This window comes from Siminovitchia fortis (assembly GCF_003605365.2).
Classification (GTDB): Bacteria; Bacillota; Bacilli; order Bacillales; family Bacillaceae_C; genus Siminovitchia; species Siminovitchia fortis.
In genome coordinates this window covers 1-57,671 of record NZ_QYTU02000017.1, presented here as the reverse complement: position 1 = coordinate 57,671, position 57,671 = coordinate 1, and the positions used below count along the sequence as shown (strand labels likewise).

55 protein-coding genes, 1 tRNA gene, 1 pseudogene and 2 other annotated features (1 of these 59 running past the window's edge) are annotated in these 57,671 nt (G+C 43.9%); of the genes and pseudogenes, 11 read left to right on the top strand and 46 right to left on the bottom strand.

Annotated elements, in window-relative coordinates; genetic code table 11:
• The 15 genes from D4N35_RS09180 to D4N35_RS09110 form a co-directional block, all read right to left on the bottom strand.
• Positions 1-249, bottom strand: partial view of a ribosomal-processing cysteine protease Prp gene (locus D4N35_RS09180; protein WP_120072732.1) — the 5' portion only. Its footprint begins 90 nt before the window's first position; 249 of the gene's 339 nt are visible here — the first part of the coding sequence; the start codon lies at positions 247-249; its stop codon lies off the left edge, out of view.
• A gap of 12 nt (positions 250-261) precedes the next feature.
• Entirely contained in the window at positions 262-570 is a 309-nt protein-coding gene (gene rplU / locus D4N35_RS09175) for a 50S ribosomal protein L21 (RefSeq protein ID WP_120072730.1), read from the bottom strand.
• 13 nt (positions 571-583) lie between these two features.
• Positions 584-663: a sequence feature (ribosomal protein L21 leader region), on the bottom strand.
• Between the two features lie 103 nt (positions 664-766).
• The gene (locus D4N35_RS09170; protein WP_120072728.1) at positions 767-1,621 is read right to left on the bottom strand and encodes a M50 family metallopeptidase; all 855 of its coding nucleotides are present in this window, start codon (positions 1,619-1,621) and stop codon (positions 767-769) included.
• On the bottom strand, positions 1,614-2,375 hold the full coding sequence (locus D4N35_RS09165) for a M23 family metallopeptidase (protein WP_235870346.1): 762 nt from the start codon (positions 2,373-2,375) through the stop codon (positions 1,614-1,616). The genes D4N35_RS09170 and D4N35_RS09165 overlap by 8 nt, the downstream gene beginning before the upstream one ends.
• Positions 2,376-2,652: 277 nt before the next feature.
• Positions 2,653-3,459 carry a septum site-determining protein MinD gene (gene minD / locus D4N35_RS09160; protein ID WP_120072724.1) on the bottom strand — a complete coding sequence of 269 codons (807 nt, stop codon included), beginning with the start codon at positions 3,457-3,459 and terminating at the stop codon, positions 2,653-2,655.
• Positions 3,452-4,135: a septum site-determining protein MinC gene (gene minC, locus D4N35_RS09155; RefSeq protein ID WP_120072722.1), complete on the bottom strand. Its 684-nt coding sequence runs from the start codon at positions 4,133-4,135 to the stop codon at positions 3,452-3,454. Before minC ends, minD begins: the two co-directional genes overlap by 8 nt.
• Positions 4,136-4,293: 158 nt before the next feature.
• Positions 4,294-4,815 carry a rod shape-determining protein MreD gene (gene mreD, locus D4N35_RS09150; protein WP_235870345.1) on the bottom strand — a complete coding sequence of 174 codons (522 nt, stop codon included), beginning with the start codon at positions 4,813-4,815 and terminating at the stop codon, positions 4,294-4,296.
• Entirely contained in the window at positions 4,812-5,681 is an 870-nt protein-coding gene (gene mreC, locus D4N35_RS09145; protein ID WP_120072718.1) for a rod shape-determining protein MreC, read from the bottom strand. Before mreC ends, mreD begins: the two co-directional genes overlap by 4 nt.
• Before the next feature lie 100 nt (positions 5,682-5,781).
• Positions 5,782-6,792: a rod shape-determining protein gene (locus D4N35_RS09140; RefSeq protein ID WP_120072716.1), complete on the bottom strand. Its 1,011-nt coding sequence runs from the start codon at positions 6,790-6,792 to the stop codon at positions 5,782-5,784.
• Between the two features lie 146 nt (positions 6,793-6,938).
• Positions 6,939-7,631 (bottom strand): RadC family protein, encoded by a 693-nt coding sequence (gene radC / locus D4N35_RS09135; RefSeq protein WP_120072714.1) that lies wholly within the window; start codon positions 7,629-7,631, stop codon positions 6,939-6,941.
• Between the two features lie 14 nt (positions 7,632-7,645).
• Positions 7,646-8,218: a Maf family protein gene (locus D4N35_RS09130; RefSeq protein WP_120072712.1), complete on the bottom strand. Its 573-nt coding sequence runs from the start codon at positions 8,216-8,218 to the stop codon at positions 7,646-7,648.
• 180 nt (positions 8,219-8,398) lie between these two features.
• Positions 8,399-9,433 (bottom strand): hypothetical protein, encoded by a 1,035-nt coding sequence (locus tag D4N35_RS09125; RefSeq protein ID WP_120072710.1) that lies wholly within the window; start codon positions 9,431-9,433, stop codon positions 8,399-8,401.
• A gap of 435 nt (positions 9,434-9,868) precedes the next feature.
• Entirely contained in the window at positions 9,869-11,575 is a 1,707-nt protein-coding gene (locus D4N35_RS09120) for a sensor domain-containing diguanylate cyclase (RefSeq protein WP_164876333.1), read from the bottom strand.
• A gap of 102 nt (positions 11,576-11,677) precedes the next feature.
• The gene (locus tag D4N35_RS09115) at positions 11,678-12,982 is read right to left on the bottom strand and encodes a bifunctional folylpolyglutamate synthase/dihydrofolate synthase (RefSeq protein ID WP_120072706.1); all 1,305 of its coding nucleotides are present in this window, start codon (positions 12,980-12,982) and stop codon (positions 11,678-11,680) included.
• 93 nt (positions 12,983-13,075) lie between these two features.
• The gene (locus D4N35_RS09110) at positions 13,076-15,724 is read right to left on the bottom strand and encodes a valine--tRNA ligase (RefSeq protein WP_120072704.1); all 2,649 of its coding nucleotides are present in this window, start codon (positions 15,722-15,724) and stop codon (positions 13,076-13,078) included.
• 53 nt (positions 15,725-15,777) lie between these two features.
• Positions 15,778-16,009, bottom strand: a binding site (T-box leader).
• Between the two features lie 428 nt (positions 16,010-16,437).
• Here D4N35_RS09110 and D4N35_RS09105 point away from each other — a divergent pair.
• On the top strand, positions 16,438-16,629 hold the full coding sequence (locus D4N35_RS09105) for a YszA family small membrane protein (RefSeq protein WP_120072702.1): 192 nt from the start codon (positions 16,438-16,440) through the stop codon (positions 16,627-16,629).
• Between the two features lie 15 nt (positions 16,630-16,644).
• Here the strand turns inward: D4N35_RS09105 and ysxE are convergent, their stop codons facing one another.
• The 8 genes from ysxE to hemA form a co-directional block, all read right to left on the bottom strand.
• Positions 16,645-17,676, bottom strand: a complete 1,032-nt coding sequence (gene ysxE / locus D4N35_RS09100; protein ID WP_120072700.1) for a spore coat protein YsxE — start codon at positions 17,674-17,676, stop codon at positions 16,645-16,647.
• Between the two features lie 138 nt (positions 17,677-17,814).
• Positions 17,815-19,005, bottom strand: coding sequence for a stage VI sporulation protein D (gene spoVID / locus D4N35_RS09095; protein ID WP_164876331.1), 1,191 nt, complete (start codon positions 19,003-19,005; stop codon positions 17,815-17,817).
• Positions 19,006-19,122: 117 nt separating this feature from the next.
• Entirely contained in the window at positions 19,123-20,415 is a 1,293-nt protein-coding gene (hemL, locus tag D4N35_RS09090) for a glutamate-1-semialdehyde 2,1-aminomutase (protein WP_120072696.1), read from the bottom strand.
• Positions 20,416-20,636: 221 nt separating this feature from the next.
• Positions 20,637-21,611 (bottom strand): porphobilinogen synthase, encoded by a 975-nt coding sequence (hemB, locus tag D4N35_RS09085; RefSeq protein WP_120072694.1) that lies wholly within the window; start codon positions 21,609-21,611, stop codon positions 20,637-20,639.
• A gap of 2 nt (positions 21,612-21,613) precedes the next feature.
• Positions 21,614-22,417, bottom strand: coding sequence for a uroporphyrinogen-III synthase (locus tag D4N35_RS09080; RefSeq protein ID WP_120072691.1), 804 nt, complete (start codon positions 22,415-22,417; stop codon positions 21,614-21,616).
• The gene (gene hemC / locus D4N35_RS09075; protein WP_120072689.1) at positions 22,414-23,346 is read right to left on the bottom strand and encodes a hydroxymethylbilane synthase; all 933 of its coding nucleotides are present in this window, start codon (positions 23,344-23,346) and stop codon (positions 22,414-22,416) included. The genes D4N35_RS09080 and hemC overlap by 4 nt, the downstream gene beginning before the upstream one ends.
• Positions 23,347-23,379: 33 nt before the next feature.
• Positions 23,380-24,210, bottom strand: coding sequence for a cytochrome c biogenesis protein CcsA (gene ccsA / locus D4N35_RS09070; RefSeq protein ID WP_120072687.1), 831 nt, complete (start codon positions 24,208-24,210; stop codon positions 23,380-23,382).
• A 12-nt stretch (positions 24,211-24,222) separates the two neighbouring features.
• Positions 24,223-25,581 carry a glutamyl-tRNA reductase gene (hemA, locus tag D4N35_RS09065; protein WP_120072685.1) on the bottom strand — a complete coding sequence of 453 codons (1,359 nt, stop codon included), beginning with the start codon at positions 25,579-25,581 and terminating at the stop codon, positions 24,223-24,225.
• A gap of 376 nt (positions 25,582-25,957) precedes the next feature.
• Here hemA and D4N35_RS09060 point away from each other — a divergent pair, with 376 nt between their 5' ends.
• Positions 25,958-26,446: a LiaI-LiaF-like domain-containing protein gene (locus D4N35_RS09060; protein WP_120072683.1), complete on the top strand. Its 489-nt coding sequence runs from the start codon at positions 25,958-25,960 to the stop codon at positions 26,444-26,446.
• 156 nt (positions 26,447-26,602) lie between these two features.
• Here D4N35_RS09060 and yihA read toward each other — a convergent pair whose 3' ends face one another.
• The 6 genes from yihA to D4N35_RS09030 form a co-directional block, all read right to left on the bottom strand.
• Positions 26,603-27,187 (bottom strand): ribosome biogenesis GTP-binding protein YihA/YsxC, encoded by a 585-nt coding sequence (yihA, locus tag D4N35_RS09055; RefSeq protein ID WP_120072681.1) that lies wholly within the window; start codon positions 27,185-27,187, stop codon positions 26,603-26,605.
• On the bottom strand, positions 27,184-29,508 hold the full coding sequence (lon, locus tag D4N35_RS09050; protein WP_120072679.1) for an endopeptidase La: 2,325 nt from the start codon (positions 29,506-29,508) through the stop codon (positions 27,184-27,186). The genes yihA and lon overlap by 4 nt, the downstream gene beginning before the upstream one ends.
• Positions 29,509-29,630: 122 nt before the next feature.
• Positions 29,631-31,298, bottom strand: coding sequence for an ATP-dependent protease LonB (lonB, locus tag D4N35_RS09045; protein ID WP_120072677.1), 1,668 nt, complete (start codon positions 31,296-31,298; stop codon positions 29,631-29,633).
• Between the two features lie 147 nt (positions 31,299-31,445).
• Positions 31,446-32,699, bottom strand: a complete 1,254-nt coding sequence (gene clpX / locus D4N35_RS09040) for an ATP-dependent protease ATP-binding subunit ClpX (RefSeq protein WP_120072675.1) — start codon at positions 32,697-32,699, stop codon at positions 31,446-31,448.
• Positions 32,700-33,195: 496 nt separating this feature from the next.
• On the bottom strand, positions 33,196-34,482 hold the full coding sequence (gene tig / locus D4N35_RS09035) for a trigger factor (RefSeq protein ID WP_120072672.1): 1,287 nt from the start codon (positions 34,480-34,482) through the stop codon (positions 33,196-33,198).
• Between the two features lie 127 nt (positions 34,483-34,609).
• Complete coding sequence (locus D4N35_RS09030) at positions 34,610-35,599, bottom strand: tetratricopeptide repeat protein (RefSeq protein WP_164876330.1); 990 nt, start codon at positions 35,597-35,599, stop codon at positions 34,610-34,612.
• A gap of 260 nt (positions 35,600-35,859) precedes the next feature.
• Between D4N35_RS09030 and D4N35_RS09025 the strand changes: the two genes are divergently transcribed.
• Positions 35,860-37,047, top strand: coding sequence for a CaiB/BaiF CoA transferase family protein (locus D4N35_RS09025; protein ID WP_120072668.1), 1,188 nt, complete (start codon positions 35,860-35,862; stop codon positions 37,045-37,047).
• Between the two features lie 15 nt (positions 37,048-37,062).
• A complete protein-coding gene (locus D4N35_RS09020; protein ID WP_120072666.1) occupies positions 37,063-38,256 on the top strand; it encodes an acyl-CoA dehydrogenase family protein in 1,194 nt (397 codons plus the stop codon).
• A gap of 216 nt (positions 38,257-38,472) precedes the next feature.
• Here the strand turns inward: D4N35_RS09020 and D4N35_RS09015 are convergent, their stop codons facing one another.
• On the bottom strand, positions 38,473-39,621 hold the full coding sequence (locus tag D4N35_RS09015) for a saccharopine dehydrogenase family protein (RefSeq protein WP_120072664.1): 1,149 nt from the start codon (positions 39,619-39,621) through the stop codon (positions 38,473-38,475).
• 198 nt (positions 39,622-39,819) lie between these two features.
• Here D4N35_RS09015 and D4N35_RS09010 point away from each other — a divergent pair, with 198 nt between their 5' ends.
• The gene (locus D4N35_RS09010; RefSeq protein ID WP_120072662.1) at positions 39,820-40,722 is read left to right on the top strand and encodes a thermonuclease family protein; all 903 of its coding nucleotides are present in this window, start codon (positions 39,820-39,822) and stop codon (positions 40,720-40,722) included.
• Between the two features lie 147 nt (positions 40,723-40,869).
• Positions 40,870-41,250, top strand: coding sequence for a hypothetical protein (locus tag D4N35_RS09005; protein WP_120072660.1), 381 nt, complete (start codon positions 40,870-40,872; stop codon positions 41,248-41,250).
• An 88-nt stretch (positions 41,251-41,338) separates the two neighbouring features.
• Here D4N35_RS09005 and D4N35_RS09000 read toward each other — a convergent pair whose 3' ends face one another.
• Positions 41,339-41,983, bottom strand: a complete 645-nt coding sequence (locus tag D4N35_RS09000) for a FusB/FusC family EF-G-binding protein (RefSeq protein ID WP_120072657.1) — start codon at positions 41,981-41,983, stop codon at positions 41,339-41,341.
• Positions 41,984-42,345: 362 nt separating this feature from the next.
• On the opposite strand from D4N35_RS09000, the gene D4N35_RS08995 reads away from it, so the two are divergent.
• Positions 42,346-42,483, top strand: coding sequence for a YjcZ family sporulation protein (locus D4N35_RS08995; protein WP_120072655.1), 138 nt, complete (start codon positions 42,346-42,348; stop codon positions 42,481-42,483).
• 303 nt (positions 42,484-42,786) lie between these two features.
• Here D4N35_RS08995 and D4N35_RS08990 read toward each other — a convergent pair whose 3' ends face one another.
• The 3 genes from D4N35_RS08990 to D4N35_RS08980 form a co-directional block, all read right to left on the bottom strand.
• Positions 42,787-42,969 (bottom strand): hypothetical protein, encoded by a 183-nt coding sequence (locus D4N35_RS08990; protein ID WP_164876329.1) that lies wholly within the window; start codon positions 42,967-42,969, stop codon positions 42,787-42,789.
• Positions 42,970-43,112: 143 nt separating this feature from the next.
• Positions 43,113-43,751: a response regulator gene (locus D4N35_RS08985; RefSeq protein ID WP_120072650.1), complete on the bottom strand. Its 639-nt coding sequence runs from the start codon at positions 43,749-43,751 to the stop codon at positions 43,113-43,115.
• A gap of 3 nt (positions 43,752-43,754) precedes the next feature.
• Entirely contained in the window at positions 43,755-45,398 is a 1,644-nt protein-coding gene (locus D4N35_RS08980; protein ID WP_120072648.1) for a GAF domain-containing sensor histidine kinase, read from the bottom strand.
• A 308-nt stretch (positions 45,399-45,706) separates the two neighbouring features.
• Between D4N35_RS08980 and D4N35_RS08975 the strand changes: the two are divergent.
• A pseudogene (locus D4N35_RS08975) lies at positions 45,707-45,808 on the top strand (YjcZ family sporulation protein); the annotation flags it as partial.
• A gap of 437 nt (positions 45,809-46,245) precedes the next feature.
• Here D4N35_RS08975 and D4N35_RS08970 read toward each other — a convergent pair.
• From D4N35_RS08970 to D4N35_RS08915, 12 genes are all read right to left on the bottom strand, one after another.
• Positions 46,246-46,638 carry a hotdog family protein gene (locus tag D4N35_RS08970; protein ID WP_120072644.1) on the bottom strand — a complete coding sequence of 131 codons (393 nt, stop codon included), beginning with the start codon at positions 46,636-46,638 and terminating at the stop codon, positions 46,246-46,248.
• Positions 46,639-46,677: 39 nt separating this feature from the next.
• Positions 46,678-47,040: an HXXEE domain-containing protein gene (locus tag D4N35_RS18605; RefSeq protein WP_328591075.1), complete on the bottom strand. Its 363-nt coding sequence runs from the start codon at positions 47,038-47,040 to the stop codon at positions 46,678-46,680.
• Positions 47,041-47,216: 176 nt separating this feature from the next.
• On the bottom strand, positions 47,217-48,230 hold the full coding sequence (locus D4N35_RS08960; protein ID WP_120072642.1) for a DUF3231 family protein: 1,014 nt from the start codon (positions 48,228-48,230) through the stop codon (positions 47,217-47,219).
• 41 nt (positions 48,231-48,271) lie between these two features.
• Positions 48,272-48,451: a hypothetical protein gene (locus tag D4N35_RS08955; protein ID WP_120072640.1), complete on the bottom strand. Its 180-nt coding sequence runs from the start codon at positions 48,449-48,451 to the stop codon at positions 48,272-48,274.
• A 94-nt stretch (positions 48,452-48,545) separates the two neighbouring features.
• Positions 48,546-49,181 carry an FtsX-like permease family protein gene (locus D4N35_RS08950; RefSeq protein WP_164876328.1) on the bottom strand — a complete coding sequence of 212 codons (636 nt, stop codon included), beginning with the start codon at positions 49,179-49,181 and terminating at the stop codon, positions 48,546-48,548.
• A 445-nt stretch (positions 49,182-49,626) separates the two neighbouring features.
• A tRNA-Arg gene (locus D4N35_RS08945) sits at positions 49,627-49,700 on the bottom strand.
• A 179-nt stretch (positions 49,701-49,879) separates the two neighbouring features.
• The gene (locus D4N35_RS08940; protein ID WP_120072636.1) at positions 49,880-50,479 is read right to left on the bottom strand and encodes an XTP/dITP diphosphatase; all 600 of its coding nucleotides are present in this window, start codon (positions 50,477-50,479) and stop codon (positions 49,880-49,882) included.
• The gene (rph, locus tag D4N35_RS08935) at positions 50,476-51,246 is read right to left on the bottom strand and encodes a ribonuclease PH (RefSeq protein WP_120072634.1); all 771 of its coding nucleotides are present in this window, start codon (positions 51,244-51,246) and stop codon (positions 50,476-50,478) included. The genes D4N35_RS08940 and rph overlap by 4 nt, the downstream gene beginning before the upstream one ends.
• A 90-nt stretch (positions 51,247-51,336) precedes the next feature.
• On the bottom strand, positions 51,337-52,410 hold the full coding sequence (locus D4N35_RS08930) for a GerMN domain-containing protein (protein WP_120072632.1): 1,074 nt from the start codon (positions 52,408-52,410) through the stop codon (positions 51,337-51,339).
• Positions 52,411-52,790: 380 nt separating this feature from the next.
• Positions 52,791-53,609, bottom strand: a complete 819-nt coding sequence (gene racE, locus D4N35_RS08925; protein WP_120072630.1) for a glutamate racemase — start codon at positions 53,607-53,609, stop codon at positions 52,791-52,793.
• A 10-nt stretch (positions 53,610-53,619) separates the two neighbouring features.
• Entirely contained in the window at positions 53,620-54,075 is a 456-nt protein-coding gene (locus D4N35_RS08920) for a MarR family winged helix-turn-helix transcriptional regulator (RefSeq protein ID WP_120072764.1), read from the bottom strand.
• An 89-nt stretch (positions 54,076-54,164) separates the two neighbouring features.
• On the bottom strand, positions 54,165-54,677 hold the full coding sequence (locus D4N35_RS08915; RefSeq protein WP_120072628.1) for a type 1 glutamine amidotransferase domain-containing protein: 513 nt from the start codon (positions 54,675-54,677) through the stop codon (positions 54,165-54,167).
• 192 nt (positions 54,678-54,869) lie between these two features.
• On the opposite strand from D4N35_RS08915, the gene D4N35_RS08910 reads away from it, so the two are divergent.
• The 3 genes from D4N35_RS08910 to D4N35_RS08900 all read left to right on the top strand — a co-directional run.
• A complete protein-coding gene (locus tag D4N35_RS08910; RefSeq protein WP_120072626.1) occupies positions 54,870-56,042 on the top strand; it encodes an MFS transporter in 1,173 nt (390 codons plus the stop codon).
• Positions 56,043-56,570: 528 nt separating this feature from the next.
• A complete protein-coding gene (locus D4N35_RS08905) occupies positions 56,571-56,831 on the top strand; it encodes a hypothetical protein (RefSeq protein ID WP_120072624.1) in 261 nt (86 codons plus the stop codon).
• A gap of 118 nt (positions 56,832-56,949) precedes the next feature.
• Positions 56,950-57,671: S8 family peptidase (locus tag D4N35_RS08900; RefSeq protein ID WP_120072622.1), on the top strand; the 722-nt coding region annotated here is incomplete at its 3' end.

Sequence of the window (57,671 nt, the reverse complement as noted above, 5' to 3'; positions counted from 1 at the left end):
CTGAACCCGTTCAGATGTATCCGCCGGCAAATCCCCCGGAATCGTACAGGAAAGAAAACCGCTTTCTGTCTGTTCAATGTCTGGTGTAATTCCTGTCAGGCTGATGACTGCATTGATCGATCCGAAAGCTACGGCCGAGGCCCCGGCACAAACAATGTCCTGGCCTTTTTCCGCGAATTCTGCGTGACCGCTCATCGTAAAAGAAGTGATCTTCCCCTTGTCGTCTTGGCAAATCTCAACAAAAATCATGCTCTCAACCCATTAAGCGTTAATTTTTTCAATAACCAGCTTTGTGAAAGGCTGACGATGCCCTTGCTTTCTGCGATAGTTCTTTTTAGCCTTGTATTTGAAAACAACAAGTTTCTTTTGACGTCCTTGTTCTTCAACCTTGGCTGTTACGGTAGCTCCTTCAACGAATGGGCTTCCCACTTTAACGTTGTCGCCGCCAACGAAAAGAACTTTATCAAATGTGAATGTATCACCTTCAGCCGCATCTACCTTTTCCACATAGATAGCTTGGCCTTCTTCAACTTTGACTTGCTTTCCGCCAGTTTCAATGATTGCGTACATATGCCGCACCTCCTTATTGACTAAGACTCGCCGAAAACAGGTGTCTATCCGAAAGACAGAACTTGAACCCGATCCGTGCGGTTGTAGCACAGGTGCTACAAACTAACATTGCAATTCTATCACAGACGCTTCTGCAAGTCAACGACTGCTTTTAAATGCCCCTTAAGCACTTTAGCGTGCCGGGGGCAGGCCCCTTTCAATCATTTGAAACAATTTCTTTCAAGCGGGCGTTCACCTGTTTTTTTGCAAAGTAAACGTGCAGCATTTCATTTTCATCCATTGAGCGGATGCTGTCCACATGAATCAAATGCTTGCAGTCACGCTGGAATTTTTCCATCGCCTGATAGATGAAATCAGTCCCTCTCGCCTCAATGACTTCAAGCCTCTTAATGCCCGACTGCTTGCCGTAATACCTTTCAAGCAAAAACCTCATGAATGCATACCTGACCTGCTTCCATTCCAGCCAGAGACTCAAGTATAAAAAAAGCACAACAATCCATAAATGCAGATTGAACGGCGCGATTATGATCATAATAAGGTGAATGGCAGTTAACATAATCACCGAGCTGATCAGTGTCTTTTTCATTGCATGCAAAAAAGGGGTCCTTGCCGATAAAAGTAGATAAAGGAATTTGCCGCCATCCAGCGGCCAAACCGGCAGCAGATTAAATAAAAAAATCATCAAATTGAATTTATGGAACAGAAGCGCAGACTCCATTGTAATCAATCCGGCAGTTTCCAATAGGAAAGCGCCGCCCGCGAGCCAAATATGCTGAAGCGGCCCTGCTGCCACGATGATCAGCTCTTCAATAATCGGACGGTTGCCGTGTTCATCGACCTCACATGTACCACCGAAGGGAAGTATCAAAATCCGCTTGATTTTCCAGGAGAAAAACCGTGCCGCCGCTGCATGTCCAAGCTCATGGATAAAAACAATCAAAAATAATATGGAGAGCTCCCAAAAATAACCTGTCAAAATCGCAATGCCTGCTACAACCCAAAAAAGAGGATGGATCCTGACTTTACCCAGAAGCCGCCCATATTTAATCAAGATTCATCACCTGAATCGGATCGACAAATTCATCCTCTTTTTTAATCGCAAAATAGTATTCACCATAATTTTCATCTTCATTAGGGGATACTGTTCCAATCACTTGCCCTCCCTTGACATGCTCATGCGGCTTTACCTCAGCTTGGCCCATCTTTCCATACCAGGACTCGGTATGATCGCTATGCTGGATGATGACCGTTTGGCCGATATCCTCTTTTTTACCTGAAAAAATGACCACGCCGTCCGCAGCGGCCTTCACTTCGGCTGTACTTTCAGTCTGAAACATGACCCCTCTTCCATCATGTGAGAAGCCTTCTGATATTTTCGCTCCTACAGGCAAAGCGTAATCACCTTCTTGGCCAAGCTGAATGCCCTCGTCCTTTCTGTCATTTGGAAAAAGGACGAGCGGTTTGCCGAATTGATTTTCATACCAATTTGCAACTGCAGCGAATTGAAACTCCTTTCCCATCGCTTTCTTGACGATGGAACGTGCATCGTCAAATGCGGGAGAAGATGATTGAAAAAGTATGCCAACAATCAAAATGAGAGCAATGGACGAGAGCAGCTTTAACATAAATATTTCTTTCCGCCATAAAGGGTGCAGGGTTGTTTTCGGTTCATAAATATTCCGGTCATCATCCGAAAAATAATCAGGAACATCATACATGTATTCATTGGGCTTTTCCATTATCCTGCCGCTTGCCCGCCTTCTTTTGGCAATCCGCTTTCTTATTTTGTTGGCCCGATGGCTCATTATCCACCAGCTCCCTTGACTAAGTTTCTACTAACGTATGACTTGTCCTTGATGAATATGACGTAGAAAGCGGATGGTGCTGAGCCGGATTTGTTTCAAGGCGCACAGCAAGCAAAAATATAAAAGGAAGTTTTTGCAGTATCCCGACAAAAACTTCCTTTTCAAAAAAATCTATGTAAATGTATCAGGATAATCACTGCTTCAACGCCCGCAAAAGCAAGCTTCGCATTCCTGCTGCGTTAAGGTTCCGCGAATGTTTTTGAGGAACTCCGACGCGTTACGACCGAACACCGAAAAACTGTTTGATCCGTGCAAACATTCCCGTTTTTTCCTCATCCAATGATTGAAGCGGTACAGATTCACCCAGTATTCTTCTACCTATGTTCCGATAGGCTATGGATGCTTTGCTGTTCGGATTAAGGGCGATCGGCTCGCCTTGGTTGGAAGATTTTATGACTTCTTCATCATCCTGGACAATCCCCAATAAATCGATGGACAAATGCTGGGTAATTTCATCTACGTCCAGCACTTCCCCTTCTTTCATCATCTTGCTCCTGATTCTGTTGATGATCAATTTAGGCGGCTCGATGTGTTCTTCTTTTTCAAGAAGGCCGATAATTCTGTCGGCATCCCTTACAGCGGATATTTCCGGTGTTGTCACGACTATTGCTTTATCGGCGCCCGCCACCGCATTTTTAAATCCCTGCTCAATACCTGCTGGGCAATCAATTAATACATAATCGTAATCTTGTTTCAGATCGGAAACAAGATTTTTCATCTGCTCCGGGCTTACAGCTGTTTTATCGCTAGTCTGAGCCGCCGGGAGGAGAAAAAGTTTATCTTCAAATCTTTTATCCTTGACGATCGCTTGATGAGGCTTGCATCTTTCTTCCACTACATCGACGAGATCGTAAATGATCCGATTTTCCAGGCCCAGTACTACATCCAGATTACGGAGTCCGATATCCGTATCTATCAAACAGACTTTTTTGCCCTGCAAGGCAAGCGCTGTACCGAGATTTGCGGAGGTGGTAGTTTTTCCGACCCCTCCCTTGCCGGAAGTTATGACGATCGCCTCACCCATAATAATGTCCCCCTTTGAATCTAGTAATATTCGGCCTTAAAGTTTTTAGCACTTGCAGCCTGTCAATGATTATCTGATCGTTGTTATCAATATAGGCACATTCCATTTGATGGTGCTCCTCCTGGTCATAATGATCAGGGGCACGGCTGATGCAATCAGAGATCCGTAGCTGTGAAGGGGTCATGAAGGAAGCGACGATGACGGCCTCATTTCGCCCAAAATAACCGGCGTGTGCAATTCCCTTTAACGCCCCCATGATAAAAATATTTCCCCCGGCTCTTACAGTTCCGCCGGGATTAACATCCCCCACAAGCAGCAAGTCGCCCGCAACCTCCAAAACCTGGCCGGATCTTATAATCGCGGCAACAGACGTCACCTCTTGGCTTTCTGCCATCTTCCGGGCATCTTCTTTTGTGATGACATCACTTTCTATTTCTTCGACGATCAGATTTTTCTTTTGGCGGATCAGCTCTTTCAACTCTTCCTCCTGCCCGGCCGTCAAATAGCGGTAACCTGTCAGGACCCGGACCGAAATAAGCTGACTTTCCTCTGAACCTTGCAATTCAGAGAGTTTTTCCTCCAGCTCTGATAAAATCTCATCATATGAGCATCGATCATTCAATTGGAGCGAAAGGCCGCTTTTCGTGCCTTTTATCATCACGTTTTGTGTTTTCATGTCAAGCGGGCACCATACAGATCGCAGAGGAATGCCCTATTTCTCCTTTCAAAGACAAACATCACTTTAACAGTGCAAAAAGAAAGCTTCATTTTCTCTATTTTCGACAAACGGCATCAATTTTCCTCTTTTGGAAAATTTTTTACATGCCTGCTGTACTATTCTGAAAGCAGTTCTTTCTTTCTGTTTTGCAGCCATCTGGAAAGAGGAAAGAAAATGATTAAATAGAAAATAAGGTTCAAAATCAAAGTCGGTATCAGGCGGTTATATAAAAATTGACCCGCTGTCATTTTGACATCGAATAAAAGTATATTCAGGCCGTATACAAGGGCCTCTGTCAAAGCGACGATGACCAGGACGGCCAACCCTAATGCCAGTACATTGATTTGCAACACTTTCATCATTTTGGAAGCCGCATAAACAGCGATGGGAAAAAGAAACAAATAAACCCCGATTACGCCCGTATAATATATATCGAATAACAAGCCGAAGATTGCAGCATAAATCAAGGTCACATTCCGGAAATAGTAGATTCCCATCATTACCAGAACGACTAAAAGAAAACGGGGAACCATGATCCGGTCATCCAAGAATGAAAATGACGGAAGAAATTCAACGAATAGGCTTTCTCCGTAAAAACAAAGGACAGTGATAAGAGGAAGAATAAACCGTTTCATCATTCCTCACCCTTATCTTCCGCACTCGGCATTGAACGGGCTGCCACCATCACATGCTCGAAATCATAGAAATCGGCCGACGGCTTCACATAGGCTGTCTGGGTTAGGCCAAACTGATCAAGGGTAAGCTCTTCGACCTTACCTATATCAAGCCCTTTTGGAAAAATCCCTCCCAAACCGGATGTAACTACACTTTGGCCGGGCTTCAATTTCGCCTCATCAATGGGCAAATCCTTCATAAGGAGCATTTTCTTCTCTTTATCATAGCCGTCAATCAATCCGTAAACGGATTTTTTCCCTTTAATTTGAATTTCAGCTGCCACACGATATCTCGCATTATCGGAACTTAGCAACTCAATGGTTGATGTCATTTCTGACGTACTGACTACTTTCCCTATTAAACCTTTTGCTGTGATCACAGCCATATCAGGCTTAATTCCGCTCTTTTTCCCTTTGTCGATAATGATCTGCTCGTACCAGCGGTCAGGCGCCCTTCCGATGACTGTTCCCTGAATAGGCGTGAATTGTCTTAAATCTTCTTTTTTTTCTAAAGTTTCCCTAAGCTCATTATTATCTTTTTTCAAATCCGCTATTTCTTTTTCAAGCTTTGCAAGTCCCTCTAAGCGGGCCTTTAATTTTTTATTCTCTGTATATGTATTTTGCAAATCATCAATATTCTCGAAGAACGCAGCAAATTTATGGGCTGGCTTCGCTGCAAGTGATTGGCCAAAACCTACAATATCCTTCACAAACTGTTCAGGACGGGAAATATTTTCTCTCTCCCTTAAGGAAAAACCAATTAATGAAACGAGAATAATGATTCCGATCAGCAAGATGATGAGACGCTTGTTAAGAAAGAAATTCGGCATCATATCCACCTCTAACTTCTAATTGCCTGCCGGCTTCCGGCAACATGGAAAAGCAGAGCACCGCTTGGCAAGCGGCCTCTTGCTTTTTACAATCCGATTACTAAGCCCGATCTTTGAACATATTGATATGGTCAAGCGCTTTTCCTGTACCGATTGCAACACAATCAAGCGGTTCTTCAGCAATAAGTACAGGCATTTTGGTCTCATCACTGATTACATTATCCAGGTTTCGGAGCAATGCACCGCCGCCTGCCAACACGATCCCTCTGTCCATAATGTCAGCTGCCAGTTCAGGAGGAGTGTTTTCAAGTGTATTTTTCACAGCGTCAATAATGGAATAGACGGTGTCATGCAATGCAGCAGAAATTTCTTCAGCGGTGATTTCAATCGTTTTTGGAAGCCCTGTTAACAAGTCGCGTCCCCGTATTTCCATATTTTCGATTCCATCGGTTTCACCGGCAGAGCCGATCTCCACCTTGATCGTTTCTGCCGTTCTTTCCCCGATCAGCAGATTGTAGGTTTTGCGGATGTAGTTGACGATAGATTCGTCAAAGTTGTCCCCGGCAATACGGATGGAGTTGCTTGCGACAATGCCTCCAAGGGAAATGACAGCCACTTCTGTTGTTCCGCCTCCGATATCCACAACCATGCTGCCTGTCGGTTCCCAGACTGGAAGGTTCGCCCCGATGGCCGCGGCAAACGGCTCTTCAATAGGATAGGCATCGCGCGCTCCGGCTTCCCTTGTAGCATCCAGGACCGCCCTTTGCTCAACGGCAGTGATTCCGGAAGGCACACAGACCATCACGTAAGGCTTTCCGCTGAATGAGCCTTTCGCTTTGGCGGCTTGTTTAATGAAATATTTCATCATGGTAGCGGTTGTTTCGTAATCCGCGATGACTCCGTCCCTCATTGGGCGCATGGCGACAATATTACCGGGTGTACGCCCGATCATATTTTTGGCATCATTGCCGACCGCAACTATTTTCTTTGTATCCGTGTTGATGGCCACTACAGATGGTTCACGTAAAACGATCCCTTTTCCTTTTACAAATACAAGGGTATTGGCTGTACCCAGGTCAATTCCTAAATCTTTTGTACCGAATCCAAACATGATATGTATCTCCCTTTCTAACCCCATTGCATTTCTATTTTTAACGCTTTAAAAAGAAATAAGCCTGGAAATATTGGTAATATCCGTGTTTACTCGACAAAAATCACAAGACTTATTATATCTTATCGCCCCTAAAAATCATAGTGTCACATCAATCCTTTTTCTTTCATGCTGACATATTTATTATCGCCGATGATCAAATGGTCGAGGATTTCGATTCCCATGATTTTTCCGCATTCGACAAGTCTTTTTGTCACTTCAATATCTTCCCTGGATGGTGATGGATCTCCGGATGGATGATTGTGTAAGCAAATGATGGATGCAGCAGACCTGCGAAAGGCTTCCTTGAAAACTTCACGTGGATGGACTATGGAAGCATTCAAGCTCCCGATAAAAATGGTTTGCCTGTGGAGGACCTGATTCTTTGTACTCAGGTAGAGGCATACGAAGTGCTCCTGTGTTAAAAATCTCATATCGTTCATGACATAATTGGCCCCGTCTTCGGGACTTCGGATAATATATCGGTCATCATATGATAGATTGCTGATCCGCCTGCCAAGCTCAACGGCAGCGGCTATTTGAACGGCTTTGGCCTTTCCGATGCCTTTTAAACTCATGACCTCTTCCAAAGCCGCTTCCTTCAGCCATAACAAGCCGCCAAATTGTGTCAGCAGCCTGTTTGCCAATTGGAGTGCGGACTCGGATCTCGTTCCTGTCCTGAGCAATATGGCAAGGAGCTCATGGTTGGAAAGACTGACTGCCCCATGGTTGACAAGCCTTTCCCTTGGCCTTTCCTCAGCCGGAAAGTCCCTTATCATCAATGTATCTGATTTACTCATTGCTTCCTCCCTTTTCAATATAATTGCGGAAAGCCCATGTGTTTCAAGACCCGGCAGAGACGGCCGATCGGAAGCCCGACAACCGAATAATAATCACCGTGTATAGATTTTACCAGCAGGCCGCCCTGTCCCTGGATGCCGTACCCTCCTGCTTTATCAAAAGGTTCTCCGCTATCCAGATACCATTCAATTTCTTCGTTGGATAATTCCCAAAACGTCACATCGGTCTTTTCATAAAAGGTTCTGACAGACTCTCCATAAACGACGGAAACCCCTGTATAGACGGAATGGGTACAGCCTGACAAACCCAAAAGCATTTTCCTGGCAGATTCCCTGTCAGCCGGCTTCCCAAGCACTTTCTCTTTGTGGGCCACAACAGTGTCAGATCCGATGACATACGAATCCGGATATTGATCTGCAGCATTCTTGGCTTTTCTTTGAGCCAATATGGAAACAATTTCACTTGGTGTTAGATTCTTGTCGACTGATTCATCTGCATTTGGTGAATAGATGGTAAAAGGGATGGATAACTTTTCCAGAAGCTCTTTCCGACGGGGTGATGAAGAAGCCAAAACGAGGTTGGGCATGTAACAAATCCTGCCTTTCTGATCAAATGGGAGATACAACTCCATCGTATCAAATCAGCCGCAAATAAACAACTGCCCAGATAAAGAGCAGGGCAAATCCCTATATGGGTTGCCCTGCTTTTTCTTGTGTGAATTACTATTCTTTTTTGCTTTTTTCACTTCAAAAGAGACCCGTTAGCTTTAGACAGAGGACCCCTTGGATGCATCATAATATACTTTTAAAAACGTCAACAGGGACTGCTGCGCTTTTGCCAGGCTTTCCCGGTTTTGGGAGGCAGAATAAGCACCGAGCTGCTTGATGGTATCTTCCAATTGGTTTCTTAAGTCAACCGCAACTTTTTGTTGGATATTTTTCTCTTCATAATTTTTGATTGTTTTTTCTGTATCCTGCAATGCCTGTTCATTTATTTGGCCGCTGAAGCGGGCATCGGCCGTCTCTTTAGCAAGGACTGCGAAAAGTTTCGGTGCTTCCTTCATCCATTCTGCCTCTGTTTTTGTTTCAACTTTTATCTGTTTTTCGGGAATAATAAACTCCTTTGCATACACATCTATTCCCTGGGCTTTATAATCATCCGCCAAAGTTTTTGCCGATGCCAGATCTTCTGAAATTCCGATGAATAAAAACTGTTGTTCATCTACATTCAGTGAAATAGTCGGTAAACCCTTGCTTGTAAATTCCCCGGAGAAGTTTTCCGCAGCCTCTTCAGTAGAAAAAACACCGCCCTGGATGACGGCTGCAGATAATCCCGGCATAGTTGCCGTCAAAGCCGCTCCCTGTTCTTTGCCGCTGTCGGGTGCGACAGCCGGCGCCGCATCCGTCAATGTAGTGCCGTTTTCCGGATTTACTGTAAGCTTCAATACAAACAAGCCGAATCCCAGGCCAATCGCCACTGCCAATATACTCGATATTAAAAATCCGGTTTTGTTAGGCGAAAACTTTTTTTTAAAATACTTCGGTATGTTAATTTTCGGACTACTCTCCTGATCTTTGGGTTCTGGGATACTTTGTACGGGCTGGAACTCCGGAACTTCCGGAATGTTTTTTTCCGGTAAAACCCATTCAAATTCATCATTTTCAAGCCTCTCTTCGGCGGCTGCAGTTTCCTTTTTGGCCTTGCTCCAGTCCTTGATGACGACTTCCTCGTTTAATGGCTGCTCTTTGCCATTGATTTTAATTTTCATATCTTTTTTGGCCTGCCTTTTTTTACGCGCCATATCATTAATCCTCCCGCTCTTTCAGATTTGTTCATAATGCTAGCACGCCAAAATAAAAAAAGGACAAGACTTTTGTCGTCTCGCCCTTAAAGGATTTCGCCAATTTCTCCTTTGGTTATTCGTAATATGAAAATATATTTAGAATTTCACCACAATGTGTGATTTTACATTGAAAGACTATCGCGAAATGGCGTCCTGCAATTTCTTGTAAAACTTTTATATTCTTACAGCCTTTGCATGCTGGCTAGTGAAAATCTGCTTTTTCATTGAACATCCTTATAAATAAAAATGATGAATGCCATAGTTTATTGAACCATTTCAAATAGGCTTCAATAACTACTATATAACAACTTATTCAAGATAAGTATATGAATAGAAAAATTGGAGTTGTCGTGAAAGTGTTATTGCCCAAGTTTTATATTTTAACAGCAAAAATCACATAGTATGTATATACTCGGCGACCTTGTTTCTGCCTGCCCGCTTCGCTCCGATATAAAGCGCACGGTCGGCATACTTGATTAAGGATACCGCATCCCGGGCTTGGTCAGGGGCTGTTGCTACTCCGATGCTTGCAGTCAAGCGGATCTCTTTAGGTGCTTCCGAATCTCCCAAAACATCCTGCACAAAAAAGATATGATCCTCAATCTTTTTCCGGAGAGTTTCAGCCAAATGGCGGGCTGCTGCCTGTTCTGTATCGGGGAGCAGAACGACAAACTCCTCCCCGCCGTATCTTGCGACCAGTCCCTTCTCTGCAACTGTCGATTTCAGCAAAGATGCCAACTGGCATAGTGCCAGGTCTCCCGATTGATGCCCGTATGTATCGTTTATATTTTTAAAGTGATCGATATCAATCATAATCAGAGACAGCTTTACCAGTTTCCCCGTCTCAAGATCCGCCATTCGTTCATTCAAATGCTGGTCAAAGAACCTGTAATTCGGTATATTCGTCATTGTGCAAATTTCGCTCTTCCGCTTCGTCTCTTCATAATGCCGGGCGTTACTCAGCGCAACAGCCAGATAGGAACATAAAATATCGACAATCATCAACTGATATTTTTTGTATACCTTTTCATTTGCAGAAGCGAGAAAAAGTACACCTTCTACATGTTTTCCCCGCATAATCGGTACACACATGATGCTTTCCGCGTTTTCGGGCGAATATCCGTACGAAAATTTTTTCCATTCCGATTTTTCGTTAAATATGACGCCTTTTTTGTTTTTTAAGACATATCCGCTGATTCCCTTTTCTTTGCTCATTGTATAGTCCGGCTCAAGGGGCGCTTTCTCCTCCTGCTCTAAATGGCTTATGACAACGAGCTCATCACCTTCCAACCTGAATATGTAAACCCAATCAGCAGGCAAAGTTTTGGTTATTTTGTTGATGAACAAATGAAGTATATTTTCTTCATCCAGCCGCTCTGTCAGCTGATGGCCGATTGCCACGGCTTTTTGCAGATGTCTATTGATATTCTGGGAATAACGGTTCATTTTCAATATAATCAGCAAGCCGATAAAAGGTATTCCAATTAGAAGAAAGGCAATAGGGCCCAATAATCCCTTTAAATGGAACAAGGCGATTCCCAACGGGTAAATAACTATCCGTATCCCTGCATTCCAAGCCAATCCCCTGCCGAAGAACTTCTTTCGGTTCCCCAGAAAAATAGCGGCTGCCGGCTGCAGGATCATTGCTGTTATAAAATTTAGCAAGATAAATATGGTGCCAGGAAAAACGATGCTTTCCACCGTGGTTTGTCCGATTTTTCCCCCGAAAGCAAAAAACCCCAAACCCGATATAAGAGATATGAGAGAGAACATGGAGGAAAAGAGTAAAAATCGATACGGCTGCTGGTATTTCAGATTTGCAGCCAATGCAGCCGTAACGGTTGCCACCTGTAATAAAAGCATCTCAAAAAATAAGCCGTGGGACAGAAATGCCGCTATCGTAATCCATTGCGTCAAAAACATAGCAGTTCCGTTTACTGTCAAAGGAAGCGAGGCAACAATCATAATAATCGCTGTATAAGCTGCAACGTCCCATATCCCCAATGCCTGCGGAGGAGAAAGTTTGAAAGCAAACCAGTGGCCCGCCGGTACCACAATAAACCAAAAGATCCATAAAAATATCTTTTTCGGCCGGTTCATAGCTTTCCCCTCCATAAAAATAGTTAAATAGACTCACTTCTATAGTCATGATAACAAATGATCAAGTTTTTGTCACCCATTATGAGAAAATTCAAATTGTATCTAACCCTTCAATATATTCATAATGAATGGCTTAGCCTCGGATATAAAATAGAGAGAGCCTGTTACAGCCAGAACGTCTTCAGGGGCCAGTTCACTGATCATTCTTTTTATGAGCGAACGCCAATCACGTTCAGTTGAAGCATCGTCCATTTTTCCGATTTCCTTCAATTTCGAGGCGGCAGCCGCTCTTGGGAAGTCAAACTCAGTCAAATACACCTCTGCATTGATGTTTTTAAACAGCTGCAGCATTACAGACAGATCTTTGTCTTCAAGCGCCGCGAAGATGATCTTGGCCTTTTTTTCCCCATACCTGTCTTTCATCGTGGAAAGGAATGCTTCCAGCCCCTCCGTATTATGGGCTCCGTCTAAAATCACCGTCGGATTTTCTCGTAAAACCTCCATCCTTCCCGGCCAATACGCTTTCTCCAACCCCTGTCTGATTTCATTCTCTTTTAAATGCAAAAGCCCTTTTTCTTTCATATGCAAAAGACTCGCAGCTGCCAGGGCAGCATTTTCCGTCTGGTGGTGCCCCAAAAGCGAAACCTTCAGATTTTCATACCGCGTTTCCTTCATCTGAAAGGTAAACATTTCACCGCCTTGGACTGGTTGATAGTTTTCAATAGAAAAGTCAATTCCCAGTTGAAAAATGTCCGCCTGCTTCTTTTCCGCTTCCGCCCGGATGACAGAAACTGCTTCTTCCTGCTTCGCTCCTGTAAACAACGGAATTCCTTCCTTGATAATTCCTGCTTTTTCGTATGCGATTTTTCCAATGGTGTCACCTAGGATGTTGATATGATCCATTCCTATATTCGTGATGATTGTCATGAGCGGCTGGATTGTATTCGTTGAATCAAAGCGTCCCCCAAGCCCCACTTCCAAAATAGTGAAGTCGATCGGGCGAATGTTTGCAAAATAATACATCGCCATGGCTGTAATGATTTCAAATTCTGTCGGCGGACCCAGTTCCCCTTTTTCCAGATCTTCCGCCAAAGGTTTGACAATGCGGACCAATTCAATCAAATCATCATCTGAGATTGGGCTGCCGTTGATGCTGATCCGTTCATTAAACGACTCTATGTATGGGGATGTAAATGTGCCCACATCATAACCCGCTTCATTCAAAATGGAGCGGAGAAAAGTGACGGTCGAACCCTTTCCGTTTGTTCCTGCCACATGGATGGCCTTTAACTTCTTTTCCGGGCTCCCCATCTCCTTTAGAAGCCATTCCATCCTTGCCAATCCCAGGTTGATTCCGTGTTTTAACCGCGAGTGAATCCAGGAAATAGCCTCAGAATATGTATTCACTAAGTATTCCTCCATTCGTTAAATAAGGGAAGCAAATCCGTCTCGGACTCACTTCCCCCTTTTAAATTCCGGTATTTTACTTCGTCCAGCTTTTCAGTTGGAAGACTTCAGTTCTTTGATGCGTTCTTCTACTGTAGCGCGTTTGGCTAGATAATCTTTTTCTTTCGCGCGCTCTTCGTCAACTACCGCCTGCGGTGCTTTATTGACAAATCTTTCATTGCTTAACTTCTTCTGAACCCTTTCCACTTCACTGTTCCACTTCGCCCATTCTTTTTCCAGTCTCGCGATCTCTTCTTCAATATTCAAGAGACCGGCTAACGGAAGGAACAGCTCAACTCCTGTAACGACTGCAGTCATCGCTTTTTCCGGTGCTTTCAAACCGACTTCCATGACAAGCTCTTCAGGATTGCAGAATCTTTCGAGGTAGTTCTTGTTTTTTTGTAAAATATCAAGCACTTTTTCATCCTGGGCTTTGAGCATAAGTGTGATTTTTTTGCTCATCGGCGTGTTTACTTCAGCCCGGATGTTGCGGACAGAACGGATGATGTCCATCAATATCTTCATTTCATTTGCCGCATCCCGGTCAGTCTGCTCTTCTTTAGCCTTTGGCCAGGAAGCTATTGTAATGGATTCTCCTTCATGGGGAAGGTTCTGCCAAATTTCTTCGGTGATAAACGGCATGAACGGATGCAGGAGTCTCATTGTCTGGTCAAGGACATGGGCCAAAACAGAACGGGTCATTTTCTTCGCAGCTTCGTCCTCTCCGTATAGCGGGAGCTTCGCCATCTCAATATACCAGTCGCAAAGATCGTCCCAAATAAAGTGATACAGTACCCTTCCCACTTCTCCGAACTCGTACTTATCGGAAAGCTTCGTCACGGTTTCAATCGTATCGTTTAGTCTTGTCAGAATCCATTTGTCCGCAACTGATTTTTCAGCGGATAAATCAATCTCATCAAATGTAAAGCCATCCATGTTCATTAATGCAAAACGGGATGCATTCCAAATTTTATTGGCGAAATTCCAAACAGATTCGACTTTTTCCATGCTGAATCTGAGATCATGCCCAGGTGAACTTCCCGTAGCGAGGAAATATCTCAGGGAGTCAGCCCCATACTTGTCGATGACATCCATTGGATCGACACCGTTGCCAAGGGATTTACTCATTTTGCGGCCTTCCGCATCCCGGACAAGGCCGTGGATCAATACATCATCAAAAGGGCGTTTTCCTGTGAATTTCAGGCCTTGGAAAATCATTCTGGATACCCAAAAGAATATGATGTCATACCCCGTCACAAGGCAATCTGTCGGGTAATAGCGTTTAAAATCTTCAGCTTCGGCATTAGGCCAGCCCATTGTGGAAAAAGGCCAGAGTGCAGAGCTGAACCATGTGTCAAGGACGTCCGGATCCTGTTCCCAGTTTTCCTCATCTTCAGGCGCTTCCTGCCCGACATATAATTCGCCGGTTTCTTTATGATACCAGGCCGGAATCCGGTGCCCCCACCAAAGCTGCCTTGAAATACACCAGTCGCGGATATTTTCCATCCAGTGCAAGTATGTCTTTTCAAAACGATCGGGAACAAATTGAACTTTATCGGCTGATTGCTGGAGCTTGATCGCTTCATCAGCCAGTGGCTGCATTTTTACAAACCATTGTGTGGATAAATACGGTTCAACAACAGCACCGCTCCGCTCGGAATGTCCGACTGAGTGCATATGCTCTTCAATCTTGAACAGGATGCCTTCTTCCTGCAAATCTTTTACGATTTGCTTTCTGCAGTCGAAACGGTCCATTCCATTATATTTGCCCGCCTTTTCGTTCATCGTGCCATCTTCATTCATCACGAGGACGCGCTCAAGATTATGCCTGTTTCCAATTTCAAAGTCGTTCGGGTCATGGGCAGGCGTAATTTTTACTGCACCTGAACCAAACTCCATGTCCACATAATCATCCGCCACTATCGGGATTTCTCTACCCACAATCGGCAAAATGACCGTTTTTCCAATTAAATGCTTATATCGCTCATCTTCGGGATGTACGGCAACAGCGGTATCTCCCAGCATGGTCTCAGGACGCGTTGTGGCAATTTCAATCGACCCGCTTCCGTCCGCCAATGGGTAGCGCATATGATAGAAGGCCCCCTGTACATCCTTGTAGATGACCTCTATATCGGAAAGGGCCGTTTTCGTCGCCGGATCCCAGTTGATGATATATTCCCCGCGGTAAATGAGACCCTCGTTGTATAAACGGACAAATACTTCACGGACGGCCTTTGACAACCCCTCATCCAGCGTAAAGCGTTCGCGGCTATAATCCAGGCCCAAGCCGAGCTTCGCCCACTGCTGCCGGATAAAATCCGCATATTCTTCCTTCCAGCTCCATGTCTCTTCCAGAAACTTTTCCCGGCCCAAGTCATAGCGGTTTTTTCCTTCCTTCCGAAGCTGCTCTTCGACCTTCGCCTGCGTAGCTATCCCCGCATGGTCCATGCCGGGCAGCCATAATACATCATAGCCCTGCATTCTTTTCATGCGCGTTAAAATGTCCTGCAGCGTTGTATCCCATGCATGGCCCAAATGCAGCCGGCCCGTAACATTGGGAGGCGGGATGACGATGGTGTACGGGTCTTTTTCCGGATTGTTTTCCGCCTCGAAAAATTTCCCTTCAAGCCACCATTCATATCTGTTTTTTTCAATCGTCAGCGGATCATATTTCGTTGGCATATCAATATGATGGTTTTCCATGGTTATCCTCCTTAGGCATTCGCCTTTTAATCAAAATAAAAAGCCCCCTTCGTTAAAAGGACGAAGGGAGCATATTCGCGGTACCACCTTTTTTCACAGGCTTTAATGAAACATAAGCCCGGCACTCATAAATCTAACGGATTTTCTCCGGCATTCGTTACTGGATTGTTCACGAATGCTGCTCAAGGGTGACCTTTCCGGTGCTTACGCTTAGGAAATCTCACAGCAATGATTTCCCTCTCTGAAAGCGGATGGCAACATACTTTTCCCTTTCAACGCATGTTTTCCTCATTCATATATTTAATATAGTATGAAAAGATTCGTGTGAAGTCAAATATGATGATAAGAAAAGCGGAAGCGCCTTGCCCATCGACGTACAGACTGGAGTGCCTCCGACGAGATAAAGGATAAGGAAAGGCGTAGAGTGCCTGCTTATCGGCGACAAGCATAAGACGAATTTTGATGAGGGAGCTTTTCAGCCACCACAGCAATTCGGCTTGGTCCTTGCGCCGATGGCGCCTGGAGCTGGACATTATGTAATCTTTGTTTGAAGAGAAAATTCGGTGAAATTCTATGCTTTAACTATAAAAAAATTGATGACCCTTCGCTTTCGGATTTACTCTCAGCTTTTCAAAAATACTCTTCACTGCAGACACGAAATCGGACATTGACACATATTTTATTAAAGAAGAATTTTGGGGGAGGTACGGAGAGTGAAAAGAAAACTGAACCAGTATACATTACGGACATGGATGAGGACATTCAAAGATGCATGTAAGCAGCTGATTATTCCGTTCACCATTTTTCAGGCTATTCGCACCATCCTGTTTCCTTCCACATTCGATGTATTGCTTTTGACTGTTTTTATCATAATAGCCCTTTCATACCATTATGATTTAATATAAATACCCCTGCCATTATTAACTGGGAGGGGGATCGCTTGCTTCATTTTTCCGCTTTTCCATATCCTCTAATTTCATCACAATATATTCCGTGTTCTTCATATACCAATACTGCTTCTGCAATTGACGGACAAACTTATACTCGTTTTTGTCTCTCCCTGCCGAAAAATAATTTTCGGCAACTTGGAAAATCCTCTCCGGATGCGCCAGGTAACTCAGAAAAAGAAGCATCTCCTCTTTTCTGAACGGAAAATACCTAAAATATATGGATAGCCATTCAAGCCCGTCATCAAAACGGTTTGGATATGTTTTTAAGGATCTGGAAAAAAACGGCAGGAGGTCATGGATGGGTGAAGCTGTCCTTGCCATTTCAAAATTTGCAAAATAACCAGCCCCATTTTCATTATATAAAAAGTGTTCAGGCGAAATTTTCCCATGAACAATCACGCTTCTGGCTTTTGTCTGTTCTTTTGAAACATCATACCACTCATTAAACTTTCCAATTGAATAGTTCTGGGCCAATGTGATTTCATGATAAAATGTGCAGAAAAGCAGTTGAAAAGGCGACATATACCAATCTTGCTCAGCACGTTCGACATACTGCTCGAGGGCTTCCTTTTCCTTTTCCCAGCGTGCCAGCGTCAGATCGTAATGTTCTTTCCGGTCTTCTTCAGCCACCTCTACCTCCCTGGCAGATATCGTATGAAGGCGGGCAAGCTCACGAAAAAGCTCACGGCTTTTTTTCATATGCCCTTCTCTTTCCCTGTTATCGAGCCAGGGCATTAAATAATACAGCCTGTTTTTCACCAATACTCCATACCGTCCATCCAACGTCGGGTAGATCGGCACTATCCGGTGGTATCCCCGCTGATAAAGCAGCTGGATATACTGTAAAAAATCGACCCCATGGTTTGCATTGATCCTTTTTAAAGCAAACGTTCCCTTGTCAGTGTATAGCTTATGGACACGCCCATATCTTTCTGCAAATTTTAAATGCAAGCCATATAGTTCAACAATGGAATGGATATCCGTTTCACGATAATCGGTCATTTAATCACCCGCTTAGAACTTAATGAGAACATATCCTTGCGATCTGAATATGGCTTTCATCCAGTTTTACACTATGAATGAAGAAAAGGAGGATTGCGGCCAATCCATCCTCCCGTTAAAACAGATCCTATTGGCAATTTATTTTCTATAGGCCGTCTTGCCGGGTATATAGAGGACCTGCCCTTCATGAACTTCCTGACTCGGGTCCATTTGATTCGCCCTTAATATTTGCTGGACGGTGACACCATACGTATCCGCCAGCCTTTCCAATGAGTCACCGTGCTGAACAAGGCGGACTTTCAGCTTTGCCGGTTCTTCTTCATCCTTTCTGGCAAAAAAATCGGCAAAGGACATGGAATGATACTTATCCTTCTTTTTCTTGGGTTTTTCATTTGGGCTCTCTTCCATTTCAACGCTCTCGTGGGTGCTGGACTCCTGTTCCTGCACTTCCTCCGCGACGCTTGAAGACGGAGCAGGTTCAACTCCTGAGGTGGAAGGAGACTCCGCGCTGTGCTTTTGAAAAAAACCTTTCAGCCTGTGAGCCACTTCATCCATGTCCATTTCCGGCAGCATCGGAAAAGGGAACGGAAACGGATTATGGTGATCATGTTGAGGAGGCTTTTGCTGGGAATTTCCCGACGACCGGGCTTCAGCTGCGAAAGGGGCATAAAGACCCTCTTCTTCTTCCTCTTCATCTTCATCGTCTTCCTCTTCGTATTCCTGTTCGTATTCGTGACTTACGTTTATTTCCGATTCTTCTTCCTCCGTATATTCCTCCAATTCTACTTCTACCGTACTTTCTTCGTCTGCCATATCTTCATCGCGTTCATCCGATTCATATGTTGGCGCAGGGTCCTTATTTTCAAGGTGCTCACTTTGACTTTCCTGCTGATCCCCCTGCAAACCATACACTTGCACTTCCGCTTCGATATTTAGGCGGGAATTTTCCGGCATGACGTAGTCAAACGATTCCACCTCAACAAAAACTTCATTCGATTGATGTACTCTATCCTCAGGAATGGTGATATCTACGGGAAACTGGTGAAAAAATTCACAGTAACCATCATCCCTGTCTTCGACCACCTGCACATACCTTCCTTTTAAAGAAGCTTCTTCTTCCGCTTCCTCTTGTGAATCTGCCGAATCTATGCGTTTATATTCCCCTGTCAGGTTCAGGCTCCCTCTCAGCATGACAAACCCTTCTTCTTCAACAATCGATATATTCGGATCTAATGATATTGAAATCAGCTCATCGACTTCCTGTCCGCTTTTAAACAAAACGGATTCTTCCAAAGAAAACTTGATAGATGAATGTCCGTTCTCAGACAAGCCAGCTCCTCCTTTCACTCCGTGCAAAATATATGGGTCAATTACATCCTATGACTGTAATGAATTATTTATGAAATAAAAAAGGGAGCCGTCATGAAACGGTTCCCTGCAATATCATTATTTATTTGCTATAACAGCGAAGGCTTTTTCAGCCGCTTCGATTGTTGCTTCGATATCTTCATCGGAATGCTCGGTTGATAGGAACAATCCTTCAAATTGGGAAGGCGGTAAAAAGATGCCGTTGTTTGCCATTTCTTTGTAATATGCAGCAAACATAGACAGATCACTTGTTTTCGCCTGATCATAATTATGGACGTCTTCATTTGTGAAAAAGAAACCAACCATGGATCCGGCACGATTGACCGTGTGTGGAATATCATATTTTGCCGCCGCCGACTTCAATCCCTGCTCCAATTTTTCAGCTTTACGATTGAACTCATCGTAAGATTCCGGCGTCAACTGGATCAATGTTTCATACCCTGCCGCCATGGCAAGCGGGTTTCCTGAAAGTGTGCCAGCTTGATAAATCGGACCGCTCGGAGCAATCTGTTCCATGATTTCGGCTTTTCCTCCGTAAGCACCCACAGGAAGACCGCCCCCAATCACTTTGCCAAGGCATGTAATGTCAGGGGTAATGCCAAAATGGCCCTGCGCACAATGGTAGCCCACACGGAAACCGGTCATGACTTCATCAAAAATGAGCAAAGCGCCATATTCCTCAGTCAATTCACGAAGGCCTTCAAGAAATCCAGGCTTTGGAGGCACGACACCCATATTTCCGGCAACCGGCTCAACGATGACGCCTGCAATATCATCTCCAAACTGTTCGAAAGCGAAACGTGCACTCTCCAAGTTGTTATATGGAACAGTAATCGTATTTTCCGCCACACTTTCAGGCACACCCGGACTGTCCGGCAGACCAAGGGTTGCCACACCGGAACCCGCTTTGATAAGAAGGGAATCCCCGTGGCCATGATAGCAGCCTTCAAATTTCATGATTTTATTGCGGCCCGTATAGCCTCTTGCCAAACGGAGGGCACTCATCGTTGCTTCTGTACCTGACGAGACCATCCGTACAATTTCAATGGAAGGCACACGTTCTTTTACAAGTTTTGCCAATTCATTTTCAATGAGGGTCGATGCGCCGAAGCTCGTACCGCTTTCCGCAACCTTCTTGATTGCTTCGACAACACGGTCATTTGTGTGGCCCAAAATGAGCGGACCCCATGATAGGACATAATCAATATATTCGTTCCCGTCAATATCAAAGATGCGTGAACCTTTCCCTCTTTCCATGAAAATCGGGTCCATGTCAACAGACTTGAATGCGCGGACAGGGCTGTTTACTCCGCCCGGCATAAGCTTAACCGCTTCTTGAAATGCTTCTTTCGATTTTTTAAAAGATCGCATGAATATAACCTCCGCTTTTCTCTATTGTCCAGTCTGTACATCGCTTAATGAACGCTTTCGCTTTTCCTTATTGTCCAGCTTCAGCGCTCAGCGACTAGCAGACTTCCTTATCCTTCCTACGATAAGTCAACATCGGCTCGCCTTTGGCTTCGCCGTGTTTCCTTTATCTCGTCAGGATTCGTCCAGTCTGTACGTCGCTTAACGAGCGCTTTCGCTTTTCCTTATTTCAGCCACCTTGCTGCATCTTTGGCAAAATAAGTGATCATCATGTCGGCTCCTGCACGTTTGATGCTTGTCAGCATTTCCATGACTATCGCTTTTTCATCCACCCAGCCGTTCAATGCTGCCGCCTTAATGAGGGAATACTCTCCGCTCACATTGTAAGCAACAAGCGGAGCATTGAATTCGTTCCTTACATCGCGAATGATATCCAAGTAGGAAAGAGCCGGTTTGACAATGAGCATATCCGCTCCTTCTTCCATATCGGACTGTGCTTCACGAAGGGCTTCCATTCTATTGGCCGGATCCATTTGATATGTTTTGCGGTCCCCAAATTGCGGAGCACTGTTCGCCGCTTCACGGAAAGGCCCGTAAAAAGCGGAAGAATATTTTACTGCATAAGACATAATCGGGATTTCCTCGAACCCCGCTTCATCCAATCCTTTTCTGATCGCGGCAACAAACCCGTCCATCATATTGGATGGCGCGATGATATCAGCACCGGCTTTCGCCTGGCTGACAGCCGTTTTCACAAGAAGTTCCAAGCTCCGATCATTTTGGACGTATCCGTCTTCGACCACGCCGCAATGCCCATGATCGGTGTATTCACAAAGGCATGTGTCAGCAATGACCAGCATCTCCGGAGCAAGTTCCTTTACAATGCGTGTGGCTTTCTGCACGATTCCGTCATCTATGTAGGCGCCTGTTCCGCATTTGTCTTTTTCATCCGGCACCCCGAAAAGAATGACCGCTTTGATGCCAAGCTCTGTAATTTCTTCAATTTCATCCTTTAGAAGATCCAATGAAATTTGAAAAGCACCAGGCATGGATGAAATTTCATTGCGCTTGTTTTCGCCTTCCACAATAAAAAGGGGATAGATAAGATCTTCCGCATGTAAGTGTGTTTCCCTTACCATTGCCCGTAAGCTTGCTGATTTTCGAAGTCTGCGATGGCGTTTGAAATGAATTTGGTCCAATGCTATTCTTCCTTTCTTTCCCGGCCAAAGTACTGGCACAGTTCATGGAACATAGAGTCTATCGTGTACTTTTCGGGGCACACTTTAACCGGGTACCCCTCATTTTCTATTGCACTTTTTGTTACTTTACCGATGCTTGCAAATGAAATTGAATGAACATGTTCTTGCAAATGGTATTGCTTTATCACTTTATTAAAATGATGGAAAGTGGAAGGACTTGTAAAACAAGCAGCATCAAGCCTGTCTTCCTTTATAATGTTGACCAGCCTGCCAATGTCCTTTGTCGGATAAAAAGTTTCGTAGACAATCCATTCATCAGCAACAATACGATGGCTTCGAAAGCTATCGGCAATCGTGGTGCCCGCCAGATTCCCTTTTGGGATCAAAGCCCGCTTGGCTGTAAATCCTTTTTCAAAAAATTCCCTTGAGAAATCTTCTGCCGTATAAATGTTGGGCATAAAATGCGACTCAATCTGATATCGGCATAATTCCGCCCTTGTTTTCTCGCCTACAGCCGCAAACTGAATATTATCTTTAAACATCTCAAATTGTTCCCGGTGGGAATCAATTTGCCGAAAAAAATACTTGACGCCATTTTTGCTTGTAAAAATGATCCAATCATATTTACTGAGTGATTGTAAAAAATGGGCAGCGTTCAAGTCTTCGTGAGAACGGAAATCGATGAGCGGGACCATATACGGGATCCCGCCGGCGGAAGCGACGTCATTACAAAACTTTTCACCCTGTTCTCCGCCCCTGGTAATCAACACATGCCTGCCTCGTAAAGGAAGCCGGTCACTTGTCATTGGTCCAGCTCCTCTTTCACGTTCTCTATTAACGTTTTCGCGCCCTGTTCAATCAGGCTTGCTGCCGCTTTTTCACCAATTTCCTTTGGATCTGTACCTTTGATCATATCCGAATAAACGGTTTTGCCGTCAGGAGAAGCAACAAGAGCCGTGAGCTGAATTTCATTGTCAGGTAAAATCTCAGCGTATCCCGCGATCGGGACTTGGCAGCTGCCATCCATTTTATGAAGGAATACACGTTCAGCTTCAACAGCCCTTGCTGTTTTTTCACATGTCAGCTTTGCCAGTTCATCCAGCAGTTCTTTATCGTCCGCCCGGCATTCGATGGCTAGTGCCCCTTGGCCGATGGCAGGCAGGCAGAGGTCCGGATCCAAATATTCCGTTACGATTTCTTCATTCCATCCCATGCGGATTAACCCGGCTGCTGCCAGAATGATGGCATCATAATCTTCATTTTCAAGCTTTGAAAGCCTCGTATCAATATTTCCCCGTATCCATTTTATTTCCAAATCCGGTCTTTGGGCCAAGATCTGGGCTCCTCTTCGCAAACTGCTCGTTCCAACGATAGACCCTGCAGGCAGCTCTTTGAGCTTAAGACCGCTTTTGGAAATGAAAGCATCACGATGATCTTCGCGCGGCGGCACACATCCGATCACCAGGCCTTCAGGAAGCTCTGCAGGCATATCTTTCATGCTGTGGACGGCCATATCAATCTCTCCGTCAAACATCGCCTGCTCTATTTCCTTGATGAACAGCCCTTTTCCGCCGATTTTGGATAATGTGACATCCAAAATACGGTCTCCCTTTGTCACAATCTCTTTCACTTCAAACTCAAAGGGAGCACCAAGCTTTTCCAACTGTTCCCGTACCCAGTTTGTCTGTGTGATTGCCAGATTGCTTCTCCTCGAGCCGATTACAATTTTTCTCATATATAATGCCTCCTATGTCCAGTTGGTCCGCCTTTATGAAAACCAAAAGTGAAACTTGGATAATCTGCTGATCAAGAAAAAGTTGATCAATACGAATAAAAAAGCTGCTGTATTCCATAATGCAAGTTTGCGTCCGAACATGACCCGTTTAACAAAAGCATATAATAAAAACCCATAGATCACCAACAAAAAAAAGGATCCGATAATCTTGGGATCATACCAATGGAAAACCGGAAGCTTAATCAATGCCCATCTGAGTCCCAGGATGAGACTTAACAGAAGCATGGGAAATCCGAGCGTGTTGAAAATAAAAGATGCTTTTTCCAGTTTCGCCAAATCGGCCAAACGCCATAACTTCTTCTTCCACCTTTTCTCTTTCAGCAGTTTAAACTGAAGCAAATAAAGGGACGAGAACACAAATGAAACCGAAAATGCTCCATACGAAAGAATCGCTATGGTTATATGGATCAACAATAATTCCGACATCAGCTGTTCAGCTGTTACAGATGATCGCTGTATGGGCGCAAAAGCATGGATGGCCATAAAGCTGAACCCTATCAGATTTGTAAAAAACACTGTGAAATCTACTTTGAAAATATGATGAAGGACCAATGAAATAGTGATGAGGACCCATGTATAAAAATATAGTCCTTCAAAAAGCGTCAATACTGGAAATCTACCAGTATTCAGCATGTACATAAACAAAAAGATTGTTTGAAGTGCCCAAACAATCAAAAGCAACCGGAAAGCAAAAATATTTGCCTTCCGATTGTGATCAACGAAATCGATAAAATAAAGCAGAATGGATAAGGCGTATATGACGATTACCAATTCTGGAAGTCTTGCCAATACAAGATCGAACATAGACTCATTCCTCTATGATTGGAATGTATGCAGCGGTGCCGCAAGTTTTATTTTCTTTTTTCCGGGATCTTTCGCATGTTTCGGCTCTTCCTGCTCTTGCTCTGCCGGAATTTCCAAATCAAAAATTTGCTTAAAGAGTGCAATTTTTTCCGAAGCATCCGGCTCACCGGAAAATTCCTTCACCTGTAGAATCGGGTCTTTCAGCAATTGGTTAATGATACTTTTAGTATGCTTGCTCAATACTTTTCTTTCGCGTTCCGTGAGGTCCGGAAGCTTCCGCTCAATGCTTTGCATCGTTTGCGCCTGAATGGACAAGGCTTTTTCACGCAAAGCCGTAATGACAGGGACGACGCCGAGCATATTCAGCCATTCCTTGAAATCCGTGATTTCTTTTTCAATCATATCCATGATTTTTTCGGCTGCCAATTTTCGCTCAGCTAAATTCGCCTGTACAATTCCTTGCAGATCATCAATATCATAGAGGAAGAAGCTGTCAATTTCTGAAATGGCGGGATCCAAGTCCCTTGGAACAGCAATATCAACAAGGAAAAGTGACCGTCCTCTCCTCATTTTATCAACCTGTGCCATCATGTCTTTCGTCAGAACGTATTCCGGCGAACCTGTGGAACTGATGACGATATCGGCTTCCATGACCGCACATTGAAGCTCGCCCAGCGGCTTGGCCTGTCCATCAAATTGATTCGCTAAATTCCTTGCTCTTTCCAGCGTACGGTTGACGACTGTGACTTTTGAAGCTCCGTTTGAATATAGGTTTTTGATGGCCAGCTCGCTCATCTTACCCGCTCCGATAATAAGCACGTGCTTGTCCTTCAATCGGCCGAAAACTTTTTTGGCAAGCTCAACTGCCGCATAACTGACAGAAACAGCATTTGCCCCGATTTCGGTTTCGGAGTGGGCACGCTTGGCCAATGTTACAGCCTGCTTCATTAAATAATTAAATATAGTTCCTGTTGTACCGTTTTCCTGGGCAAGCAGGAAGCTGTCCCTGATTTGGCCAAGGATCTGGGTCTCCCCAAGGATCATGGAGTCTAATCCGCAAGTAACTTTAAATAAATGTTCAACCGCACGGTCATGTTCATGAATGAATAAATGATCGGTAAAATCTTTTTGATCAATCTGGAACCATTCCGATAAAAACTCTTTAATATAATAACGGCCGGTATGAAGCTGGTCCACAACCGCATATACTTCCGTCCGATTGCAAGTGGAAACAATGACATTTTCCAAAATGCTCTTTTTATTTTTCAGTGCCGTCATAGCGGAAGCAAGATCGCCTTCAGCAAAGGCCAGGCGTTCCCGGACCTCAACCGGCGCTGTTTGATAATTCAAACCGACAACGATGATGTGCATATTAAAATAGGCACCTCCAAATGATAGCTCACTACCTTTAGTATATCACTACACATTAGAAGAATTCTAAAAAGATGTGAACAGAAAGCGAAACCTATGGTATATTTAAGTGCGAGGCGACTGCTTAGCCCCGAAAAGCACAAGGCTACTTGCGAGGAGGCAGGTCTTCAGCCGCCACAGCAAGGTGACTTGTGACCTCGAGGGGCTAGGAGCCGCAGCCGGATATCAGTTATGGGCGAGGCGACTGTTTTTCCCGCAATTTTTTTATCCTTACTGTCATTTAGCCTTAGCTTCCTATCTTAAAACCATTTTCAATCCTTTAGTACCATAGCAAATAAAAAGATGAAATACAAGCAAACGGTTGGGTGTGATTTTTTTGGCAAAAAAGGGAATGTTTTCAGGAGTCATCTTTTTAGGGTTTGGCCTTTACTTTCTTTTACAGCAATTTAACATACAAATTCTGCAAGGATTATATACTTGGCCTACCCTTGTCATTATTATTGGATGCGGCTTCCTTGCACAGGGCTACTTAGGCAAAGACCATGAGGCGATATTGCCGGGTGCTGTCATAACAGGAATGGGGATTCACTTTCACGTTGTCAATAAACTTGATATGTGGCAGGAGCATGCGGGGGTATTTTTATTGCTGATCGCTGTCGGCGTTTTACTTACTTATGTAAAAACGGGCGTCGGACTTATGGCGGGAATTCTATTTTTGGCGGCAGCTTCCTTGCTGCTATTTTTCGACCGGCTCGAAAACTGGGCTGTTGAGCATGGGCATGATGTATCATTGATCAGCAATTTCTGGCCGTTATTCTTCATTGCAGCCGGGGCATATTTTATATTTGCCCAAAGAAAGAAATAACGGACAGTGAACTTATACAGCTGTATGACTACCGAAGAAGCGGTGAAATTCCAAACGCTCGGTAAGGAATCCGGATAACCGCAGCCACTCTTTCGGCAATACGTTTCGGAAATGCAAAAAAGGAAGGTGCCACTTACAATCAGCACCCTCCTATTTCTACCGAAACCTTTTGGTCAATACTTTCCATGCGGTTTCCTTGCCTTCTCCTGTTTCCGAAGAAAATATAATAAGTTCGTCTTCCGGTATCATATTCAGTTTTTCCTTTGTTATTTTCGAATGCTTTGACCATTTTCCCCTTGGGATTTTATCCGCTTTTGTTGCGATGACAACGCATGGAATTTCATAGTGTTTCAGAAAATCATACATCAATACATCATCTTCTGTCGGAGGATGGCGCAGATCAACGATCAACATGACAGCCCTTAGCTCTTTCCTTGTTGTCAGGTACGTTTCGATCATTTGCCCCCAGGCTTCCCGTTCCCTTTTGGATACTTTTGCAAATCCATATCCCGGAACGTCCACGAAGTAGAGCGTCTCCTCTATCCTGTAAAAATTCAACGTTTGCGTTTTGCCCGGTTTGGAAGATGTTCTGGCCAAGCTTTTGCGGTTGATCATTTTATTGATAAAAGAAGATTTTCCAACGTTGGATCTGCCGGCTAGTGCAAATTCCGGCAGTCCGTCATCGGGATATTGGTCAGGCTTAACGGCGCTGATCACCATTTCCACATTGTTTACTTTCATTTTGCCTCTCCCATCAAAGCTTTCTCCAATACTTCATCCATATGCGTCACTGGGATGAAGGTAAGATCTTTCTTTACGCTGTCAGGAATCTCATCAATATCTTTTTCATTATCCTTCGGTAAAATAATGGTCGTCAATCCGGCTCTGTGTGCACTCATCGACTTTTCTTTCACTCCGCCGATAGGCAGTACCCTTCCCCGAAGGGTGATTTCCCCGGTCATGCCGATTTCTTTTCTGATAGGTCGGCCTGTCAAAGCGGAAACAAGTGCTGTCGCAATCGTAATCCCTGCAGATGGCCCGTCCTTTGGAACTGCACCTTCAGGAACGTGAATATGGACATCGCACTTTTCATGAAAATCATCCGAAAGCTTCAAGTCTTCCGCTTTTGAACGGACATAGCTGAAAGCGGCTTGGGCAGACTCTTTCATGACATCGCCCAATTTTCCGGTCAAAATCAGCTTTCCTTTACCCGGAGTCAAGGATACTTCGATTTGAAGCGTATCGCCCCCAACTGTTGTATAGGCAAGTCCTGTGGCTACGCCCACCTGGTCTTCAAGCTCAGCCTGGCCATAGCGGTATTTTTTCTTGCCAAGAAGATCCTCGAGATTTTTCTCTGTAACAATGACTCTTTTCCGTTCCCCGGCTACGATGATTTTAGCCGCTTTTCTGCAAATGGATGCAAGCTGGCGTTCCAGTTCACGTACGCCCGCTTCCCTTGTATAATACCGGACAATCGCCTTGATGGCATCGTCTTTGATCTGGAGCTGGCTTTTCGTTAGCCCGTGTTCCTCCATCTGCTTCGGCAGCAGATGATCCTTGGCTATATGGATTTTTTCCAATTCTGTATAACCGGCTATTGTGATGATTTCCATTCTGTCCCTGAGCGGGCCGGGGATGGTTCCCAAGTCATTGGCCGTAGCAACGAACATGACCTTTGAAAGATCATACGTTTCTTCAATATAATGGTCGCTGAACGTCTTGTTCTGTTCAGGGTCCAACACTTCCAGCATCGCAGATGACGGATCACCGCGGAAGTCATTGGACATTTTATCAATCTCATCCAGCAAAAACACCGGATTCACTGTACCCGCTTTTCTCATCCCCTGAATGATCCGTCCGGGCATTGCCCCGACATAGGTGCGTCTATGTCCCCTGATCTCGGACTCATCTCTGACTCCTCCAAGAGAAATACGGACAAAATTCCTCCCCATGGATTCGGCAATAGAACGTGCAAGGCTGGTCTTTCCCACGCCAGGCGGGCCTGCCAGGCAAAGGATCGGGCTTCTTAAAGATTTGGTCAGCTGTTTGACTGCCAAAAATTCAAGTACACGCTCTTTCACATGTTTAAGTCCGTAATGGTCCCGTTCAAGAATCTTTTCCGCTTTGCGGATGTTCAGGTCATCTTTCGTCGCATTCGTCCATGGAAGTGATACAAGCCAATCGAGGTAATTCCGAATCACAGCACTTTCTGCCGATGTTGCGGGAACTTTCTCATACCTGTCCAGTTCCCTGAACGCAGTCATCTTGGCATGTTCCGTCATCCCGGCATTTTCTATTTTTTCGGTCAGCTCGGCCACTTCACCGACTTTTCCTTCTTTCTCGCCGAGCTCCTTTTGAATGGCTTTCATCTGCTCACGCAAATAATATTCTTTTTGGGTCCTCTCCATTGATTGCTTGACCCTTTGGCCGATTTTTTTCTCCAGATTGAGGACTTCTTTTTCATTATGGATGATTTCAATAACATTGCTGAGCCTGTCTTTTACATCGAATGTTTCCAGGATGTCCTGCTTGTCCTGCAATTTTAACGGCAAATGAGATGCAACGATGTCCGCCATCCGCCCAGGCTCCTCCATATCGGCGACTGTTGCAAACGTTTCGGCCGAGATCTTCTTGGACAGCTTTATATATTGCTCAAAGTATTCAAGCATTGTTCTCATTAAAGCCTGAATTTCCACATCTTTTTCCGTTTCATCTTCAAAAAGCTCAAGGGTGGCGGCAGCGAAATCATCTTTTACAATATAATCCTTCATTTTAGCCCGCGAAAGCCCCTCTACAAGAACCCGTATCGTACCGTTGGGGAGCTTGAGCATTTGCTTTACTTTCGTCAATGTACCAACTCTGTATATGTCGTCCTCACCAGGCTCATCAATTGAAGTATCTTTTTGAGTCGTCAAAAAAATAAGATGGTCGGTGAGCATCGCCTGCTCCAATGCCTGAACGGATTTCTCCCTTCCGACATCCAGATGTAGGACCATCGTCGGAAAAACAAGCATTCCACGCAATGGCAGCAGGGGAACGAACGCCTCTTTTTGTTTGGTCACATTCGTACACCTCCCAGTAATTTTCCTTCCATTAAAAAGAAGGACTTGAACATTACCACAATTTTAGCTTATATAGACGGTTCATGTCGAGGAACAGGCGTCGATGACTTTTGCCTCTTATGCTAAACACTCTTTTTCCCCTTTCCCTGAAGCATGTCCGTAAAAACGAAATCGTGGCCATTACTGCTGATCAATGCTCCTTTCAGCACTTCTTCGATCCTTTTCACCGGTATGACTTCAATTCCTTCGATGCTTCCCAAAATTGAACTCATGTTATCCTCAGGAATGAAAACTGTCCGGGCTCCTGAGAGTTTTGCAGCCTTCACCTTAGCCAAAACTCCTCCAACCGGCCTGATATCTCCTTGAATACCAATCTCCCCCGTCATGGCGACTGTATTATCGACCGGGACTTTATAAATGGCCGAATAAATTCCCACTGCCATGGCAATCCCCGCTGAAGGACCGTCAATCGGAATGCCTCCGGGAAAATTGACATGGATATCATATTGGTGTGCGGGTACCCCCATGGACCTGAGCACAGTTAGGACATTTTCCAATGATCCTTTTGCAAGGCTTTTTCTTCTGATCGATTTCCCTTGTCCATTGATGCTCTCTTCCTCAACGATTCCTGTAATATTGATGCTCCCTTTCTCTTGAGCCGGGATAACCGTCATTTCTATTTCCAGAAGAGCCCCGCCGTTTGGCCCTGTCACTGCCAAACCATTGACGATTCCGATGGCAGGGTTTGGGGAAACTTTTTTCTCATATTTGGGAACCAGTTGGCTTGCTTCGATGATCCATTCAACATCAGCGTCAAGTATATGTTTTCTTTGTTCTGTAATCGCCAAACCTGCAGCGATTTGGATCATATTGACCGCTTCTCTTCCGCTTGACGCATAGGAAGCGAGTGTGGATAAGCCGGAATCACTGATTGAAAGCTCCACTTTATCAGCAGCTTTTTTTGCAACACTCTTAATTTCATCGCGCTCCAACTCACGAAAGAAAACTTCCATACAGCGGGATCTGATGGCCGGCGGAATTTCGCTCGGTGTTCTGGTTGTGGCACCGACAAGCCTGAAGTCAGCAGGAAGGCCTTTTTGAAAAATATCGTGGATATGCGTTGGAATTTGATTATTCTCTTCACTGTAATAGGCACTTTCCAGAAAAACTTTCCGGTCTTCCAAAACCTTTAGCAGTTTATTCATTTGGATAGGGTGAAGTTCGCCAATTTCGTCTATGAACAATACCCCCCCATGGGCATTGGAAACGGCTCCTGGCTTCGGCTGCGGGATGCCCGCCTGTCCCATGGCGCCTGCCCCTTGATAAATGGGATCATGGACCGATCCGATCAAAGGATCCGCAATCCCCCGCTCATCAAAGCGGGCAGTAGTAGCGTCCAACTCTACAAAGGCGGCTGATCGGCGAAAAGGAGAGCTCCCGTACTTCTTGGCTTCCTCCAGTACCAGCCGGGCGGCGGCAGTTTTTCCAACTCCGGGAGGCCCGTAAATAATGACATGTTGCGGGTTCGGACCGCATAACGCAGCCTTTAATGCCTTGATCCCGTCTTCCTGCCCGACAATATCGCCAAAACTCGATGGCCGTACCCGCTCGGACAAAGGCTCAGTAAGCTTGATTGCGCGCATCCTTCTCAATTGTTCCATCTCTTTTCGGGATTCCTTGTCAATGGTTACCTTCTGCGTCCTTTGATTTTTTAACAGGTTAAAAAAATACAGCCCGATGACTGTTCCAAAAAACAACTGAATGAATAAGATGACGGCAGTCCAATTCATCATATTCCCTCCTGACCACTCTTTTTCGCATATGGGTAGTATCTCCGTACAAGATCAGGAATAAACGGAATATTTCATGTGAGCGCCATTCAATAATAGCAACAAAAAACCCGGGAAGCTGTCTGTCTCCCGGATTTTTAGATAAGTTTATGCAGTTCCCTTCAACACAGTTCCATCTTCAAGAACAAGCTTTGGCGGCTTCTCGTCAAGTACCGAACCTTTCGTGATGATACATTTCTTAATATCTTCACGTGAAGGAAGATCATACATAATATCAAGCATGATGCTTTCAATAATGGAACGGAGCCCGCGTGCACCTGTCTTGCGCTCGATCGCTTTTTTGGCGATCTCGCGAAGAGCGTCTTCTTCAAACTCAAGCTCGACATGATCAAGCTCCAGCATTTTCTGATACTGTTTGACGAGCGCATTCTTCGGTTGTGTCAATATTTGAACAAGCGCTTCTTCATCAAGCTGTTCCAGACTTGCAATGACAGGCAGGCGGCCGATAAATTCAGGAATCAGGCCGAACTGCAAAAGATCTTCAGGAAGGACTTTTGATAAAAGGCCTTTTGCTTCAATATCATCCTGCTTATTATCAGATCCAAAGCCAATCACCTTCTGTCCCAAGCGGCGCTTGATGATTTGCTCAATGCCGTCGAAAGCTCCGCCGCAAATGAAGAGGATGTTCGTTGTGTCCACCTGGATGAATTCCTGATGAGGGTGCTTGCGTCCGCCTTGGGGCGGAACACTGGCAGTTGTCCCTTCAAGGATTTTCAATAACGCCTGCTGGACACCTTCACCCGAAACATCGCGGGTGATTGAAGGGTTTTCGGATTTCCGCGCCACTTTATCGATTTCATCAATATAAATGATGCCTTTTTCCGCTTTCTCCACATCATAGTCTGCGGCCTGGATCAATTTTAAAAGGATGTTTTCCACGTCTTCGCCCACGTAGCCAGCTTCAGTCAATGAAGTGGCGTCGGCAATGGCGAACGGAACGTTCAAAATACGGGCAAGCGTTTGCGCAAGAAGGGTCTTACCGCTCCCTGTCGGCCCAATCAAACAAATATTACTTTTGGACAATTCAACATCATCAATCTTGCTGTTGGAATTGATCCGCTTATAGTGGTTATATACAGCAACAGCAAGCGCTTTCTTTGCCTGCTCCTGCCCAATGACGTAATCCTTCAGAATTTCACGGATTTCACGGGGCTTCGGAATGTCTTTGAATTCAAACTCTTCTTCTGTACCAAGCTCTTCTTCAACAATTTCCGTACAGAGTTCAATACATTCATCACATATATATACACCTGGCCCAGCGACCAGTTTACGGACCTGCTCCTGAGTTTTGCCGCAAAAAGAACATTTCAACTGTCCTTTTTCTTCATTAAATTTAAACAATGAACTCTCACCCCTTTTAATAACTATACCTTAGCTTCATTGCAAAGTTGTTGCAGATGTTAAATAGTTATGTATTGCATTGTAGCATATTTTATGAACAAATATACACTTTTTCGCTCAGTAGAGATTATTATGTATGGGCCTGTACTTTTATTTATTGTAAAACAAGGCACGAGTACCCGCGCCTTGTTTTTTGTTAAGGAAATTATAAAATGCTCAGGTTGTGAGTAACTTATTTGTCACTTAATGCTGCGTCCGGCTCCGACGGACAGGAGGTCCTAGTGCCGCCGGCGCCACAGGACGTGGCGCTTTCAGGCGGCCAGCGCCTATCGACTAGCAGACTTCGCCCCTCCCCCTACGATAAGTCAACATCGGCTCCTTCGTCACCGTGTTTCCTTTATCTCGTCAAAGGTACTCCAGTCTGTACGTCGATAAACAGGCGCTTGCGCCTTTGTTCTATCATATGTTGAGTTTTTCAACGTTATGTTTGTAAATGCTATGCGCCGGCCCTGTTATCAACAAGGAAGTCGACTGCTTTTTGAATCTTAAGGTCTGCCTTGATTTGATCAGTATTGCCACCAAACGCTTCTTTAATGCTTTCAACTGGCATGCTGTACATATCAGCCATTTTTTGAAGCTCTTTATCCACATCTTCTTCGCTTGGCTCAAGATTTTCTGCTTTTGCAATCGCCTCAAGCGTCAAATTCATGCGGACACGTTTTTCAGCATCTTCTTTCATTTGGCTTTTTAGGGCTTCTTCGTCCTGCCCGGAAAATTGGTAGTAAAGATCCAGGTTCATGCCCTGCGTTTGAAGACGTTGCTCGAACTCATTCATCATGTTTTTCAGCTCATTTTCAACCATCACTTCCGGCAGGTCGATCTCTGCATTTTCAGTTGCCTTTTCAACCAGAGAGTCGCGGAGCTTATGGTCTGCCTCATGCTCTTTATTCTTTGTCAGGCGTTCCTTGATGGAAGCTTTCAGTTCATCGAGTGTTTCAGCTTCTTCATCTACGTCTTTTGCGAACTCATCGTCAAGCTCAGGAAGTTCTTTTGTTTTGATTTCGTGAACTTTCACTTTGAACACAGCAGGCTTTCCAGCCAATTCTTCCGCATGGTATTCTTCAGGAAAAGTGACAGATACGTCTTTTTCCGCTCCGGCTTCAACGCCTACAAGCTGTTCTTCAAATCCGGGAATGAAACTTCCGGAACCAAGTTCCAGCGAATAGTTCTCAGCTTTGCCGCCTTCGAACGGCTTATCATCGACAAATCCTTCGAAGTCGATTGTGACTGTGTCGCCTTCCTCTGCTGTACCTTCTTCCTTGACGACAAGCTCAGCTTGGCGCTCTTGAAGATTTTTTAATTCATTTTCAACATCTTCATCTGTGACTTCCGTATCGATTTCTTCCCCTTCAAGGCCTTTATAATCACCGAGTTTTACCTCCGGTTTCACGATTACTGTAGCTTTGAAGATCAACTCTTTCCCTTTTTCCATTTGCTCGATATCAATTTCAGGCTGATCAACCGGTTCAATGCCTGTTTCTTCCACAGCAGAAGTATAAGCCTCAGGAAGAATGGCATCCAACGCATCCTGGTAAAGGGATTCTACGCCAAAACGCTTTTCAAAAAGTGAACGGGGAATTCTTCCCTTGCGGAAACCCGGAATGTGTACTTGTTTTACAACTTTTTTAAACGCTGTATCAAGGCCTTTATCAAAAGTTTCCTGATCAACCTCAACTGTAAGGACTCCTTGATTACCCTCTAACTTTTCCCATTTTGCTGACATATTCATTACCTCCAACTACATATCTTTCGATAAATCTCTTATGTAAATCTTATTTTTTGATCTTACAATAGATGGCATAACCATTATATTATAACATAGCTTTTCAACTATTTAAAGGGAAGAAAAATTAAACAGTTGAAGGTGAATGCTGTTCAAGATCAAAAACAAATGAAATGGCCTGATCCAATTCAGCCGGGTCTACCTGGAACTTTTTGGCCGTTTTTTCATTGCTCCAATTCTCTCCGTACATTTCATGGCCGAAACCCCTGTATGCCGCTGCCCAAAGTGCAGGATTGCTCGGAGTGAACTCAAAGGGAAACAAAAGAAATTGATGGCGGAGGATCATTTCCTCCAATTGCTCAAGCAATACAGGATTCTCATTTTCCAACTCCTCATTCAATTTGGCTATTACAGCCTGGTAAAGGGGCATCTCCATCAAGTCGGGAAGTTCAGAGGGAATCACTGCGCTGTCATAATCAAACTTCTTCACTTGTACCGGCGTTTGTACCTGATGTTCCCTTAGCACATTCAAAGCGGCTGTCTGTAAAAATGGATGCGCCTGGCTGTCCTTCAAGAGATTCAGTAAAGAAGCTTTGTAAGGCTGAATATTTTTATTCGCCAAGCCGCTAATAAAAATCAATTGCTCCCTAAAGCCGCCTTTGCCAAAGCCGGATTCCGCGGACTTTTGGGAGGGGCCGCCGTTATGCTCCTTATTGTCCAATGTCCTTTTACTGAACTTTAATAACGTTTGATAATGCTCCCGCTTTTCCGGCGGAACATGCTGCTCCTCAAAAAGGGTTTCCAGTGTATGAACAACCTGCTCATGCATGTTTAACTGCATCAATATCATCAAGTAGAGATCAATGATTTCATAATAGTCACCGATCCCTTTATGAAGCATGTCCTCTGTTTTTTCCTTCGCCTTTTGATAATCGCCGCTTTCGTAATAAGCCACCGCGAGAGCCATATCGATTTCATCATCGTCATGGTCGAGTTCCCTTGCCTGTTCAAAAAAATGTGCCGCTTCCTCAAATTGCCGGTCTTTCAAACTTTCCATTCCAAATTGAAAGAGCCGCTTTTTTAACCCCGGAAATAAAATAATGTTGTCTTTTTCCATATATAACCCTTCCCAATAGCAGAACGAGCTCACCCTTTTAATGTAAGATAGTTTAGCATGTGGTTGTTTGAAAAACAAACTTCTGGCAAAAACCTCTATCGACAGGAAGGAATATTTCAAATTTTTATAGAATATATGTAAATATATGCATAGGACAAAATAACACAATTTTTTCGTTCTCTTACTTATACCCATTTGTCCAGTGCTTAATCATCCGTAAAAGCAGCCATGTAATAAGCTCGGGAAAGGAGTGGTACTAACTGGCGCATGCACTGAAGGGTGTCAAGGTGTTGGATCTGTCAAGAGTACTTGCAGGCCCTTATTGTTCAATGATTTTAGGTGACCTGGGAGCAGAAGTGGTAAAAGTGGAGACCCCTGACGGAGGGGATGACACAAGAAAATGGGGGCCGCCTTTTCAAAAGGGGGTCAGCGCCTATTACCTATGTGCTAACCGAAACAAGAAAAGCATGACAGTGAATTTGAAATCGTCGGAAGGAAAAGACATCATCAAAAAGCTTGTCAAAGAAAGTGACGTCATTATCCACAATTTTAAGACCGGGACGATGGAACGGCTCGGACTCTGTTACGACACCCTTAAAAACATTAACCCTGGCATCATTTATTGTTCCATCACAGGGTTTGGTGAAACCGGACCTTATAAAAACCTGCCCGGCTATGATTTTATCATTCAGGCAATGAGCGGTTTCATGAGCATAACAGGGGATGAAGATTCCGGACCGCAAAAAGTTGGAATCGCTATCACAGACGTATTGACAGGCTTATATTCTTGTATCGGAATTCAAGCGGCATTGCTGGAACGGGAACGGTCAGGCATTGGCCAGAAAATCGACATCGCATTATATGACAGCGCGGTCAGCGCCCTGATTAATGTCGCCAGCAATTTTTTAATGTCGGGACAAACCCCGCAAGCCTTGGGTAACAGCCATCCGAATATTGTTCCGTATCAAACTTTTCAAACCAAAGACAGCGATATTGTGGTTGCTGTCGGCAACGACCGGCAATTTGCGGTTTTATGCCGGCTGATGGGGTTTGAGGAATTGGCGGAGGATCCAAGATTTTTAACGAATCCGAAGCGAGTGGAAAATCGGGAAGTACTGATACCGATTTTACAAAAGCGGCTGATGGAAGCAGGTTCCGATGAATGGATCCGTTCTTTCCGTGAAAACAATATTCCATGCGGTCCGATCCAAACCGTCAATCATTTGGAGAATGACCCTCAGCTTCAGGCGAGGGACATCATCCAATCCATTGAACATCCTACAGCAGGCAGAATCAGATTGATCGGAAGCCCGTTAAAGCTTTCGCGAACCCCTGCCAAAGTACGCTATTATCCGCCTGATGCCGGGGAACACACAAACGAAATACTGATGGAACTTGGATATGATGAAGATTTGATCGGGTTTTTAAGGAAAAACAAAATCATTTGACGAGGGGTGCTGTAATTGAATTTCGACTTTAGCGATGAACAAATCATGTTAAGAAAAACGGTACGGAACTTTGTAGACAAGGAAATCATGCCCCATATAGCTGAATGGGATGAAAAAGGAGAATTTCACTCCGAGATCATTACCGATTTGGCGAAACTCGGCTTGATGGGAGTCTGCATCCCGGAAAAATACGGCGGGAGCGGAATGGACTATAATTCACTTGCGATTGTTTGCGAAGAGCTGGAAAGAGGCGATACGGCTTTTCGTACAGCCGTGTCTGTACATACCGGATTAAACAGCATGACGCTGCTTCAGTGGGGAACGGAGGAGCAGAAGCAAAAATATCTGGTCCCCCAGGCTAAAGGAGAAAAGATCGGCGCTTTCGGATTGACTGAGCCGAATGCAGGATCCGATGTTGCCGCCCTTCAATCAACGGCAGTCAGGGATGGCGACCATTATATACTGAATGGGCAAAAAACATGGATTTCCCTTTGTGATGTGGCCGACCACTTCCTCGTTTTCGCTTATACTGATAAAAATAAAAAACATCATGGGATTTCGGCTTTCATCGTGGAAAGAACGATGGAGGGATTTTCCTCCAAGGCGATCAAGGGCAAATTGGGAATTCGCGCCGGCAATACGGGAGAAATATTCTTTGAAAATATGAAAGTCCCCAAAGAAAACCTTCTGGGAGAAGAAGGGGAAGGTTTTAAAATTGCGATGTCCGCTTTGGACAGCGGACGCTTCACAGTGGCGGCAGGAGCCTGCGGGCAGATCATGGCCTGTCTGGAAGCAAGCGTCAAATACTGTCATGAGCGGGAAACCTTCGGCAAGAAAATCGGTGACCACCAGCTTGTCAAACAGATGATTGCCAACATGGAAGCTGGGCTGCAAATGAGCCGCCTTCTTGTGTACCGCGCAGGGGAATTGAAGAATAAAGGGGTGCGGAATACGAGAGAAACATCCCTTGCCAAATGGCAAGCGTGCGATTTTGCCAATAAAGCAGCAGATGACGCCGTTCAAATTCACGGAGCTTATGGTTATTCAAACGAATATCCAGTAGAGCGGTATTTGAGGAATTCCAAAGCTCCTGTAATATATGAAGGAACTCGCGAAATCCACACGATTATGCAGGCTGATTATGTCCTCGGCTACCGCGAGGATAAGCAGTTGAACAAAATGCTTCCTCCGTGGCCTTTTGAAGATTAGAAAAATAGAAGATGCCGTCCAGAAAATTGCGATAAAGTGATTTCCTGGGCGGCTTTTTTATGTTGAGTCTTTTAGTAAAGGAAAGTAAAGGTTCATTTTAATAGTGCCGGGTTGACGGAAATCGCTGATGCGATAATGAGCACTGATTACCGTATTGGTGACCGTTTTGCGCAGCAATCTCAATTAACGGGCACCTTTCTCTCTGTGTTCTTCCTCTTATTGCCTCTTTTCAACAATATGCACACCTCTTTTAGCCATTTCTTTTATATAGATCTCCCCTGGAACAATCTGCTCCGGCGGATATACACCCTTCCGGGTTATTCTCCCATCCCCTATCATCTGTGCTACGGCTGATATCGTATAAGCCGTAGCTCTGGCCATCGCAGTCACTTGATGCGAACGGTCTTTATACGTCACCATTTCGTACTCGTAAGTTCTGTCCTTTCCTCCTGCCTCCCCCGCTACAATCACTCTGAGCAAAACGACATCATCCTTATCCTTCAAATCAACGACAGGCTGCAATACTTTTAATAAAACATCACGCGGTTTGACCTGCTGTCCTCCGACTTTCACGCTATAATCACTGCGCGTCAAGTTCAGATCGACGAGCAGCTTGAATTTTTCACAATGGCCGGGATATCGGATTGTTTTATATTCCAGGGTTTCAAGGTCTGGATAGGACTTTGAAAGTGTGGATGTACCACCCGAAGTATGGAAGGCCTCCAATGGAGCGAATTTTTCAAAATATACTTTTTCCACCTCCGATAAAGATGGAATTTCCCGTACCTTTCCATCACGTATGACCAAGGAAGGGTCTGTATAATGGTCGAGCACACCTTCCATTGAAAAAACTTGATTATATTCCAGAGGGGGCTCCGGCCGCAAGGGAATTCCCCCAACATACAGCCTGATAGATTTCGGATTGCTTAATTTGCCTGCACCATAACCGGATAAAATATTGATCATGCCAGGCGCTACCCCAAGATCCGGGATAATTGTGACATTGGCAGTTTTCGCTTTATCATGAAGGGCGAGCACCTTATCCGTCATATGTCCGATATGGCCGCCCAAATCAACGGAATTTGTTCCCGCCAAAATAGCAGCTTTCGCCACCTGCTCATTAAAAGAGTAGAACAGGGCATTGATGACAACATCATATCCCCGCAGAAACTGAACAAGATCCTGAAAGTTTCCGGCATCCAATTGAAACGCTTTGACCTTTGGTGAACCGACCGTCCGGCATACAGCATCCGCCTGATCGAAATGAATATCCGCTATTCCAATCTCTTTTACATTTTCCGCCCCTGCAAGATCCCGCACTGCTTCCTTCCCCATCAATCCTGCGCCCAAAACGGCTATTTTCAATGGACTCACTCCCCTTCTCTTTACACATTCTATGTTTAAAAGAGTGGAAGAATTATCAGGTATATTTTCAATTGCCGTTCTTTTTCCAAAATCTGCTTGATTAAACAGTCGCTGATGATAAAATAGACTTTGTTTTCATGTTCCAAATTATTAGAGGCGTAAAACAGTTTACATAATCATCGGAGGAGTTCAATTAACATGAACAGCATCTTTGGAGTCATTTTCATCTTATTTTTAATAGGTACAGTTACAGCAGCGACATCCAAACGAAAAATAATTGTATCCGTCGCTGCTGCCAGCCTGCTGGCTTTGGCCGGCTGCTCTGACATTGACAGCACATCCGTGGATAAGAAAACAGATGAGATTCAAGCAGCTGATACAGAGACACAACAGGAAAAAGAACTGGAACCATCATCAACAACCGAGCAGAAGCCAGATAAAGAGAAATCCACTGACACATCCGGCACAGTCGATCAGATCCCTGTAACACTTGTCAAAACGATAGACGGCGACACGATCAAAGTCCGATACAATGGTAAAGAACAAAACGTCCGTTACCTTCTAATTGATACACCGGAAACAAACCACCCGCGCTTAGGAAAGCAGCCTTTCGGCGAAGAAGCGAAGGAGCGCAACGCGCAACTGGTCAACAGCGGTGATCTGACCCTTGAGTTCGATATCGGGGAACGTGTGGATAAATATGGACGATTGCTGGCCTATGTATATGTCGACGGGAAAAGTGTGCAAGAAACTTTATTGGAGGAAGGCTTGGCTCGAGTTGCCTATGTTTACCCTCCAAATACAAGGCATTTAGCCCCTTACGAAGAAGCACAAAAACGTGCCAAAGCGAAAGGGATCGGCATTTGGTCGATCGAAAACTATGCGACAGAATCAGGATTTAAAGAATCTTCTGCAGGAGAGTCAGAAGATTCACAGCAACCTGCCCCTGACCGCCGGCCTTCTGAACCGGCAGGGGGAACGGAGTATTTTCAAAACTGTACGGAACTAAGAAAGGTCTATCCGAATGGAGTGCCCGAAGGCCATCCGGCCTATCAGCCAAAAATGGACAGGGATAAAGATGGATATGCGTGTGAGAGATGAGGAACAGCCCGGGTTGGGCTGTTTTTTTAGGCTGATGAAGCAAAGAATAAAAGCTATAAAGCGGTACGGAAAGATATTATAATGAAGATATAACAACCGGGCAAAACCACAATTTCAATAAAAATTTTTAGTATGGGGGGGGTAAAATTGAACGAGGAAATTTTGAATCAAATTTTAGCGAGTGTACAGGGCTTAACCGTTCAAGTAAAGTCTGTTAAAGATGAGGTACAGAGTGTAAAAAGTGACGTACAAGGCGTTAAAGATGAAGTACAGGGCGTTAGGTCCCAAATGAATAACAGATTTGATGCGCTGGAAACACGCATGTCAAACATGGAACTGAAAATGCATGATTTAAAAGAAGAAATGAAGAATTTAGGAACGGATAATATTTCGGTGAAGCAGGCAGTCATTGAGACTAATAAAGTTGTAAAACGCATTGAACAAACACAAGAGAGTCATGAACGGACTTTGGACTTGCTCTCCAGGCGTTCTATAGATCAAGAGGCGGAGATCAAACGAATTAAATAGGTTTTCAAAAAAATAATGCATCTTCCCAAATCTGCCCCCATAGCGGCGGACACAATGTTGCTGATACAAAAAAACTGAGGAAGGGTCCTCAGTTTTTCAAGTTTTCTATGAAATGTTCAAGCCTATCCAGGGACTGCAAATTCCGGTTGCACTCTTGGCTGTCATCGCAAATATAATTCCCGCGGTTGGTGAACGTTTCTTTCCCGCTTTTTACATTTGCCATGAACAATCCCACTTCCCCATGGCGATTGCATAAAGAACAAATCCCTTTTGTTTTATGCCTGAACGTACCATGAATCCCCATTAACTTCCCTTTATAATCGAAAATGAGGAATTTTTTATCGGAACGGATATCATACCAGCCCAAATAGGTTGTTTCGGTAAAATCGATTTCCTTTAAAAACTGCAGTTTCAATTTCCCTGCTTTTGGAAAAAGCTTTCCTACCGTTTTTTCCGTTACCGGCTTAAAAGGAATGACATATGTTTTTAGATCGGCCAGAAAATTTTTCGCCTGAATATCTTCTTCAATTTCGGCAATTTTATCAAAAATCTGATGCTCTTCGATCTCAGGAAACAGATTCATTATTTTGTCCACCGCTCCATATTTGACTGCTTTCAGAACGGATGGATCCTTGACTGTAGAATGGGCATGCACCAAATGCTTCACTTGAAATTTAATAAAGTTAAATTGGTCACACCTGATAAAAGGTTGTATTTCGTTATGGCTTGTCATTATTATTAGCTCCTTATTGTAGTATAAAAATTAGAGTAAGAGACAAAGCCATTTATAAAAATTAGGCGATGATCAGATCGTCTACCTCATGCAAAGTATCGCCTGTTTTATAAGAGGCTTTGCATGAGACGCCGCAAATTCTGGCGGAAATATGTTCGCCATCTTATATCACCTCCAGTGAATAAGTATATTGTACAACAGTTTGAGTATGTCTGGTAAGTAATTTTTTTGCTTTGCGTGAAATGGGGCTTAGCAGGATATTATCCCAAAATGCACCCATTTTTTAAATTTGTCCGCATATCCCTAGCTCGTTTTACTTGGACCTGCATAATTTGTATTAATCCTATAAGGTGGTGATATTCATGGGATTCTATGGCTGTGGGCGCAGATTCAGGTACGGCGGTTATGGATATGGCGGAGGATACGGCATGCGCAATTCCTTTGCGTTAATCGTGGTGCTTTTCATTCTGTTGATTATTATTGGCGCCGCCATATTTTAACTAAACAGCCTCCGCTGCATCCGAACCGTTTCCGACTCCATTTTCGGCTCATCTTAACCTCAAGGAGCGCTTTATTCAAGCGCTCTTTTTATCAGTTTCATGTTATTACTATTTTAACTCATACATTTTGTGGCATGAAAAATAAAGCGTAATGGTAAAGCCCATATATCTCTATTCATTTTTTAAGCCTGCTGTATTGTTAATAATATACTGAATTTTGTCAAAAATGATTGGACAGACTGTATGGTATAAACGAGCAATTTTTCTATATCGCTAAGGCTGCCAATGTTCTTGAGTCATATCTTACTTCATGCCATTGTAACTGAAGCTACTTTTAATTCCTTTAAATACAGATGTAATGAACCCGATTAAGAAAGGCTTTTGATATGGATAACCTGACGTGTATTTCCACGCTTCCCGGTTGATTTGATTAAGCAGGCGTTTTTGTTCATTTATCATATATTGATACTCATAAAGATTCATCATAAGCTCCCCTTCAGCTATATTTGGTTGCTATGTTTATTTTAAGCAATGATCATCTTGATAAAATCGTACCTGTGTCTAAAATTTGCATACAAAAAAAGGCCTTATCAAGATAAGACCTTAGTCTAAGACGTTCGCCCGAGTAATCAATCAAACCAGTTATTTTTTATGGCAAAAAGGGCCGCTTGTGTACGATCTTGCAACTGCATTTTTCCCAATATCGAGGTAATGTGGGTTTTTACTGTTTTTTCTGTAACATGAAGTTCAGCCGCTATTTCCTTATTGCTCTGTCCTAAAGTAATATGGTACAGTACTTCTCTTTCCCTTGGAGTAAGGATTTGTATCCCTTTATCTGTTTCGGCTTCCTTTGTCACATGGGAAATCAGTTGATTCGTTACTTGCTGATGAAACGTTCGATTGCCTTCCATTGCTGCTTTGATTGTCTCCGCCAGAACATCGGGCTCCACGTCTTTCAACTGGTAGCCGAGGGCCCCTGCTTTAATGGCCGGCAAGACAGAATCCCGGTCGGAGAAACTTGTAAGAATAATCACCTTTACATCGGGATAGTTTTTAGAAATTTGCTTAGTCGCCTCAATCCCGTCCATCTTCGGCATTTGTACATCCATAAGCACAATGTCCGGTTTTAATTCCTCAACCTTTTTTAGCGCCTCTATCCCATTTTGCGCTTGACCGACGATTTCTATATCAGATTGAGTTTGCAGAAAAAAACGCAATCCTCTCAATACAACCAAATGATCATCGACGAGCAGCACTTTAATTTTCACATATTAACCCCCTTTCTTTTTCGATGTGGGTACTAGAATAGTAATGGTTGTCCCCTTTCCCACGATACTTTCAATTTCCAAATTTCCGTTTACTTGTGCAGCCCGTTCCCGCATGCTTTTCATCCCGAGGGACTTGCTGTATTTCAACGCTTGTTCAAGCGAAAAGCCCCGCCCTTGATCGGACACAACCATTCGCACAGCGTCTGGGTTACATTCAATTTGAATTTGGGCGCTGTTCGTGCGAGCATGCTTTCTTACATTGTTCAGCGCCTCTTGACCGATACGAATGAATGCCTCTTCTACCTTTGGTATGAGATGGCCGTCTTCTTTCATTTGTATGGTCACATTCAATCCGATTTTTTCAGCGTATTCTTTCAGTAAATCTGTAATCCCTTTGTCGATATTGTCCGGACGAAGCTCCCAAATGAGGGATCGCATTTCAGTCAATGCTTCTTGAGCCAACTGACCGATGTTGTTTATGCCTTCTATTACGTTCTGATCTTCATGTTTCAACATTTCCCTGAGTCCACGGGCTGTCAGAGAGAGAGAAAATAGTTTTTGATTGACAGAGTCATGCAAATCGCGGGCCAGCCGGTTTCTCTCTTCGGTTAAGAGCAATTGCTGCCGTTCTACATAAAGCCGGGCCTCTTCCATCGCCAACGAAATATGTTCCGCCAATACTTTCAATACATCAAACTCGTAATCAGTGAATGGTTCGAACTGTCTGCTAATGAACAGCACGCCTTTTTGTTCGTGCAATTTCAACGGTATGGCAATCGAAGACTGGCCGCCGTTATTATTAAGTTCGGGAAAAATAAAATCTTTTTGATCGCTTACACATATTTTTTGCTCTGAATACGCTTGAACGATAATATCCGAAGAATCTTTTGAATCACGTAAACTACATGTTTCATTCATTAATCCAGGTGTTCCATCTCTATAAAGCGCTTGCAGGGTCAAGCGATCACGCCGTTTAATGATAATGCCCGCCGCCGACCAGCCAAAATTCTCTCCTATCTGCCCAATAATGGTTTCAAGGAGAATGTCTGGATCATTTATATTCCATATGTAACGCGTCAGTTCATCGATTTTGGCATAATATTCGAATTGTTTCTTTTCCCGCTCATACAGGAACGTCCGCTCAACTGCAGTTCCAATTTGGTACGCTACCGATTCGAGCAGAGTAAGTTCTTCATCGTTGAAGTATTTTTTCCCCGGTGATCCGACATTTAAAATACCAAATCTTTTTCCGCGGATTGTTAAGGGAACCGTCGCATGATGGGTGAGGTTGTGGGTATCCCCCCATGAATATTCGACTGCCTCCTGCAGGCGCTTGCATTTAATAATATTGACCGCTTTCTTTAATGAACCTTTCCAATATAGCTCCAGGCAATCACAAGTACCGCATCTCATCGGTTTCTTATCTTCCCGGGCAAGTGCCGGAGGTAAGTTGTAATCGGCCATCTTCTGGTGAAACGGCCGCTCTTTTGCCAGAAATATCCACCCCGTGCTTATTCCGGTCACTTCAAGCAATTTCTCCAGCGTACTCTGAAGCATCTGCTCTAGATCATTACTTTCGTTCAACGTTTCTGCTATTGTTTTTAAGATTAATAATTCCTTATGGTGATTCTCTATGCTATTTGACATCGGTTCTCCTCCTACATGCATTATAAAAATATACTTCTGTGTATCTCCAGAAAATCCTGTAAAATATTAGCATATGAAATTTTCTCTTGTTTTTTATTCGGCACCCTAAAAAAATCACGCGTGCAGTGCGTTAAAAAATGAATGGCCGAGCCCAACTTATTCGCTATTCCATGGCCACATGCTTTCTTTAAATCCGGTTTCAGACAAAAATTAATTTGCAAATGATCCCCTTTTACCCAAAGTGCCCATCCGCTTTTTTTATTTTCTCATATATTGTTAAGGCCAGATGGAAAAGGAGGGAAATAAATATGGCTGATGGTGCAGGATATGGCGGTGGCGCAGGCTTCGCCTTAATCGTTGTATTGTTTATCCTATTGATTATTGTGGGAGCTGCCTTTGTTGGTGGTTACGGCGGCGGTTACGGTGGCGGTTTTGGCGGCTGGTGGTAATATAATTTAAAAAGCTTACCCCAACAGTTGAAGCCAGTGTATATCCGCTCTTTATGGTACATTGTTTGTCAGTAATAGACTAAGGTAAATTTGATGAAAAACCCGTTGCAAAATTGGCGGCTATTTCCAATGGAACGGGAATTGGGGGCGGAATTGGATTACTGGGTAGAGAAATACCGTAAAATGGATCAATGTATAGTTGATTGGGGGTCCTTAGCAAAACAGCTCGTTTTCCGCTTCTATGAATTACCACATTTTTAAATAGTATGTTTATAAAATGGCCGATTCATCTCGTGATTTTTTATCATGAGATGAATCGGCTCATCTGTTATTGTCGGACTAGTTCTCTGATATATAACCCGCTGGTTTGTGAATAACTCCCGGTTATTCCATGTAATTTATTTTTTCAACTTATTTAATATAACCCCCGCAAAGTTTCCACTCAATACCTGTTTCCCATTTTGATTGATGCATAGGAAAGTGGCAAAAATAGATATTCTATTGTTTTCTTGTCTTTCGAGATTTTTAATCATTACTTCACAACCTATTGTATCTCCGGTGAAGACGGGTCTCAAAAACTCAAAATTCATTGTACGAGCCAGTACATTGTAATCTCCACCGACCTTTGTCGGCAATGTAGCAGTTAATAGCCCTTGAACCACAAGTCTCCCCAGTTCATCAGGTTTCGTATGGTGATCCCCTTCATCCATGGATACTTTTGTAAATATTTCAACATCTTCTTTTGTGAACATCCGTTCAAATCGAATAATATCTCCAACTTTCAAATTCAATTTAAATCCCCCGGAATTTTTAATATTTTGATAGAAAATTCAGAGTAATAAACTCCATTTTAGAAAGCGATTTCCTCTTAGTGAGCCGATTGCGTCCATGGACAAGAGTAAAGAAAGGGAAGAAGAACCGTGCTCAAACTGCTCCAGGCGATGTCCCCGCTTGTAATCACAGCTTCCCCCAATAAACGGTAGTATGCATAGAGGGAGCAAGATGGAGGCCATACACCTGGGGGTATATTTTCTGAAATAAACAGCCTGCCCGATATGTGTGAAGACATGAATAAAAAACAAAGACAACATAAAAATAGGAAAGTAGAACGAAAAAAGAACAGCAATGAGCGTCACCGCTGTAATAGCAAGAAAAATCCAGAATACGTCTTTTGCAAATTGGACCGGTGTCATCTGAAAACTAGTGCAAAAATGTTTTCAGCATGGATGGAGGGATCTTTTTAATCACATAGTCTTTGTTTCACTCACTTTTCAACGGTGAGAATCTCCTCGAAATCGTGAAACATAAAGATAATGGGGAACAACCGTACGACAGTCAAAATATGCAGATTTGCATTCGCTATATCGTTTTAATCCTTTGCTAAATCTTTACGGTCAACAGCTTTTGGTGGTTGTTCCATCCAGCCGTGGTCAATCATAATATTCGCACCATCCTCAACATATAATCCAACATCCTTTAGAAACATGGCATACATTGCGCCAATATCACGCCGTCCATTAAGTGATGCACCATTGGCATAGGACCTGATTTTCATGGAAAACATATCTATTTTATGCCATAACATTAATTTATCCGAAAAGGGAGAAAAAGTAGAAGTGCTCACCAAGTCATCCAATAAGGGAGGAGATGGCAAATTTTCATTGTGCAGATGCTGTGAACAGGCTTCTATATGTTTTTTAATCATTTCCTTTCCTCTAAGGAGGAATTTCCGGACATCTTCATTTTTAGATACTTGAGAAAAACCAATTAATAACGCCTTGCTTGTAACATCGTTTTCAATATCATCATAAAGATGTGTAATCTCAAGTGCGTGAAGGGATCGAACGTTTCCGAAAAAGCCATTTAAATAACTTTGCTTTTTTACAAAGTCAGCTTTTGGGGGGACAGGAATGAAAGGCGGCTTTGTTAAAAAACCTTTTTCTTTTAATAGATCATTAACATCTGTTAAAAGCTTAACAGCAGAGTTAAGGGTAAAAATAAAGAAATCCCGTATATCTTTTCTGATCACCAAAGGTATGGCAATTGTGTAAATACTCATTCCGGCTTTACCCGTATATTTTAAATAGTGAAGATAAAACTCGTCGGAAAATAACCTTGGGGCACCCAGGTTTACATCTTCCTTTGAAAAGCCGATTGGTATGGGGAAATTTTCTTTAATAAATATTGCTTTAATATCCTCCACAATTTTCCTGCTTAACTTTAACGCATTCTCCACAACCCTTTTGATATCTTTATCCTCGACATGTTTAAGATAATAACTCAGAACACACGTAAAAAGTGTATTCCCCGTATACGTTGCCCAAAGTTTCCCTATCTCGGCCGATGTTAATTTTTCATTAGTATTTTGGGTTTTGCCTTTCATATTGATATCCCCCCATTTGCTGCCTCGCGGAATATTGTTCCCTAAAAAGAGGAAATATATAAACCAAATACATTTTCGTTTAAGAAAAGCACAAGGCGCGCAGCTTTTGGCAACAAGCTAGCCAACGCTTGCGGAGGCGTAGTTTGCCTTCGCAAGCGTTGGCTTAATCCTTGCGCCGATGGCGCCTGGCCGACTAAAAGCGCCACGTCCTGTGGCTTCATCGACACTAGGACCTCCTGTCCGTTGGAGCTGGGCATTACATAGCCTTTGTTTGAAGAGAAAATTTGTACACTTTCCGATTTTCTCACCCCGGAATTATCCTCTAAGACCCACACTCGGATTTATTTTGACCATTTTCCCCGCAGGGATAGCAGCACTAATAACACCTGCGATGACGGGAACAATTAAACATAATACAAATATCCATGTTTCATCCCATGCGATGGTTTGATACATAGAATGTAAAATTACTATACTGAACACTATTCCTAGAATGCCGCCCGGAACTCCTAAAAGGGCCCCCTCCATATAAACCATCTTTTGTATTGTCCGGTCTTTCCAACCTAATGCTTTGTACAAGGAAATTTCCACATTTCTTTCCTTGATGTTTTGCCACATCACTTCCGATGTTGTTAAAATGGAAATCAGGAAGCACATAGCTACCGAAAAATAATGGGGCGCTTTTACCTCCATAGAGACATACTGGCCCAACCAAGTAGTGAATAGTACCCCGTTCAGCCTTAGCGATACAGTGATGAATACGATGAGCAACCCGCTTGGCAAGCCGATCGCGAAAATGGTCAGTAGGTTTCGGAGCCATCTGCTGAATATGGCATTGATTTCAATGCCAAGCATTCCTTTAACCGGAATAATCCTTGCTTTGGAAAGACTGATCTCCCCTTCTTTCATAACTTCCACAGGGTGGATTTTTTTCACAAATAAGCTGGGCAATAACGCTCCCATTAGATAAATAAACAAAATGCAGCCTGAAATGATAAGGAGCTTGAATAGAGAGAGTGTGCCGGGATTGTACGCTCGGATGATCATCAGGACTTAAGTTACATAAACCAAAATTGAAACCAGAAAGTAATACAGTAAAGCTCCTGCTTTACAGTTTAGTTTACACTCCCTTCCAACCAGTTATGAATGCTTCATTATTCTATTTCCCAATGCCTGTGATTGGCTTGTCAAACATATAAACATTATCGTCGTACACTGGAACTTACCATAAATCTGATAAATCAAAAATATTTGTGTAAAAAATGTGTAAGAAAGTTTTATAACCTAACGCTTTTAATCGTATTCCCATAAAATAGAAAAACACTCTGAAACGCTGGTATAACAGCGTTTCAGAGTGTTTTCCATGACCTCACCTTAACCCCAATACATACAAAGACGTCCCAGGAGAGATTCGAACTCCCGACCCACAGCTTAGAAGGCTGTTGCTCTATCCAGCTGAGCTACTGGGACTCCATATTATTTTTAAAGACATTTTTTATTATATGGCTGGCGTTTGGTAAAGTCAATAGTTTTTTTCAAATTATTATTGATCCTTTACCTTTTGGCCAGCCAGAACCGGTTCAAATGCAGGATGAAATGCCGATGACAGGCTCCATTGGCCTGTCTGCTCTTGTTAATCGTTTGATAACTTACATCAAAGATAATTTTTCTATATACGGCTCCAAATTTTTCATGGCAGCCGCACGGTGGCTCAGTTCATTTTTCCTTTTAGGGCTCATCTCCGCCATTGTTTTTCCTTCGGATGGCACGTAAAAGATGGGATCGTACCCGAAACCCTCGGAACCACGGCGTTCGTTCAGAATCATTCCTTCACACGTTCCATTAACAGTGATCGTTTCAAAATCGGGCCCTGCCACAGCAAGTGCGCAATAGAAACGCGCTGTCCTTTCCTCTTCATTGACAGCTTCCATTTCACTCAATACCTTATCAATATTATCTTCATCGTTTTTCTCAGCCCCCGCATACCTGGCCGAATATACGCCGGGCCTTCCACCAAGTGCATCGATGGCCAGCCCCGAATCATCCGCCACAACAATTGAATTTGCAAGTTTGGCAATTGCTTCCGCCTTGATAATCGCATTCTCTTCGAATGTTTCACCTGTTTCTTCAATATCGGGCACATCCGGAAAGTCAATCAATGTCTTTACTTCCATTCCATACTTTGAAAACAACCGCTCAAATTCCTTCGCTTTGCCTTTATTTTTCGTTGCTATGATAACACTTTTCACGATTGTTTTTCACTTCCATCAGTGGGCTTAGATCCGATCTTCTCCGCAATTTCTCCGAGAGCTTCCTTCTGGATTGCGGATAATTCCTTCATGCCTTTTTTGGCTGCCGCAAGCATTTCCTGCAGTTGGCCGGCTGTAAAAGTGGATTCTTCTCCTGTTCCCTGCAGTTCGACAAACTCCCCAGCACCTGTCATCACCACATTCATATCAACTAAAGCTGAGCTGTCTTCTATATAATTCAAATCCAAAATAACGCCAACTTCTTCAATGATGCCAACACTCGTTGCCGCCAGAAAATCTGTCACCGGGAAAGTCGGCAGTTCTTTTTCCTCCACCAGCTTGGCAACAGCCATCGTCAAGGCGACAAAAGCCCCTGTTATGGATGCTGTCCTTGTTCCTCCATCTGCTTGGATGACATCGCAGTCAATCCAAATCGTTCTTTCGCCAATCGCTTCAAGATCCACGACTGCCCGAAGTGCCCGTCCAATAAGCCGCTGGATTTCCATCGTCCTGCCTGACACTTTTCCCCTTGAAGATTCCCTGATATTCCGCGTTTCGGTTGCCCTTGGCAGCATGGAATATTCCGCTGAAATCCAACCTTTTCCTTCACCTCTTAAAAAAGGAGGCACCCTGTCTTCGATACTTGCAGTGCATATTACTTTTGTGTCTCCCACCGTAATCAGGACAGAACCTTCCGGATGCTTCAAATATCCGGTTTCAATATGTATGTTTCTTAATTCATCTGCTTTTCTTCCGTCAACACGCAATGATAATCCTCCTTAAAAAAACAATAGAGCCGGCATGACCTTTATGCCGGCCTCTTCAAGCTTATCTATAGTATATCAAATCTCCTGTAATTAATAACGCACCGCGTTAATTTTTTCGGGACGGGTCACTGGCTCTGTCAACGATTCGCCCTTTTCACTTGCCAATCCCGTTTTCCCATCCATTAGGACCGAAACGCTTTTGATGCCTTCCTGTTCGGTCAAGGATAAAACAAGTGTCTGCAAGGCTGCATCGGTAATCATGCTCTTTTCGTCACTGCCCAAAATTGATTCATTGAAATTTAATGTTACAACCCCATCTTTCACTTTAGGGGATTCCAACAGTTTTACATCACCGGATAATGCACTGGCCAACCCCGACATCATTCCCGGTCCATCTGCCAATTCCTTGACCACCGCGGCGACATCGTCCTCCTCTTTATTGGAAATCCGGCGTGTAACCGGTACATAATAGACCTCATCATCAGCCTGCGCCAAATAATAAACAGTCACCGGCCGTGTATTCGTAATATCGACTGCCGCGGAATCATCGATATTGATTCCATCTTGGCGCGAGAGGCCTTCTTCACTGATCGGCGTCCCATTTACCGGCATTTCATTTAAGCGATGGCCGTTCATTCTTAATTCTACAGACTTCACGGATTCAAATTGCGTCAGCGTCCAAGTAACCGCCTGTAAAATCTTTTTTTCATCCTTTGCATCGTAGGTCGCAAATTCCTCGGAAAAATCAACAACCGCTTTCCCGTCTTTTATATCGACATCCACCGTTGTATCCGCTGGAAGGACAGTTCTGAACCCGTTAGGCAAAATTTGAGCTATTGGGCCATCATCAACAAGGTACTCCAAAACCTGTTTAGCCGGACTTTCTGATTTGGGAAGAGGAAGGGTCTGGGATACAACCATACCATTTCGGTCAATCAAGTAAAGATCACGCATGACGGTATCCGCTTTCTCCTCCACTGCGGTCTCTTTGTCCGGCGCTGCTTTTTCAGAAGCAGTATCCAATCCTTCTCCCTCTTTTAGGTAAGACACATCCTGAGGCGGATCCAGTTTCTCCTTCCCTTTACCGAAAAGACCGCAGCCCGATATGAACGCACTTGCTGCAAGAATCACAGCAACTGCGGCTATTTTCGCCCGTTTACACATTTGTACCCCTCCTAGAACAGTTTGTACTTCATGTATACGAGCTGTCTGTTTCATTTAGACCGCTTGGACTTATCTTTTTAAAAGAAAAGCGTAAGCGCCCGTCTAGCGACGTACAAACTGAAATGCGGAAGACGGCCGTTTAGGGGCGACAAGCGCTGGCCGCCTCAAAGCGCCACATCCTGTGGCTTCGGTGGCACTAGGACGTCCTGTCCGTCGGAGGGCAGTCCAGCGAGGTCGTTCTTTGACTTCATTATTTAAGACAAAGGACGGAAGAACACCTCGAAAAGTACGTTCGCACGATAACCTGACTTTCTTATAATTAAGGAATTTTATACTGGAACACCAAAAAACCGCCGCGGTTTTCCACGGCAGTTTTTCGCTCAGCTCGGCTGCGTCAAATATTTGCCAAGCTTGGCGGAATGGATCTCCAGTTCTGTACTTTTGAGCCAATCCGATGCTATTTTTTTAAAAATTTCTATCGAACCGGTTGTAAAGAACCGATGATTCGGCGGATCAGGAGCCGTATTCCTCATATTTTTATAATGTAAAATGGCACTTACTTCCCTGGCTGTTTCCTCACCTGAACTAATGACCTTAACCCGAGGGCCCATTTCCTGCTCAATCAGGGGGCCAAGCAATGGATAGTGGGTGCAGCCGAGAATAAGTGTGTCAATGCCGCTTTCTTTAATTGGCGTCAATGTCTCCTTGACTACCTTTCTGGCAGTCTCGCTGTTATACTGAAAGCTTTCAACAAGCGGGACAAATTTCGGGCAGACGAGCTGCGTCACTTCCACATCTTGATTAATCAACGCCAGTTCCTTTACATAAGCTTCGCTTCTGACGGTTCCAACTGTGCCGAGCACTCCCACCCTGCCGTTTTCCGTCACTTTCAATGCCGCCCTGGCTCCGGGTGAGATGACTCCGATGACGGGTATGGGAAGCTGTGAGCGGATTTCATCCAATACAGCGGCAGTCGCCGTATTACAGGCGATCACGAGCATTTTGATATCAAATTTCCTTAAAAGGGAAGTCATTTGCCAAGTGTATTCCTTTACCTCTTCTTCTGGTCGGGGACCGTATGGGCAACGGGCCGTATCACCGACATAATAAATCTTTTCATTGGGCAGCTGCCGCATGATTTCCTTTGCAACCGTCAGCCCGCCGATGCCCGAATCTATTACTCCTATAGCCTCTTTCAATAAAAACGCCTCATTCTTTTTTCATTTCTTGATGCAGTTTAGCCAAGCTGTCTTTTAGAGCCATGATTTCTTGTTCCGAAAAATCACCAAGAACATCCTGCAAATAGTCCTGTCTTTTCTTAATGACTTCGTCGATAATGATTTCGCCCTTTTTTAATAAGTGTATGCGAACAACACGGCGGTCTTTCGGGTCTTTCACCCGCTCAACCAGTTCTTTTTTTTCCATTCTGTCGATTAAATCGGTCGTCGTACTGCATGCTAAAAACATTTTATTGGATAATTCACCGATTGTCATGTCCCCGTCTTCAAAAAGCCATTGCAGCCCGACGAATTGCGGCGGCGTGATGGCATAGTCTGCCAGCAATTCCCGCCCTTTTTGCTTCACGATAGCAGATATGTATCTCAAATCTTTTTCAAGCTCAGCGACCATTTTTTCATTATGCCGGAAACCTGATCCATCATTCATGATTAAGCGCAACTCCCTGTAACCTTTTATATGCATTGTCGCCCTTTTTCGCCAAAAAAACAAGAGGAAATCAGTTGATTCCCTCTTGTTTATAACAATTTCAAGGACTCTCTTATAAACGCGGGAATATCATCAGGGGTCCGGCTTGTCACGAGCTGATCCGAACAGACGACCACTTCCTGATCTTTATAATCAGCCCCCGCGTATTCCATATCCACTTTGATGGATTTATAGCCGGTTGCTTGTCTGCCTTCAAGTGCCTTTGCCGTTATTAGAAGCTGAGGGCCGTGGCAGATGGCAAAGACAGGTTTTTTCTTGTCCATGAACGCTTTTGTGAATGTGACAAAACGTTCATCGGCGCGGAGCTGGTCAGGCGAGAAGCCTCCCGGTATAAACAATGCATCATACTCTTCAGGTTTTACGTCCTCGATGCTTTTATCTATTGTAACGTTCGCTTCACCCCGTTTTCCTTTGACCGTTTTTCCCGATTCTTTTTCAATTGTTGTGACAGAATGCCCCGCTTCCTTGAATGCTTTTGCGGGCTCCGTATATTCTAAGTCTTCGAACATGTCGGTGATTAATGCGGCAATGTTTTTACCCATTTTCAAACACTCCTTTTCAAAATTACTACTTGTCTGTTTTCCCCAATCGTTATTTACAAAACATGTTATTTCCAGACAAAATATGATTCAAACGCCTTATGCTAACAACGCCGCCCGATTCATGTTAATATGAATTGAAAAGCTGTACAGGCAATCATTTGAAGATTCTTTGTAGACTGGAGTGGACTTGGTTTGGATACGAAAAAGGCACTGCCTATACTTTTTGCTGTCATGTTTTTTGTCATGGTCGGGTTTGGGATCATCATCCCTGTCCTGCCGTTTTACGCTGAAGAAATGGGCGCATCCCCAGCAGAGCTCGGTTTGTTGATGGCCGTTTATTCATTGATGCAATTGCTCTTTGCACCTATGTGGGGAAGGGTTTCCGATCGGATTGGCCGGAAACCGGTGATGATGATCGGAATATTCGGCTTGGCCATCTCATTTTTCATGATGGCACTTTCCTCCGCTTTATGGATGCTGTTTGCGGCTAGGATTATCGGAGGATTTCTTTCATCCGCCAACATGCCGACGGTCATGGCATATGTAGCCGACATTACCTCGGATGAAGACCGCGGAAAAGGAATGGGAATCATTGGCGCATCGGTTGGCTTGGGCTTTATCTTGGGCCCTGCCATCGGGGGTATTTTTTCAAAAACCAGTTTAAACATGCCGTTTTATTTGGCTGGGTTCTCCAGCCTGCTTACCTTCATTTTCGTTCTATTTCTCTTAAAAGAATCCTTGCCGCTTGAGGAAAGAGGAGGACACAGAGCAAAAAAAACGCCGCTGCACAAAGCTTTGCGCGGTCCGATCACCGTTTTGTATGTTTTACAATTATTCACTTCCCTTTCCTTGGCCGGCCTTGAAGCGACGTTTGCGTATTTTGCCGCGAAAAAAGCAGGGCTTGGTACGGTCCAGTTGGGATATCTGTTCATGATCATGGGACTGGCAGGTGCGATTGTTCAAGGCGGATTGGTTGGAAGGATGACGAAAAAATATGGTGAAGGAGCAGTCATTCAGGCCGGAATCGCGGTTTCAGCCGTCGGCTTCGCGTTAATCCTGCTCGTTGACAGCTTTACAACGGCTGCCGTCTACCTAACGATTTTCGGAATTGGAAATGGAGTGATCCGTCCAAGCGTTTCTGCCTTATTAACAAAAACTTCGGCTGCAGGCCACGGGAGCACAACCGGACTATTGTCATCATTTGATTCTTTGGGAAGGATTATCGGGCCCCCTCTTGGCGGCTGGCTGTTTTCCATTTCAATCGGGTTTCCTTACATTTCAGGGTTGATCATTTCAATCTTTACATTTCTGTTGTATCAGCTATATAAAACCCGTTCGAACAAAGCACATTCTATTTCACATTAATGAAAATCCGAAACCGCCCTGCTATATATCGAAACAAACTTGATGATTTCAAGTTTGTTTTCTTTTGGATTGAATCTGGATAAAAAGACCTATTTTTACATTTTTTGGTTTATCCCCTAAGTTGGTGGGTAGATAAGAAATAACCCTAACTATGTAATCCGCCATCATGTAACCGCTTCATAACTAATGGCAAAGGTTACCGTTGCCTGTTCCCCGACTGTTTTGAATAGCGATATATTCCTGTGACACTAACCACTAAATCATATGGGCTGAATAAAGTTTCCATGGCCAATTAACCCGCTCTCCCTTTCAAATGTTTTATATCACAGAAAGTAAAAGTGCAAAGCACAAAGGTTTTGGACAAGACAAATTATGAGAAGCAGTATCCTGTTTCCATAGTAGTTAAATCCAATTTTCTTCTGTTTTTTGCTTATTAAACCCGTCCCTGGCGATTCTACTGAAAGGATATCGGATGAAATGCAGGTTTTAAAAGTTGCTCATTTTTCATGTAAGCGAAAGGAGGGAATCATGTTGAAAAGGTTTAAAGAATGGGCAAATATGAATAGCTGGTGGGTGCCATGGGTCGGAGTAACTGCTACCATTTCTGGTCTAATATTTCCTGACGCACTTTTGAGAATGGGACAAATACTGACAAGGTTTATACAGGTTTTGCTGCATTATTGGATCCACGTGCTGGTTGTTGTTTGGGTCATTTATATCCATTTGGAAATCCGAAGGCTGAAAAAGAGAAAAAGGATCCGTAAAAGTTCGAAAAAGAAAGTCTGTTAAACTTCCTCGCGACTCGTTTTAACCGGTATTTATCAGACCGAAATTTAACGACAAATTCCGCCAAAAAGTCCGAATATTCCATTCTTTTAAAATTTTTTACTAAAAAGGAGGAAAAGAAATGAAACCATTTGTTAAAGGAATTCCGTTCCGGGTAGTTCAGCAGATAAACGAAATAAATGAAGTGCCAAAAGGGATCGAATTGATTCAGGCTCCAAAAATTTGGCGGGAAACAAAAGGAGAAGGGGTCAAAATTGCAGTTTTGGATACAGGCTGTGACATAAACCACCCTGATTTAAAGGATCGGATTATCGGTGGAAAAAACTTTACGGATGATGACAGAGGCAATCCTGAAATATTCCAAGACTATAATGGCCACGGTACCCATGTCGCCGGAACGATTGCAGCATCCAAAAATAATGATGGTGTAGTCGGAGTGGCTCCGGAAGCAAATTTATTAATTGTGAAGGTTCTTAACCGGAACGGTTTCGGTCAACATGATTGGATCATCAATGGCATCCATTATGCGATTGAACAAAATGTTGATATCATTTCTATGTCTCTGGGAGGGCCTGATGACAATCCAAAGCTCTATCAAGCAATAAAACTGGCCGTCTCCCAAAATATTTTGGTAGTCTGTGCCGCAGGAAATGAGGGAGATGGCAGCGATGCAACCGATGAATTCGCATTTCCGGGGCGCTATAATGAAGTCATATGCGTTGGAGCAGTCAATTTTGACCGGCTTTCCTCAGATTTTACAAGCTCTCACGATGAAGTAGATTTGGTGGCGCCAGGGGAAGAAATTTTATCAACATATATAAACCCAAATTACGAAAGTAAATT

Coding starts and splice junctions, on each gene's coding strand:
- rplU (WP_120072730.1), bottom strand. CDS start 570: ATGTACGCAATCATTGAAACTGGCGGAAAGCAAGTCAAAGTTGAAGAA.
- D4N35_RS09165 (WP_235870346.1), bottom strand. CDS start 2,375: ATGAGCCATCGGGCCAACAAAATAAGAAAGCGGATTGCCAAAAGAAGG.
- minD (WP_120072724.1), bottom strand. CDS start 3,459: ATGGGTGAGGCGATCGTCATAACTTCCGGCAAGGGAGGGGTCGGAAAA.
- minC (WP_120072722.1), bottom strand. CDS start 4,135: ATGAAAACACAAAACGTGATGATAAAAGGCACGAAAAGCGGCCTTTCG.
- mreD (WP_235870345.1), bottom strand. CDS start 4,815: ATGATGAAACGGTTTATTCTTCCTCTTATCACTGTCCTTTGTTTTTAC.
- mreC (WP_120072718.1), bottom strand. CDS start 5,681: ATGCCGAATTTCTTTCTTAACAAGCGTCTCATCATCTTGCTGATCGGA.
- D4N35_RS09140 (WP_120072716.1), bottom strand. CDS start 6,792: ATGTTTGGATTCGGTACAAAAGATTTAGGAATTGACCTGGGTACAGCC.
- radC (WP_120072714.1), bottom strand. CDS start 7,631: ATGAGTAAATCAGATACATTGATGATAAGGGACTTTCCGGCTGAGGAA.
- D4N35_RS09130 (WP_120072712.1), bottom strand. CDS start 8,218: ATGCCCAACCTCGTTTTGGCTTCTTCATCACCCCGTCGGAAAGAGCTT.
- D4N35_RS09125 (WP_120072710.1), bottom strand. CDS start 9,433: ATGGCGCGTAAAAAAAGGCAGGCCAAAAAAGATATGAAAATTAAAATC.
- D4N35_RS09120 (WP_164876333.1), bottom strand. CDS start 11,575: ATGAACCGGCCGAAAAAGATATTTTTATGGATCTTTTGGTTTATTGTG.
- D4N35_RS09110 (WP_120072704.1), bottom strand. CDS start 15,724: ATGGAAAACCATCATATTGATATGCCAACGAAATATGATCCGCTGACG.
- ysxE (WP_120072700.1), bottom strand. CDS start 17,676: ATGACCGATTATCGTGAAACGGATATCCATTCCATTGTTGAACTATAT.
- hemL (WP_120072696.1), bottom strand. CDS start 20,415: ATGCGATCTTTTAAAAAATCGAAAGAAGCATTTCAAGAAGCGGTTAAG.
- D4N35_RS09080 (WP_120072691.1), bottom strand. CDS start 22,417: ATGACAAGTGACCGGCTTCCTTTACGAGGCAGGCATGTGTTGATTACC.
- hemC (WP_120072689.1), bottom strand. CDS start 23,346: ATGAGAAAAATTGTAATCGGCTCGAGGAGAAGCAATCTGGCAATCACA.
- ccsA (WP_120072687.1), bottom strand. CDS start 24,210: ATGTTCGATCTTGTATTGGCAAGACTTCCAGAATTGGTAATCGTCATA.
- hemA (WP_120072685.1), bottom strand. CDS start 25,581: ATGCACATCATCGTTGTCGGTTTGAATTATCAAACAGCGCCGGTTGAG.
- yihA (WP_120072681.1), bottom strand. CDS start 27,187: ATGAAAGTAAACAATGTGGAAATGGTGATCAGCGCCGTTAAGCCTGAC.
- lonB (WP_120072677.1), bottom strand. CDS start 31,298: ATGAATTGGACTGCCGTCATCTTATTCATTCAGTTGTTTTTTGGAACA.
- tig (WP_120072672.1), bottom strand. CDS start 34,482: ATGTCAGCAAAATGGGAAAAGTTAGAGGGTAATCAAGGAGTCCTTACA.
- D4N35_RS09030 (WP_164876330.1), bottom strand. CDS start 35,599: ATGGAAAAAGACAACATTATTTTATTTCCGGGGTTAAAAAAGCGGCTC.
- D4N35_RS09010 (WP_120072662.1), top strand. CDS start 39,820: ATGAACAGCATCTTTGGAGTCATTTTCATCTTATTTTTAATAGGTACA.
- D4N35_RS09000 (WP_120072657.1), bottom strand. CDS start 41,983: ATGACAAGCCATAACGAAATACAACCTTTTATCAGGTGTGACCAATTT.
- D4N35_RS08995 (WP_120072655.1), top strand. CDS start 42,346: ATGGGATTCTATGGCTGTGGGCGCAGATTCAGGTACGGCGGTTATGGA.
- D4N35_RS08990 (WP_164876329.1), bottom strand. CDS start 42,969: ATGATGAATCTTTATGAGTATCAATATATGATAAATGAACAAAAACGC.
- D4N35_RS08980 (WP_120072648.1), bottom strand. CDS start 45,398: ATGTCAAATAGCATAGAGAATCACCATAAGGAATTATTAATCTTAAAA.
- D4N35_RS18605 (WP_328591075.1), bottom strand. CDS start 47,040: ATGACACCGGTCCAATTTGCAAAAGACGTATTCTGGATTTTTCTTGCT.
- D4N35_RS08960 (WP_120072642.1), bottom strand. CDS start 48,230: ATGAAAGGCAAAACCCAAAATACTAATGAAAAATTAACATCGGCCGAG.
- D4N35_RS08955 (WP_120072640.1), bottom strand. CDS start 48,451: ATGAAGCCACAGGACGTGGCGCTTTTAGTCGGCCAGGCGCCATCGGCG.
- D4N35_RS08930 (WP_120072632.1), bottom strand. CDS start 52,410: ATGTGTAAACGGGCGAAAATAGCCGCAGTTGCTGTGATTCTTGCAGCA.
- D4N35_RS08920 (WP_120072764.1), bottom strand. CDS start 54,075: ATGAATGATGGATCAGGTTTCCGGCATAATGAAAAAATGGTCGCTGAG.
- D4N35_RS08915 (WP_120072628.1), bottom strand. CDS start 54,677: ATGGGTAAAAACATTGCCGCATTAATCACCGACATGTTCGAAGACTTA.
- D4N35_RS08905 (WP_120072624.1), top strand. CDS start 56,571: ATGTTGAAAAGGTTTAAAGAATGGGCAAATATGAATAGCTGGTGGGTG.